Origin of the sequence: Methanothermobacter defluvii (assembly GCF_003385755.1) — an archaeon.
Classification (GTDB): domain Archaea; phylum Methanobacteriota; class Methanobacteria; order Methanobacteriales; family Methanothermobacteraceae; genus Methanothermobacter; species Methanothermobacter thermautotrophicus.
This window is the reverse complement of the sequence record NZ_QREL01000002.1, coordinates 1-55694: the sequence shown is the minus strand read 5'-3', so window position 1 is coordinate 55694 and position 55694 is coordinate 1. Positions and strand designations below refer to the sequence as shown.

Here is a 55694-nt window from a genome sequence, read left to right as displayed (position 1 = left end):
CAGGGTGCTGTCACCCATCCTGTAACTGCCGGAGACGCCCCTTGTATCCCTCAGGAAACCATCCTGAGCCAGGAAAAACTGATCTGTGAGAAGGCTTTCCGTACCTATGAGCACATTGTACCCATCAATAAAAACAGAGGAGCCACGGAGGGAGTTTCGGTTCACCCTGCGGGATCTTCTCCTTGCCACGGTTTCATCTGAGAAGACGCACCTGGCAAGGTAATTTCTATCCTTCCTTCCAAGAAGATAGTGGTTCGCAACGAAGTTCAGGGCCACACGCTTACGGTAACCCCTGTTAAGGAGGTAGCGCAGATCCTCGGCAGCCATTTCAAGGGACATTAACCTCTTCTCTTGGCGATTATTATGAGGGCACGGTCGGAGGCATCCTCAGCCCTGTCTGAAATGTTTGCAACCTTACGGGTTATCTCCTTCATGTCCAGGAACTTGACAACACCTATCCTGTTCTGGCGGTAGGCGGAATACAGGCCAGTTATGATCTTCCTCTCAATTATATCGGCCTCATCCTCAAACCTTTCGATTTCATGAACCTTCCTCATGGCCTCCCCCAGATCAGTTTCAAGGGATTCAACACACTCATGGAGGGCCCTGATGGTCTTTCCTGTAACCTTCATCATAGCCCTGAAGTCATCCCTGAACTCAGCAGGGAATGCGACCTTACCGAGAGACACCGTGAAGGCCGCTGATTCGATAACATCCGCAACCTTGTCTATGCTTTCAACGAGCATTATACGGTCCTCCCTGTCAAATGGGAGGAAGGCACCCTCATAGAATTCGAGTTCCATCTTTCTCCTTATCTCATCCGCCTCATGTTCCTTTATGGCTATCTCCTTTGTGAGTTCGGAGACCAGCCTGCAGTCCCCCCCTGTAGAATGCCTCCATCAGTTCCTCGAACTTCAGGTAGCATTCCATGACCTTTTCAAGGTGCTGACGCCCATGCTTTTCCACTTTACTTTCCTTCAGGAAAAATTTCATTTTATCCCATCATATTATCCTGTGAAGCATCCTGAGGCTGTCGAGAAGGCCATGGGCATAGGTTATGCAGCCGAATGATGTGATGTGGTCCCCCTTCTCAAGGTAGTAGACCGAGTCATCCCTGTAGTTCAGAGCCCTCTCAACGACAGCCTCCTCATCATCACTCAATTTTATGGATTTCATTTCCATTAAATTTTTCTCAAGAAGTTCAAGATCCTTTTCTATACGTTCCCTGCAGTCCATTGAAACACCCCTCCATTATTTCAGCCTTTGCCACACGTAGATCATCCTCTGGATCATGGTAAAGTAACCGAGAGCTGCGAGCACAATAATGGCAGCGTCCATGAACCACGGATGGATAAGGTACCCTGCAAGGGACCCTGCAAGGATTATAATGATTCTCTCAGCCCTTTCAGCGATTCCAATAGCGCATTCAATGCCCAGAGATTCTGCACGGGCCCTCACATAGCTTACCATGAGTCCGGAATGGAGTGCGAGGAGCCCGGTTAGCAGTCCTGTGAATCCCCCCGCCGTTATCCCGATGATGATTATACCATCGGAGAGTCTGTCAAGGGTAGAGTCAAGGAAACCACCGAAGGCTGTGGGCCTGAATCTTCTCCTTGCCACGGCCCCGTCAAGCACATCTATGAATCCACTTGCTGCAAGCAGGGCCGCTCCAGTGATCAGGCTTCCAGATGCATATCCTGCGCTGGCAGCACATGCAACCAGGAAACCCGTCAGTGTTATGTAATCTGCTGGCAGGGCAATTCTATCTGCAATGGGGTCAATGAATCTCCGGATCACCGGTCTGAACTGGTTTAACATGGACTCATTTATATCTGGCACAGATATATATGATTAGGTGTGCAGGTTTTCGTGGTGTGGTGGTTGACATAAAGGTTTGCAATGATCACCCTGCCGGTTTTCGTGGTTGTAGTGGTTGATGTAAAGGTGTTCCGATGCTTATCAGAAAAATTACAAGGAAGAATCCCTCCCCTGACGTTCTTGAGGAGGCAATATCTGTTATGGAGGGGGGAGGGATAGTTATATACCCCACAGACACAATATATGGCCTCGGAGTTAATGCACTGGATGAGGACGCGGTAAGAAGACTCTTCAGGGTCAAGGGTAGGTCACCCCATAAACCGGTATCAATATGTATATCCCGTGTTGATGAGATTCCCAGATTTTCAAGGCCATCCGGGGATGCGATGGAGTTAATGGAGAGGATACTCCCTGGTCCCTACACGGTGGTCCTTGAGAGGAATGAGCTCATCCCCGATGTGATAACAGGAGGATCGTCGAGGGTGGGGATAAGGGTCCCGGACGATGAGATATGCAGACGTATCGCAGCAAGGTTTCCGGTGACAGCCACCAGTGCAAATATATCAGGTAAACCGCCCTCACCAAGGCTAGATGAGATTGTCAGGGACCTGGATGCTGTGGACCTGGTGCTTGATGCAGGGGACTGCACGGACATGGAGCCATCCACTGTGATTGACCTCACAGTAAACCCTCCAAGGGTTCTGAGGATGGGTAAGGGCCCTATTGACCCTGTACTCCTGAGAGGGGCTGGAGATACATGAAGAAATTAAGGGATATGGGTGAAAACCGGAGGATACCCACGGAGTCCTCCATCGACAGGATACTGGGAGGGGGTGTGGAAAGAAGAACCATAACACAGTTCTATGGACCCCCCGGCTCAGGTAAGACCAACATAACCATCAAACTCGCGGTTGAAACTGCAAGGAGGGGTAAAAACACGGTTTTCATTGATACAGAGGGCGGTCTTTCTGTTGAGAGAATAAGACAGGTCTCAGGTGATATATTCGACAGGGTTGCAGATAGCATAATAGTATTTGAACCCTCAAGCTTTACAGAGCAGGGTGAGGCACTTCAGAGGACATTTTCATTCCTCAAAACACATGGGGACTCAACTGACCTGGTGGTCCTTGACTCTGCGGTCGCCCTCTACAGATTGAAGGAGGGCAATGCATCCAGCTTTAACCTTGACCTTGGAAGGCAGATGTTCCTCCTTCTACAGATGGCCAGAAGGTTTGACCTTGCAGCTGTCATAACCAATCAGATATATTCCATTAAAGGGGACGATGGAAGGGAATATGTGAGTCCTGTTGGCGGCACCCTCCTCCGTTACTGGTCCAAGGTCATGGTCGAGCTTGAGATGGGTGAGAGACCTGGTGAGAGATTCGCTGTTCTCAGGAGGCACAGGAATCGTCTGGAGGGTTCCCGTGTGGGGTTCAGGATTGTTGCTGATGGCATTCTATGAACCATGACGGGACTATTTTCAGCCATCTGTAGGACAATATGGCCTGATTTTATTACAGGGGCTCCTCTGGTAAACAAAGTTTATTAAGAGGTTTGTTTAATATGGTATAAGAAACCCTAAAGTGGAGTTTAATTGAGGTTCAGCCTCGGGTAGGTAAGAGAAGCCTTCTTCTCTTTCGCATGGATACTCCTGTGCTGATGTGATAAAATGATTTCTCCTAAAAAATATGCTAAAGCTGCAAAAGTGCCACCAAATGGCTTTAAAACTTCAAATGAGTTTTTTAACTACGTCTTTAAGGACAAAGAAATGATATGGATGGGTCAGAACACCAACCATCTTCATGATCACTCTGAAATAGCGGAAGCCATGATTGAATGCATAAATGAGGGCAGCTACTGCAAGTATCCACCACCTGAAGGCTTTCCTGAGCTTAAGGAACTTGTACTGAAGGATCTGGGCCTTGGTGATGACTTTGAGGCTCTGATAACTGCGGGGGGTACTGAGTCACTCTACCTGTGCATGAACGATATACTTGAACCCGAGGATAATGCCATAACCTGTGACCCGGGCTACCTGATAATTGACAATTTCGCAAGCAGATTTGCATGCAGCGTAAAATCGGTCCCCATATACAGCAGTGAATGTGACTATAAGTTAACACCCGACCTTGTACTTGAAAACATGGACCGCGACACCCGTCTCATATCACTCATAGATCCCCTGAACCCGCTGGGTTCCTCGTATACAAGGGATGAGATAAAGGCATTCGCTGACATAGCTGTGGACCATGACGTTTATCTACTCCACGATATAACCTACAGGGACTTTGCAAGGGAGCACCACCTCGCAGCAGAATATGCACCCGAGCACACGGTTACTGTCTACAGCTTCTCCAAGATATGTGGAATGGCAGGTCTGAGGATAGGTGCAATTGTTGCAACATCAGATATCATTGAATCCGTCAAGGGTATAGTCATAAATGATCTCGGTACAAATGTTGTCTCACAGGCAGGTGCAATTGCAGCCCTCAAATCAAAGGCTAAATGGGTTGAAAGGATACGTAATGAGACCCTCGGTAATCAGAAGATCATTAAGGCCGCCGTCGATGAGGTGGAAGGAGCCTTCCTCCCTGTTTATCCATCAAATGGTAACATGATGGCCATCGACGTATATGAAACAGGGGTTAATCCCGTTGACCTTACAGACTACCTGCTTAAGCGGAAGATCTTCGTGAGGCAGGGCGCCTACACCAGCAAGATATTTGGTGATAGGTACATACGCCTCAGCTTCTCAATACCAAGAGAGCAGGTCGAGATATTCGCTGAGAACTTTGTGGATGTCATGGAATTCCTGAGGCCATCCTGATAACCCTTTCTTTTTTCAGGCCTTTAGAATTTAATAAGCAGATGTCTTTGAGGTAATATGCATCTGCTGATCTTCTGAATATTCTCTTCAACAGCTATTCACAGGATATCCAGATTGCTGGCGTTCAGGGGCGATTAATCGATTAGACCCTCTAAAGTACCCTGTTTTCAGACCGGTTTTAAAAAAGGAGTTGTGAGGGACCGCTCCAGGGCCCCCCTAAGTCGCTGTTTATTCTGTTTTCAGATAGTAATACTCACCAAGTTCCTTCTGCTCCCTGTCAAGGAAACTTCCAGGCTTGTTGACCCTTGGCCTTCTCGTCTCCTTGTCCCTCCGGAAGGTTATGCCCACCTCCCCGAGGAAGGCGTTCATGGCCTCTCTGAGCTCTGTGGGAGCTGACGCATGTCCCTCCACTCCTGGCATTCCACTGAAGACCATGGCCCTGTCTGATACATAGTCAATGAATATTATATCATGGTCTATGATCATTGCAGAGGAATTACTCCCCTCAATGATCCTCCTTATGGCCTTGGCAGCCATCAGGCGCTGTTCAACGTCAAGGAAGGCTGTCGGCTCGTCAAGAACATAGAGATCAGCTTCTCTGGAGAGTGCAACAGCAACAGCAAGGCGCTGCAGCTCACCACCACTCAGCCCACTCACAGGTTTATCAAGTATCTCCTCCAGGTTGAAGGGCCTCATGATCTCGCTTTTGAAGAGATTTGAACCATATGATGGGGCGTTGGCATAGAGAAATTCCTCAACGGTTCCTGTGTAGTCTGATGAGAGGTACTGTGGCTTGTAGGATATCTTTATCTTCTTTTTAACCTTCCCCTCATCTGGTTTTTCAACACCTGCAAGGATCTTGGCGAAGGTTGTTTTACCTATACCGTTGGGTCCGAAGGCCGTGATCACCTCATTGAGGTAAATGGTGCCCTCATCCACATCAAGTTTAAATTCAGGGTATGCCCTGCTGAGGGCTGTGTACTCTGCAAGTATGTCACCCTCCTCCCCGACCCTTGGGGGTTTCACCTTGAATTCTATCTCATGTTTACGGAATCTGACGTTCTCCTCCCTTAGGAAGCCCCTTATGTATGTGTTGATACCGACACGCACACCCCTCCGGTTGGATACGACCCCGTAGGCACCGGGTTTACCGTAGAGGATATGGACGTAGTCTGACATTGCATCGAGGGCGGCCATGTCATGCTCTATCACCATGACAGACTTACCTGCCTCTGCAAGGGACCTTATTACCTTCACTGCATTGAGCCTCTGCCTAACGTCAAGCCAGGATGTTGGTTCGTCGAAGTAGTAGAAGTCTGCCTCCCTCAGTGCCGCGGCTGCAATGGCCACACTCTGGAGCTCCCCTCCGCTGAGGTTTGAAATCTCCCTGCCCATTATTTCCTGTATCTCGAGGGTTTCAATGACCTCATCGGTCCTGTCCGAGTCTATACCTGTTAGAAGATCCTCAACCTTCCCCTTAACATAGCGGGGGATCCTGTCTACCATCTGGGGCTTATGGACAACACTTATTTCTCCTTTACTCAGTCTCTGGAAGTAATTCTGGAGCTGGGACCCCCTGAAATGGTTTATTATTTCGTCCCAGCCCGGAGGGTCCTGGAAGTCACCCAGGTTCGGCCGCAGTTCCCCTGACAGTATCCTTACGATGGTGGATTTGCCGATACCGTTGGGCCCTATTAGTCCAACAACGTCTCCGGAGGTGACTGCTGGAATCCCAAAGAGTTCAAACTGGTTCTGCCCGTAACGGTGCACAGGGTTTTCAAGTGCCTCCGGGAGGTTGATAACACTTATTGCCTTGAAAGGACATCTCTTTGTGCATATACCGCATCCCGAGCACAGCTCCTCGGATATTATGGGCTTCTTTGTCTTTTCGTCGATTGTTATTGTGTCCTCATCCATCCTCACGCCTGGACAGTATTCTATGCAGACGTAGTTGCATTTCTTTGGCTGACACCTATCATGATCGAGTATTGAGATTCTGGTCAATTCTATCACCATGGATACTGGGATGAAAAAATCAGTCCTGGAATGATTATGGTTTCTCCGGTTAATAAGGTTACTTAAACCAGGAGGGAAACGCATCCCCTCTGAAGGAAAAAAGCGGTGAAAAAATTAAAAATAAGAAATATCTGACCGTCTATAACTTTTTAGCGGCCAGTTCTATGTCTGATGCTTTAACAGTTTTTCTGCCGGCGTGCTTTGCAAGTTTAACAGCTTCTTTTGCTATTTCTTCGCCTTTTTCTTCCAGAATCTTTGCAAGTGCTTCCCTTGCGTCGTCGCTTATTCTCTGGGCACCGGCATTTTTTATGATTCTCCCAACTGGTGCTATGGGTAATTCGGCCATAATATCACCTCAGTTCTATATTTAACTCAATAGTATTTAAATTTATCGTTTTTTCGGCTCTTTTTTGCATCCATATCATGATTCTATATCACTCAGCCTCGGAGAATTTCACTGTAACACTAACACACACCGGTTGCTGTGTAAGGATCATGATGGTTAACATGTGCATCAGATGGTTGCTGGTAGCTTCCCGTTTCCTCAGCTTGGAAATCATTATTAGCGGTAAGGAAGATAGAACCCACTGGTGGGAAAATGAAACAGGTCATAATAGTGAGATCCGATCTGAAGATGGGGAAGGGTAAAATAGCAGCCCAGGCCTGTCATGCTTCCATAGGATCATTTAAAAGGACTGAAGAGGATAAAATAAGAAAATGGGAACTTGAAGGCTCAAAGAAGGTCATTGTTTCTGTGAATAGTCTTGATGAACTGCTTGAGATATACAGGGCTGTTAAGGAGGCGGGAATCTCAAACTACCTGGTGAGGGATGCAGGACACACCCAGATACCAGCGGGCACCATAACCTGCCTTGGGATAGGGCCCGATGACGATGAGAAGATAGATAAAATAACAGGTGATCTGAAGCTGCTTTAGCTGTGAGGTCCTTCCAGCAGATTAATCAGGTGTTTACCATGGAGTGGGTTGTTAAGATAGGTGGAAGCCTTTTTCCAGAACATGCCGCAGCCCTCCTTGAGAGCCTTGAGGGTACCGGTGCGGCTGTGGTCTGTGGTGGGGGTGCCTTTGCAGATATGGTGCGATACCATGATAGGAAATTCGGGTTTTCTGATACTGCAAATCATGAGGCAGCCATAATGTGCATGGACATAACTGGAAGGCTCATTTCAGATCTTGTGGAATCAGCAGTCCCTGTGAGGACTGTTACAGATTGCAGAGAAGCTATCAAGAGGGGTTTAACCCCAGTTATACTTCCTTCGGGGCTTCTGCGTTACACTGACCCGGCTGAACATTCATGGAGGGTTACCTCTGATTCCCTCTCACTCATGATCGCCCATATGCTGAAAGCGAAACTTTTAATAGCAACAGATGTAGATGGTATATACACTGAGAGGCCACCTGCCAGTGATGCTAAACTTATAAATGATATAAGTGCTAAAGACTTACTATCTTTTGGTGAGACATCAGTGGATGAAGCACTACCTGAACTTCTGATTGAACTGAAATCTGATTGTTATGTTGTAAATGGGAAATATCCCTCCAGGGTGCTGTCCATTTTAAGGGCAGGTGCTTCGGAATGTGTATGTACAGTTATAAGAGGTGATTAGATGACCAAGATGGAATGCACATCCTGTAAACAGGAGATACCTCTGGTTGAGACCTATGTGAAATTTGAATGCCCAATGTGCGGTGAGATGATCTACAGGTGCCAGAAGTGCAGGACCTTCGGCCACACCTACAGGTGCAAGTGTGGATTCGAGGGACCATAGGAAAAATATATAAATCAGTATTAATTTAATACTTTCTAGGGAGGTATTATTATGGGAGATGTAGTAGCCACCATAAAGGTGATGCCTGAGAGCCCTGATGTTGATCTTGAGGCCCTTAAAAAGGAGATCCAGGAAAGAATACCTGAGGGTACAGAACTTCACAAAATAGACGAGGAACCCATAGCATTCGGTCTCGTGGCCCTCAATGTTATGGTTGTTGTTGGTGACGCCGAGGGCGGAACAGAGGCTGCTGAGGAGAGCCTTTCCGGGATTGAGGGTGTCAGCAATATAGAGGTTACTGATGTAAGAAGGCTGATGTGATCTTGCCTTTCCTGTATTGCAGCAGGTTAGTGATGTAAGAAGGCTGATGTGATCTTAACGCCTTTCTTACACACTTCAGATCATCTCAGGTGATGGGGATAATTGAAATCCTTTTTGCCTGTCTTCTTGGAGTCATAACCGGTGCTTTGACGGGTCTGATCCCGGGTATCCATGTTAATACCGTTGGGGCGTTCATTTTTGCAGCATCAGGCCAGATTCTGGGTTTCCTCCCGGAGGAGGTTCTGGCTGTTTTTTTATTATCAGTCTCTGTAACCCACGCCCTCCTTGAGTTCATACCCTCAACCCTGCTGGGGGTTCCGGATGAGGCAACAGCCCTATCCGTTCTCCCGGGGCACCGTATGGTGCTTGAGGGGAGGGCTGGTGAGGCAATAAGGGCTGCAACAGTTGGTGGTGTTGGCGGAATCCTGCTGACCATAATCCTTTTACCATTTCTCCTCCTGGCGTTACCACCCCTCTATGGATTTATCAGACCGCACATCTGGTTAATCCTCATACTTGTTTCGGGTTACATGATGCTTAAGCTCAGCAGGAATTTTGAAACACTGCTCTGGGCAGTTATACTCTTTCTTTTCTCAGGGGCGATGGGGTGGATTATTTTCCAGGCACCAATATCCCCGGGACTTGGTCTGATGACCCTGTTCACAGGTTTCTTTGGTCTCAGCACCATGACCTACAGTTTCAGTTCGGGATCATATCTACCTGAGCAGGAAATAGAGCCATTCACAGAGTTTGATGGTGCCACCGCCAGGTCTGTTCTTGCAGGTGGACTTGCATCCATCCTTCTGGGATTCCTACCAGGATTTGGACCCGCCCAGGGCGGAATGATAGCATGTTCCCTCACGGGTTCGGGAGGAGAGGATTCACCAGGGGACTTCATAACTGCACTTTCATGCCTTAACACCTCGGATGCACTCTTTTCCCTGCTGACACTCTACATAATTGGAAACCCCAGAAGCGGCATTGCTGTCTACATATCCCAGATCATGCAGGATATCGACGCCGGCCATATCTTCCTTTTCATATCAGCCTCCCTCCTGGCAGTATCCCTGGCGGCTGTAATATCCATCAGGGCCGGTGATTATCTCTGCACCAATCTCTCAGGAATCAATTACGGAAAAATTTCACTGGTGGTCATGCTCTTCATGACGGCATCCGTATTCGTTTTTGCAGTCATGGAGGGGGCCAGCATACCCTTCATTTTTCTGACACTTATAGCATCAACGTCCTTTGGACTAATACCCCACTGTACCGGTACAAGCAAATCCCATCTCATGGGTGTACTCGTTATCCCGGCAGTGGCGGTCTACATGGGTATCTAGAGTGTATTCAGCATCAGATTTATCTTATCAGAAGGGTGTTTTCTGCAAGTCTCTTTGCAGCATCAATAAATTCGCGGGGATCAACACCAGGGAAGGGGTCCACAATGCAGAGATCAAACCTCTCATCAATGAGATCTGGCAGTTCCCTTATATCCCGGTTGTAGACCCTGAACCCTTCATTGAATCCATTGACCCTCAGGTTCAGGCGGGTCATCTCACAGGCTTCCCTCCAGATATCATTGAATACAACGTTCCGGGCACCGGCCATAAGGGAGAATATCCCCAGGGTCCCCGGGCCGCATGTTGCATCCAGCACGTTCTCAGGGCGCAGTGAGAGTATCTCACGCGCAGCAGGCTGAATCTTCAGGTTCTTTCCGGATGAAAACTCTATGTGGAGTCTGCTCTGCCTCCTGTATATTGATAGAGCTCCGAAAGGTGTTTCAATGATGTCACACCTCATATCGCAACCCGCAAGGAGCTCATATAAATGGGGTCTGGTGCCGGAGTCCATCATCCCGGGAACAGTGCGCATATCACCCCTTAAAACACCCTTGACCTCTGGAACGTCTTCCATGATTGTTTCAGCGGTTCCTTTATCAACCTGGGGTGATAAAATAACAAGCGAGCGCTCTGGAAGGAATGGTGCAGATTCAAGGGGTAAAGCTGGAGTTATCAGGGGAGCCCCGATATCCCTGAGTCTGGCATCTTCAGGTACACATCCCTCCCTTATCATAATCCCTGCGACATGGGCCATGACAGCGTCAAGATGCCTCCGGCCACATTCACAAATCCTGAGAACTGAACCGGATACGCCCTTAACGGGTCTGAACTTACTCAGGTGGGGGTCAATGCACCCATCGCAGGGGCTGTAGATATCAACACCGCCCCTGTAGGCAGGGAGGTCCTCCCCACAGACGGGACACCTTGCTGACATACACTTAAATATTATCCTCCACATATTAAAGGTTGAGTACTATGAGGGATAAGCGGAAGGAAATTCTGAAGGAGATCCTCGGGGAATTTGCAGCGGATGATGAAGAACCACCCCGTGAGGAAAGGAAGGAGAGACAGGCGGAATCAGAATTCAAGGTCGAAAAGGTACTTGAGAAGCCCAAGCCAAAACCAGCCTCTCCACGGGTTGATTTAAAGGACGTTGAGATAATTGAGGGAGACCTCATACCCCAGTACAAGGTTTCCCTTCCCAAGTTCTCTGAGAAGGAGAGGGAGCTCCTCAATGAGATCCGGGAAAAACTGGTTGAGGTCGCAGTCTCCAAGGGTGAAGAGTTCAGAATAGATGAATCCACCTTCATGTCTGAGGTTAAGGAGTTCCTCAGGATGAAGGGAGTTCGTAATGTTGACAAACTGGCAAAGCAGATATCCCAGGAGATGCTGGGGTACGGTGAACTGGACCCCCTAATAAAGGACGATGACCTTGAGGAGATAATGGTAATAGGTGTCAAAAAACCGGTATTCGTCTACCACAGGAAGCTTGGTATGATGATTACCAATGTCGTCTTCAACAACGATGACGACATAAAGGCCATCGTCGACCTCATCGCAAGGCAGGTCAACAGGCGTATAGACCAGCAGACCCCAATACTTGATGCGAGGCTCCCCGATGGTTCAAGGGTCAATGCAACAATACCCCCGGTTTCTCCAGATGGTTCCACCCTCACCATCCGAAAATTCAGGAAGGATCCCTTCACTGTTGTTGACCTCATAAACTTCAAGACCATGTCATCCCACCTTGCAGCCTTCCTCTGGGTATGCACAGATGGGCTGGGTGTGAAACCATGCAACGCCATAGTGGCGGGGGGTACCGGGTCCGGTAAAACAACAACCCTGAACACAGTATCTGCATTCGTGCCTCCGACCGAGCGTATAATAACCATCGAGGATACCCTGGAGCTTCAGCTACCCCACACCCATGTACTCAGGATGGAGACAAGGCCACCCAACATAGAGGGTAAGGGGGAACTTGACATGGACACCCTCGTCAAGAACTCCCTCCGTCAGAGGCCCGACAGGGTCATTGTGGGGGAGGTGAGGGGCAGTGAGGCCATAACCCTATTCACAGCCCTCAACACAGGTCACAGTGGATTCGGGACACTCCACGCCAACACAGCAAGGGAAACCATAACCCGTCTCATAAACCCGCCCATGAATGTCCCCAGGATCATGATACCTGCCCTGGACTTCATAATAATGCAGAACAGGATGTACAGGCCGGAGGGCGGCTCCATAAGGAGGATAACTGAGGTCGCCGAGGTCGTGGGTATGGAGGAGGGTAACGTCCAGCTCAACAGGGTCTTTGAGTGGAACAGCGTGGCTGATAAGGTTGAATATGTTGGTATAGCCAGCCAGACCCTCCGGGAGATAGCGGAACTGAGGGCCATAAGCATAAATGAAATCGAGGAGGAAATTGAGAGGAGGAGGCTCGTCCTTGAATACATGGCCGATGAGAATATAAGGAGCATAGATGAGGTGGGACGTTACATCCATGAATACTACAGGGACCCGGACGGTGTCCTGGACAGCATACTCTGAGGCGTATATAATGGTCTCCATCAGGGATATATTTGACAAACTTGGCGGCATAACACTCACATCCACAAAGAAGGTGGGTGAGGGTGTCCAGAAGCCGGTTCAGAAGATGGGTGAAATAAAGCCGAAGGCACCCCCCATTGGAAGGCCAGGAGGACTTCTGAAGAGGAGTTCAGAGAAACCAAAGCCAGGATTTCTCTCAAGGAGGGGTTCCGCCCGCGTTATAAGCCGCATGAAAATGACTCCTGAGGAGATAGAGGTCTTCAAGGGACTCATAGAAGCAGATAAGAGGCTGGAGGGGAGGGGTGAGGACAGTGCGACTCGTGCCAGCTTTGAGAGGGCGTCCCTTGAGGAACTCCTGAAGGAGGAGGAGAAGGAAAAGCTTGACCCTAAACTCATAATGATCCTTGGAGGTGGATCAGGAGCGGTCCTCCTGGTGGTGATGGTCCTCCTTGGATTTGGAATTGAGATAGGCCTTGCAATGATGCTTGCTGTTCTTTTCATGGCGATAATTATAATTTTCCTCCCGAACCTCCAGAGGGGTAAACGTTCAAGTGAGGCTTCAAGGGAACTTCCCTTCGCCCTCCGTCAGATGGCAACCGAGCTCAAATCCGGCCTCGGGCTCCATGACAGTATGAGATCAGTCGCAATGTCAGGCTACGGGGCACTCTCTGAGGAGTTTGCAAGGACCCTTGAGGAGATCAAGTATGGTGAGACAACAGAGAATGCACTCATTGAGATGAGTAACCGCATAGAATCTGATGGGCTTAAGAGGGCGGTTTACCAGATCACAAGGACCCTCAACAGTGGGGGGGACCTATCAAAGACCCTGAATGTTATAGCCGATGATATTGCCTATGAAATGAGGATGAAGCTCAAGGACTATTCACAGAAGCTTAATTCATTCACAATGATATACATGTTCCTGGCGATCCTCGGGCCTGTGATATTCCTTGTCATGCTTCTTGCAGCCGCCACGGTCATGGGTTCAGTTCTACCACCCATAGCCATAATAATGATATACCTGTTCCTTTTCCCCATGCTCGTGGGGTTCATGGCCTTCATGATCAAAAGACTTGAGCCAAAGCTCTAGCATCTGGTCGACAGCCACATTAATTTTTTGGCAGCTCTGATGGATATCTGAGTTCTGGATCAATTTTTTAGAACTTTAATTTACTGAAAAAAGGTTATCCAGGCATTTGAAGCTCTGGATCAATTTTGCACAGCTTTTCACTGTTCCTTCAGGGCGTGGAGGAGTTCATGGTATTTCTTCTCACCAAGGAGGTGGATGAGCCTGTGCTGTTTCTCTTCACCCAGAAAATGGAGCAGTCTGTGGTATGCATCTCCACCCAGGAGGTGGAGGAGTTCATGGTAGGTTTCCTCCACAGTCAGCTTCACATCAACTTCGAAACCAGCCATCCTGAGACGGTTCAGCAGATCAGCCGTCCTTGGAAGCCTTAAACTGGCCCTCCTGATTAGTTCAGCATCCCTGAATATCTCCAGGGGTGTACCCTCTGCAATGAGTTCGCCACTGTTAAGGACAAAGACCCTCTCTGCAAACTCACTTATTATTTCAACGTCATGGGAGGAAATCATGACCGTTATGCCCTCCCTGCTCAGTTCAAGGAGTATCCTGATTATACCATCGGCTGTCTCCGGGTCCAGACCGGTTGTTGGCTCGTCAAGTACCATGATCTCAGGCTTCATTGCAAGTATACCGGCGATGGCCACCCTCTTCTTTTCCCCGCCGCTCAGGTGGTGTGGTGCCCGGTTCTCATAGCCGCTCATACCAACCTTTTCCAGTGATTCAGCCACCCTCTCCTCAACCTCATCCTCAGGAAGGCCGAGATTCATGGGTCCAAAGGCAACATCCTCCCTGACTGTTGGTGAGAATAGCTGGTCATCAGGGTTCTGAAAGACTATTCCGACCTTCTGCCGGATCTTAATCAGTTCATCCTTGCTGTACTCTACCCTTTCACCATCAATTATGACCTCACCGGCAGCTGGTTTCAGTATGCCGTTTAGGTGCAGAAAAAGTGTTGATTTGCCTGCCCCGTTGGGCCCTATAACAGCAACCCTTTCACCCCTCTCCACCTTCATGTTGATACCCCTGAGGGCTGGTGTGCCGTCCGGGTAGCTGTAGCTTAAATCCCTGAGCTCGATCATCCAATCACCAGTAGCCGAGCTGGAGTATATGGAGCAGCGCGAGTATAAAGATGTTTGCGGCTGCAAAGAGGACATCCCACCTGCCAAGGGTGCTTCTTGCAGTGTACATCTGACTGTCCTGACTGTACCCACGGCTCAGCATGCTGAGGTACACCCTTTCCCCCTGCTCATATGCCCTCAGGAACATCATTGCAATGGTCTCACCCACCTTCCTGAGCCTCCAGCTATAGGATGTCCTTTTATTCCATATATCAAAGCAGCGGGTCTTCTGTGCGTTCCTTATCCTCTCAAGTTCATCATAGAAGAAGAACAGGTACCTTACTGTGAGGTTGAGCAGCATTGCGAAGTCTGAGGGGACACCGATTCTCCTTGCTGAGCCAACCAGTTCCTGCATTGATGTTGTTGATGATAGAAGGATCACTGCTGTCACGCTCACGGTTACCTTTCCTAAGAGCAGGGCACCGAAGATCAGTCCCTCCAGTGTCACATCCATACCCAGGGGGCCGGTCCAGATAACAGTCCCTGGCCGTATGAAGGGCTGGAAGAGTGCAATGAAACCTCCGAAGGGGAGTATAAGGATTATGCGCTTAAGGGCGTATGATGGTGATACATTTGATAGGAGTATAAGCAGGAGGAGGTAGGCCTCCATCAAGATCAGTGTAACCACGCTGCTGGCTGAAACAGCGAAGGCTATAATTATGAAGGTTATTATGAGTTTGATACGCCCATCAAGCCTGTGGATTGAGCTCTCCTTGAGGCTCTCCCTCTCGATGTTTATGAGGTCTTCCATTCGACTTCACCAGAAAAAATTAATTGGGAGGATCACTCCTCTCCTCCCTCTTCACCTGCAGCTTCCCTGCCCCTGAAAACTGCGCCAACACCGTAGGCTATGGCCAGTACCAGGATCGTACCGATTACCATTGAAACGACACCACCAAAGGGACTGTCACCCAGCGCCGGGAGGGTGTAGTCTGGTAGCGGTGACTCAAGGACGGGTTCTGTTTCAGGGTTTGGCATCACCTTCTCGGCGGTGCTCTCAAGGCCGTCCGGGTTTGGTGAGGCAAGGAACGGTGCCAGCACAGCTATTATGAGGGCAATTATTATGCCGGCAGTCATGAATTTTTTGTCTCGGGCATTCATTTTGATAACACCTCGGCACCTTTCTTTCCCCAGTCCCTCAGGGAGAAAAGATCAGGGCGGCTGCTCTGAATTGCAAGAACAACCACGACGGTTATTGCAGCCTCTATGAGGCCTATGACTGCGTGGTAGAGTCCCATCATCCAGAGTCCCTGTACGAGGGGGAATGTTCCTGCTATCCACATCTCCACTGCACAGGCAATGGCTGCAAGGAATATTGATGACCATGATGCCACAATCACTGCAGGTATTTCACCTGCAGATCTCAGTGCCCTGAAGAGGTAGTAACCGGTGAAACCTCCAATTATACCCATGTTGAAGATGTTCGCACCCAGTGCCGTTATTCCTCCGTCACCGAAGATGAGTCCCTGCAGTATCAGTACAATTGAGAGAAGCAGGACAGCCGCCCAGGGACTTGCAAATATTATTGCAACAAGGGCAGCTCCAACCATGTGACCGCTGGTACCCCAGGGTATCGGTATGTTCATCGCCTGTATTGCAAATATTCCCGCTGCAAGAACAGCAAACAGTGGTATCTGCCTTTCTTTAAGATCCCTTCCAGCCCACTGCATGCTGAAGTAGAGGGCTACAAGGGCAATAAGCCAGTACACAAGGTACTGTGGGAATGGTATGAAACCATCTGGAATATGCAAGCTATTCGCCTCCTTAATCTTTTTTTATAATTCCAATCACTATATCAAACATTCATATAATATAAAGGTTGAAGTGATTATTACTAATCTTCGGTTTCCCTTATATTGTGGTAATATCACACCCTGAGCGGAGGGATGACCATTGCCGGGGGTCTCAGGGTGTATAATGGTAATAATCCTCCTCCTATCTGGCACATCCCCACCATTTATTAAAAAGGTCCCTCTCTTTATGTGTTCAGCGACAATGCACAAAGTTTATATATAGATTTCATAAAATGAAAAACATCATTATAAATCATTAATAATTGTCAATCGGGATTTAGTAATACTGGTGATAGATGTGGCGCCTGAATCAAAAAAAGCCAAAGACCTTAAAGGGGATTTCTGGGATGCCAAGAACATCCAGATATCCATAGGAGAAATAATAACTGAGGAAAAGCCTCCTGAGGAGGAGGTTAAGGGCCCTAAACCCCGTCCCCACGTGACTGACCTGAGATCATGGGACATGAAACTGCTTGAAAGGTACGAACCATTCTACGCACCATTCTGTGACATGTGCTGTCTCTGCACCTACGGTAAATGTGAACTTCTCGGGAAGAAGGGAGCATGTGGTATAGACGCAGCCACACAGCAGGCAAGGACGGTGCTGCTGGCCTGCCTGATAGGGACAGCCGCCCATGCAGGACACGCAAGGCACCTGGTGGAACACCTCATAGAGAGGTTTGGAGAGGATTATAAGATAGACCTCGGCAGCAACGTGGATATAGAGGCACCAGTAACACGGACGGTGATGGGTAAAAGACCCGCCACACTCGGGGACCTGAGGGAGGTGATGGACTACGCTGAGGAACAGATGTCCCACCTCCTTTCAGCCTGTCACACGGGACAGGAGGGGGACAGCAAGGACTTTGAATCAAAGGCATTCCACGCGGGCCTCATGGATGACCTTACAAGGGAAGTTGCAGACCTGGCCCAGATAGTGGCCCTGGACCTTCCAAAGGGTGACGAGGACGCACCCCTGGTTGAACTTGGATTCGGGACCATAGATACAGAGAAACCGGTTGTTCTCTGCATAGGCCACAACGTGCTGCCAGGCGCAGACATAGTTGACTACCTTGATGAGAATGAAATGGAGGACCAGGTTGAGGTCTGTGGAATCTGCTGTGCAGCAATAGACGTGACCAGGTACAATGAGGCAGCAAAGGTTGTAGGTCCACTATCAAAACAGCTCCGCTTCATAAGAAGTGGCGTTGCAGATGTGATAGTGGTTGATGAACAGTGCGTCAGGACAGATGTACTGGAAGAGGCCCTCAAGAACAGGTCAGCGGTCATAGCCACAACAGATAAGATGTGCCTTGGACTCCCTGACATGACCGATGAGGACCCTGATAAAATCGTGAATGACCTGATAAACGGTAACATAGAGGGTGCCCTGATACTGGACCCTGAAAGGGTGGGTGAGGTGGCTGTTAAGACTGCGATGAAACTTGCACCCATCAGGAAATCCCTCAAAAAGCTGCCAGATATTGATGAGATAATCGAGCTGGCATCAGAGTGCACAGACTGTGGCTGGTGCCAGAGGGTCTGCCCCAACAGCCTCCCGGTCATGGACGCCGTGAAGAAGGCAGCTGAGGGTGACCTCAGCAAACTTGAGGAGATGGCCATTGAGGAGCTCTGCTACACCTGCGGACGCTGCGAACAGGAATGTGAAAGGAACATACCCATAGTATCCATGGTTACAAAGGCAGGTGAGAGGCGGGTCAAGGACGAAAAATACAGGATAAGGGCTGGAAGAGGACCGGCCCAGGACGTTGAGATAAGGAGGGTCGGAGCACCCATCGTCCTGGGGGATATACCCGGAGTGGTGGCATTTGTGGGCTGCTCAAACTACCCTGAGGGTGGAAAGGACGTCGCACTGATGGCAAAGGAGTTCCTTGAGAGGAACTACATCGTGGTAACAACAGGCTGCGGAGCAATGTCCATAGGCGAATACAGGGACGAGGACGGTCAGACGCTCTATGAAAAATATGGTGGACAGTTCGATGCAAAGGGACTCGTCAACATGGGGTCATGCGTTTCAAATGCACACGTATCAGGAGCAGCCATAAAGATAGCCAACATATTCGCACAGAAACCCCTTGAAGGCAACTTTGAGGAGATAGCAGACTACATACTGAACCGTGTGGGTGCATGTGGGGTTGCCTGGGGTGCCTACTCCCAGAAGGCGGCTGCCATAGCAACCGGTGTGAACAGATGGGGAATACCCGTCGTCCTGGGTCCTCACGGATCAAAGTATCGAAGGCTCTTCCTGGGAAGGGCAGATGATGAGGAGAAGTGGAAGCTGAATGACCTCAGAACAGGTGAGGTTATCGATGGGGAGCCAGCACCCGAGCACCTCCTCTACGCAGCAGAGAACCGGGAGGAGGCAACGGTCATGATAGCCAAGCTATGCATAAGGCCAACAGACACACCCAAGGGCCGTCAGATGAAACTCAGCAACTACATAGACCTTCACAGGAAATATCTTGGCACCATCCCGGACGATATAGACAGGTTCATAAGGACCGAGAAGGACATCCCGATAGTCTACAAGAGGGACGTCATGAAGATCCTTGAGGAGAAAAACTGGAAACCCAGGGAGCTTCCAAAGGAACCCTCACTCCTGGAGAGGTGATAGTCTTGAATGACAGAATAATACCATGGCAGCCCACTGTTATAGCCGGGCCAAAACAGGCAATGCTCGTAACACCCGAAACTGCGACCATGATGATAAAAAAGGCCAGGAGACCACTTATGGTTGTAGGGCCACTCGCCAAGCGCCAGGAAGTGCTTGAACATACGGTTAGAATCATAAGGCACTTCGATTTACCGGTGGTAGCAACGGCAGACACCTACAGGGCACTGAGTGAGGCCGGCATAGAATCAGAGCCCCACGGTATCGTGGAGATAACAAACCTCCTGAAGGACCCCTCATGGGAGGGTATCCGCGGTGAGGGCCAGCATGACCTTGTAATATTCATAGGCTGCATATACTACATCGCATCCCAGGGCCTATCAAGCCTCAAACACTTCGCACCACATATAAAGACACTCACAATATGCAAGACATTCCACTCAAATGCAGATGCATCATTCCCGAACATGGATGATGATGAATGGTTCAGATACCTTGAAAAGATGTATGCTGAATTATCAGGATAATGGAGGAATTCAATGTTTGAAGACATACCAGTCGATGTAAGTCCCATGCATGAGGGGGAGAGGATAAGATCAGCCAACATGTTCGTTGAACTGGCAGGTCCCAAATCCATCGGAGCAGAACTGGTCCAGGTTAAGGACGAAGTCGAGGACGGAAAGGTGGAGGTCAGGGGGCCCGAGATAGATGAAATGGAACAGGGCCAGGTGTACCCCTTCGCCATAAACGTTGAGATAGCTGGCAGTGAACTCGAGGAAGAACTTGAAAGCGTCATCGAGAGGAGGCTCCATGAGCTCTGCAACTATGTTAAGGGATTCATGCACCTCAACCAGAGGGACCAGATATGGTGTCGTGTGAGTACAGAGGCAAAGGACGCAGGTTTCAGGCTCGAACACCTCGGAAAGGCGCTTTCGGTCCTCTTCAGGGAGGAGTTCCCCATAATCGAATCAATAGCAGTAACACTCATGACAGATGAGGCAGCGGTCCAGGAATTCCTTGAGACAGCAAGGGAGAAGTATGAGACCAGGGACTCAAGGGCAAGGGAACTTTCAGATGAGGACGTTGATGTCTTCTATGGATGTCTCATGTGTCAGTCCTTCGCACCCACACATGTATGCATAGTAACACCAGACAGGACAGCCCTCTGCGGCGCCATAAACTGGTTCGACTGCCGTGCAGCATACAAGATGGACCCTGACGGCCCGATATTCGAAATTGAAAAGGGTGAAGTCCTGGACCCTGAGAGGGGAGAATATGCAAATGTTAACGCCGCAGTAGAAGAAAATTCCCAGGGCACAACAGAGAGGGTATACCTCCACAGCGTATTCGGTTACCCACACACCTCCTGCGGATGCTTCGAGGCAGTGGCATTCTACATACCTGAACTTGATGGTATAGGTATTGTTAACAGGGACTTCAGGGGAGAAACGCCCCTCGGGATACCATTCTCAGCAATGGCCGGGCAGTGTTCAGGAGGAAAACAGGTTGAAGGTTTCTCAGGTCTCAGCCTTGAATACATGAGGTCACCCAAATTCCTCCAGGCAGACGGAGGATACCACAGGGTGATCTGGATGCCAAGGGAACTCAAGGAATCTGTTCTGGAATTCATCCCGGAGGACGTCCGGGACAAGATTGCAACGGAGGAGGATGCAACATCAATAAAGGATCTCAGAAGATTCCTGAGGGATAATGAACACCCTGTCCTTGAAAGGGCGGCCGTTGAAGAAACTGAACCCGAAGAAGAGGAGGTTGAGGAGGCATACCCTGAGGAGACCCCGATTCCAGAGGGAGTCCCTGTAATGGCAGCACCTGAGATGACCCTCCCGGCGGCCGGAGGATTCAGAATAGTCCTCAAGAATGCAAAGATCTACGCTGAGAAGGTAATAATAAAGCGCAAATAAATCCCTCATGAGTGGTCACGTGATAATAGCAGTAAGTGGCAAGGGCGGTACGGGAAAAACGATGTTCTCAGCTTCCCTCATAAGGATTCTGGCATCAACAGGTGCAGATGTGCTTGCAATAGATGCTGACCCGGACTCAAACCTCCCTGAGGCCCTGGGGGTTCCGGTCAGCGGCACCGTGGGTGATGTCAGGGAACAGCTCAAGAGGGACACGGCTGCAGGCAGGATACCCCCATCGGCGAACAAGTGGGACATGCTCGACTACAGGATAATGGCCTCCATAACCGAAACCAGGGACTTTGACCTCCTTGTCATGGGGCGCCCGGAAGGAAGCGGCTGCTACTGCGCAGTCAACACCATGCTGCGAAGGATAATCGAGAACATAGCAGAGAACTATGACTACATAGTCATAGATACCGAGGCCGGCCTTGAGCACCTCAGCAGGAGGACAACCCAGAACGTTGACATAATGATAGTTGTAACCGACCCGTCAAAGAGGGGGATACTCACCGCACGGAGGATAGTCGAACTCTCACAGGAACTTGAGATAAAATTCAAGAAGGTCTTCCTGGTCCTCAACAGGGTAAGGGAGGGGGACCTTGACAGACTGGAGCTGGATGATGGCCTTGAGGTCATAGGTATCATACCTGAGGACCCCCTTGTCTCCAGTTACGACATGGAGGGCAGACCACTCTATGAGTTACCTGAGGATTCTGAATCATTCAGGGCCATAAAAAAGGTTGCAGAGAAGATTTTAAGTTTATAGAGGTGTGCTTATGGATAAATTAACGGAACTTCTGAAACTACTTCAGAACACGGAATCCATCGAGATAAACGAGTTCAGGATGGATGTTGAGGAACTGGAACTCTATCTGATGCCTGCAGTCCAGCAGGCCATACAGAAAACAGTTGAGGTGAGGGAGGCTGTTGAGGCACTGCCCGCGGAGGAGTTCAACCCACCCATAAGGTCATACCCCGGTGAGGTTGCCCAGGTAAAGCTTGGTGAGGGCACCCGCAAGAGTGTTTACCTTGGGGGGCAGAAGGCCCTCTACAGGTTCGAGGAGCCACAGCCAAACCCACCGGTTGTCACATTTGACGTATTTGACATACCCATGCCTGGACTGCCGAGGCCAATAAGGGAACACTTCAGTGACGTCATGGAGGACCCTGGGGACTGGGCACGTAAGGCCGTGAAGGAATACGGCGCCAACATGGTCACAATACACCTCATAGGAACAGGCCCCAAGGTCATGGACAAATCCCCCAGGGAGGCCGCAAAGGATATCGAGGAGGTCCTCCAGGCAGTGGACGTCCCACTGGTGATAGGGGGATCCGGGGACCCTGAAAAGGACCCGCTGGTCCTTGAAAAGGCTGCAGAGGCAGCTGAAGGTGAAAGGTGCCTCCTTGCATCTGCCAACCTTGACCTGGACTACAGGAAGGTTGCAAGGGCAGCCATCGACCACAACCATGCGGTCCTCTCATGGGCCATCACAGACGTCAACATGCAGAAGACCCTCAACCGTTACCTGCTTAAGGAGGGACTTAAACGTGAGGACATCGTCATGGACCCAACAACATGTGCCCTTGGTTACGGTATAGAATTCTCAATAGACGTCATCACAAGGACCCGGCTGGCAGCCCTCAAGGGGGATTCTGATCTCCAGATGCCAATGTCCTCAGGGACCACAAACGCCTGGGGTTCAAGGGAGGCCTGGATGAAGAAGGATGAATGGGGACCCACAGATTACAGGGGGCCCCTCTGGGAAATCGTAACCGGACTTACCATGATGCTCTCAGGTGTGGACATATTCATGATGCTACACCCCACCTCAGTCAGACTGCTGCGGGAGATAGGTGAAACCTTCACAAGGGAGTACATGACAGCTGAAACACCTGACCTGAGGGAATGGATAACTGAACTTGACTACCAGGAGGTTTAAAATTGCAGGTCACTGCCATGGATGTATACCGTTTACTTCCAAAAACAAACTGTGGTAAATGCAATGAGGCCTCATGCATGGCATTTGCCACAAAGCTCATAGAAAAGGAGGTCACCCTTGATGACTGCCCACAGCTCAGTGGAGATGAAAGACAGAAACTGGAGAACCTTCTGGCCCCTGCTGTGAAGGAAATAACCTTCGGGCCGGAGGAGAATCAGGTGGTTGTGGGTGGTGATGAGGTCCTCTACAGGTATGAACTCACATACTACAATCCAACAGCCCTTGTGGTTGATCTTCCAGATGATCTTCCATCAGAGGAGCTCCTGAACAGAGCCCAAAGGATCATGGACCTGGAGTTTGAGCGTACCGGCGAAAAACTTACTCTCGATGCAATAGCCCTGAGGAACAGATCAGGGAGCCCTGAAAAATTTGCCGAGGCAGCAGAAAACATAAGCAAACTCAACTTCCCTGTGGTCCTGTGCACCTTCGATGCAGAGGCCATGAAGGCGGCCCTTGAGGTCCTGGGTGATCAGAAACCGCTCCTCTACGCCGCCAGGGAGGACAACCTTGGTGAAATGGCGGAACTCTCAGTTTCATACGGCTGCCCCCTCGTGCTTTTCTCACCCGGCGACCTTGAGGAGATGAAGAACCTCTCAAGGAGACTCAGGTCCCTGGGAGTCACTGAAATTGTGCTTGACCCCGGCACATTCACGGGTGAGGGGATAGGTGACACCATAGACAACTTCGTCATGATAAGGCGCCTTGCAGTTGAGGACAGGGATGAGGACTTCCGCTTCCCAATCATGGGCATACCTGCACTCTCAAGACTCACGGTATCCGATAAGATCGAGGCAAACATAAGGGAGGCCACAGTGGCAGCCACCCTCATGAACAGGTACGCTGACATCCTCATACTCGCCGGAACCGAGATATGGGAGATCATGCCGGTCCTAACACTCAGACAGGGACTCTACACCGACCCGAGGAAGCCCCAGGCCGTTGATCCAGGTGTCTATGAATTCGGTGATGTTGATGAGAACTCCCCGGTTATACTCACAACCAACTTCTCACTCACCTACTACACGGTTGAGGGGGACCTCAAGTCAGGTGATGTTACAGCATACCTCCTCGTCCTTGATACAGAGGGCAGGGCCGTGGACGTTTCACTGGCAGGTGGACAGCTCAATGGTCCGGCAGTGGCTGACCTCATAAAGGAGACAGGTATAGAGGAGCGGGTCAGGGACAAGGTCATGATAATCCCTGGACTTGCAGCTCCTGCAAGCGGTGAGATAGAGGATGATACTGGCTGGAAAGTCCTTGTTGGACCAAGGGACTCCTCTGGAATACCAGACTACCTTGATAAACTTGCATCAGAATGAGGGGTGGTTCAGTGAAGATGCTGATGGTCATGGACCCTGCGAGGTGCAGCGGCTGCGATGACTGTATAAATGCGTGCAGGGAAACCCACGGAGTCGCCAGGGCAAGGAAGGGAGATAGGATGCCCCTATTCTGTCTGCAGTGCCATCCAGAGAAGGCTCCCTGCGCAAGGATATGTCCGGTGGGCGCCATAAGGGAGGTTGACGGGGCCCTTGTTGTTGATGAGGAGTCCTGCATACTCTGCAAGCTATGCATGGTGGCCTGCCCGGCTGGCATGATTGTGATGAACACTGAGAAGAAATCAGCAGAGAAATGCACACTCTGCATGGACGCAGACGTCATACTGCCAGCCTGTGTGGAGGCATGCAAGGAGAATGTTCTTAAACTGGTCTCCCTGGATGACCTTGCTGAGCTGAGGGATCGCGCTGACTTCAGTGAGGTCCTTGAGGAGGCAGTGAAGATATACGGGAAAAAGATCTAGCCATCCCCTCTCTCCCCGTAGCCTTGGATTTCAACGTGAAGGGTGTTTATGAACACCCTTATATATTTATATGATTCCTTCAGGTCCTCAATGGGGCCCCTGAAGTAGATGTAGTATATGTATCCTCCCTTTTTGAAGATGAAGGTCACTATCCTTTCATTTTTTGTATCTGCAGTTATCATGTATCCATGTTCACTGTCAACTGTTATATTGCTCCTTGCTATGTTAAGGAGGCCCCTCATATTCAAAACTTCAAGGATGATCTCTGAAAATTCATCGGCAGTTAAACCCTCAGCCCTCCGCCTCTTCATGGCTATTTTGAGATTGTCACTCCAGGCATCAATGAGCCTCTCACCGTCGCGGGTCTCAAAGATGTTCCAGAACCTGGGGTACCTGAAGCTGATTTCACCGTCATGGAATTCCTCTAGATCAGGTTCAACGTCGATGATGTCAATGGCTTCACGTGCCTTCCTCCTCACAAAGAGGTAGGGATCCCTGAGGGCCATGTGGAGATTCTCAAGGGCTGCAGGGTCACCTATGCGTCCGAGGGCCTCGGCAACCTTGCCACGGACATAACGATTTTCATCCCTTCTGCGACCCGCGAGCATCCCTTTAAGCCTGGGCACGGCCCTTCGGGATCCTATCTCACCCAGGGCCTCAACAACCATGGCACGTGTCTGCCATTGCGGGTCTGAAAGTTTCTCAAGGAGGGGGTCCACAGCATATTCACCCATATTAACGACGGCCAGCAGTATATGGCGTCTGACCTCTGTATCGGGGTCATTGAGGTTATCCAGAAGGACTTCAAGGCACCTTTTATCCCCGAATCTTCTTATAACCTTCGCAGCGGTTTTACGGACCATCCATGAACTGTCGCCCAGGGCCCGGGATGCATATCTGAGGCCCAGTTCAGGGTCCAGTCCTGCAATGGACTCAATGGAGTTCCTCCTTATATCCTCTGAGGGATGGTCCACAAATTTTTCAATGGCCCTCAGGGACTCCTCTGATGGGAACTCTGAGAGTGACCTCATTGCACCTATTTTAACTTCATCATCAGGATCCTCAAGGGCCCTGAGGAGGGGTTTAACCGCCGAAGGGTTTCCTATTTTTCCGAGAGCCCTTGCTGCAGCCGCCCTCACACCTGCAAGTATGGGGTAGTCCTTCTGCCATTCCTCATATCTGAGGGCGTCCATGAGGGCATCAGCAGATCTCTCATCTGCCATCCTCTCAAGGGCAACTGCGGCCTCCCTTCTAACGGTAAAATCATGGCTTTTGAGGGCATCTATGAGGCCGGAAACATCATTGGACATCAGAAGAGCATTGATCTTATCGGTGAATGCAATCACAATCCCCCCTAAATCTCTAATTTATAATCTAACCTGGAAAAAATAAGTTTTGTGGTTTTTCAGGGATCAGCGATTTCAGAGGCAAGCTTCATGGCTTTATCTTCTCCGTATATAATCTTCATATTCCAGAGGAATGTGAGGAATGATTTAAGGGGGGTGGGGTCCTTTCCAATCCCTCTTTTCTCGATGTAGCCAACTGTTTTCTCCAGGGATGTTTTATCCCCCGCCACACTGTAAATCAGTGCGGCATCAGAATAATGTGCCAGACAGTATACATTTTCGTCTCCATCCCCCTGAAATGATCCATCAGGGCGCTGATGAGAATTTAACCATTCAGAACCCCTTTTTATTGAATCGAGAACTCTGGTGTCATTTGTGGAGAGGTAGTAAAGTGCAAGTCCCTTTAGTATGCCAATATTCTCGTAGGCTCTGGAACTCCATGAGCCATCAGCCCCCTGTTCTTCAATGACGGAATATAAGATTCCACTTTTGTTGGAGGGATACATGCCAGCCACCTGGGACTTTGTTTTGATCTTAAGATATTCACTTCCAAAAGGGACTTGAGATTTTCTGAGGGGCTCTATATTTATTTCATCCCCATTTATCTGGGAATCCACAAAATTCAAACCCCTATCAACAATTTCCTGGCTTTCAGATGACCTTATCGCCATGAGTGGATAGACAGTCTGCATTGTGGTTAGGGTGTACTCTGCAGGCGGCATACCCCCAGGGAATGAACCATTATCCATCTGCTTGTACCTGAGCCATTTTATAAGGTACTCACCCCTTGATGTGAGGGCTCCGTTCCCTGTTCTGCTTCCCATGTCAATATAAAGAGCAGCTATCATGGCGTTGCTCTCATAGGAACCCTTGAACAGGTTTCCAAATTCAAGGTCCTCTGCAGGGTCATTATATGATGTTCCACCCACCTCGGAATAGGAATACCCATTCCAGAATTTCTCAATGAACTCCACAACCTTCCCATCTTCGCCATTCACAGTTATGCTTGAGTAATTTGACTGGATTCCGGGATTCTTAATGTACCTGTAAACCGACACGTCTCCCGATACAAAACATGTCTTGAAGTGAGGATCCACAGGCAGCTGCAGGCCGATACCTTTCATGTGCATTGATTTTGAGATGTATATGTAACTTATGTTGTTTCTTTCCAGAAGGTAACTGGTTTCTGATGGTATCGATGACTGAAAGATGGCCGATACCTCATCGCGGGTCACGGTATTCTCCTTAAGGGATGGGGCGCTTCCCATGAAACCTTCATACACTGTTTTCCAGAGCAGAACATCTCTCCGGTGGGTGTTACCAATGAGTGAGTAGGAATCCTCTATCGCTGATAGAAAAACAGCGTCCTGGGGCGTGTTATCATTTATCCATCTGAAGGCAGCGTTCTGCTGAGGGCTGGGTGTGGTTACTCCGGTATATGCAATGGCAGCCCCCTGGGCCAGAGGCATCAGCACTAGAAGTGCAAAAATACCAGTCCGTAGGAAGGGTTTGACGTCCCTTTTCATGATAGAGTAACTATTAAAGCGCTTTGAGGCGTACAGCCTTCCCTTCACCTCACTGAAAGCATAACCTCCCATAAGAGAGAGGGGTATGGCTGCATAGGGATCCCTAAATCTGAAGGAGTAGGTCCCTATAATCATGAAGGCAGTGGCCCATATTATGAGGAACCTGTGGATTGGATTCTTTGATCTTAGGAGCAGGGAGGCCCCGTAAATCCCGAGTATTAGCTGCAACACACCCATCCACTTGGGAAAGCCAAGTATTGTTACTGGAACTGACTGAAACCTTGCAGCAAATGTTATAAACTCAATGATGCCCGCACCGATTAAGAGGAATATCAGGCCAAATTCTAGGGGTCTTTTCCTGAATGATGGTGTGAGGAACGTAACAGCGAGAAGTAGCAGGGCGATTAAAAGGAAAACCCACCCCCTGTGGGTGAAGAGATAGATGACGAAAAGAGCCAGACCTCCGAGTATGTAACGCAGATCACCCCTGAAGAGATTGCTAAATGCTTTGAGCTCAAATTTATCTATGTCAGGGTAACCAGGTGTTGTTTTAAGATACTTCACAAGCATGTAAAGGATTCCTGAGGTGAGCAACAGACCCATGGATTCCGGTATAAAGACTGATGTCCTTGCAACAAATGAGGGCACCATTGAAAAGAGGAATGCGGAAAGTAGGGCTACATCTTCCCTTTCAAATGTTTCACGGGCAACTTTGTAGATAACAAGAACGGTTGCTGTTCCAAGGAGGGGGCTTATGAAGAAGAAGACCAGTTCTGAGCGGAATAAAAGGTAAAGACCATAGCCCATCACATGGAAGAGGGGAGGGTATGCATATGCCTTTAAACCCATAAGAGATGGTATGTCATGCCCTATAATCCCAAGCCCTTCCCTGGCGATTCTCATGACAATATCATGGTGGATGTATGCGTCGTTCCCTGCAAGTGTAAAGTTCCGGCTCGGTATTAGTCTTACGATAAACGTCATGATGGCTATCACTGTTAGATAGACTCTTCTCCTATGGATTTTATCTATCAAAGAAACCAACTCACTTTAAATCATTCATTGTTAATAGTTTCCTTCTTCATGATCTAAAGAATATCTCTGAGTATCCTTAACATTGAAGGATAGTCCTTTAAAATCCTCAGAAGGGATATCTTTGAAATTGAACTTAAATCTTTTCCCTCAAGGGATTTCAGCAGGGCATTGAGTTCCTCATCACCGAGCCCATCAAGGATTTTCCTGAATTTGAGTGACCTTTCAAGGTTCTTACCAACCTTTTTGCGCCATCTCATCTCATACCTTGAGAGGAATCTGCCGTCAACCCTTCCAGATTCAATGGCCTCGGCGGCAACCTCACCGGCGATTTTTGCGCATTCAGCTGCAACGTGTATCCCACCACCGGTGAGGGGGTCAACCTGTCCGGCGGCATCCCCCACAACCAGGAGACCATCCGTGAAGGTCCTCTCAATGGGTCCGCAAACAGGTACAGCTCCTGCATTGAATTCTATCCTCTTAAATCCTCTCTCCTCCATGAACCTGTTGAGATAGCTGAGGGGACCCCTCTCTGAGCAGCTTTTTCTCCGTATTCCAAGTCCCACATTTGCCCTTCCTTCACCCTTGGGGAACACCCAGAGATAACCTGATGGTGCAAAACGGCTCCCGAAGTAGAATTCCATGGTTTCGGGGTCCACGTCCATACCTGCAACCTCGTACTGGACACAGGAGCAGAGGTCAGCTGGCCTGAAACCTGTTTCAAGACCGGCCTTCCTGGCGATGCTGGACTGCACACCGTCTGCGGCAATCACCATTCCACATTCAACCTCCTGGACTCCATCGGGCCCCCTGAACACCACACCACTGACTGATCCCTCCCTGAATATTAGGTCCCCTGCGATGGACATTGTGAGTACATCGGCGCCGGCTTCAGCGGCCCTCAGTGCAAGGTACTTGTCGAAGGACTTTCTTTCGAGGATATATCCCCTCACAACAGGATTTTCTGTCACAATCCTGGCACCGAGGGGTCCGTTCACCGCGGCTGCCCGGATCCTTGTGCATGTGAACTCAGGAAGCGGTTTTAAACCTGTTGATTTGAAGAAACTGTCACTCACTCCGCCTGCACACTGCACAGGGGTCCCGATTTCAGGGTTACGCTCCAGTAACAGAACACTGAGGCCCAGCCTTGCAGCGTGATAGGCCGCTGTTGAACCGGCTACCCGTCCACCAATAACCACCACATCATATTTCATGATAGCACCTTATTGCATCCACTGGACAGACCGCAGCACAGTCACCACATTCACTGCAGCCTTCACCCACCATCAGTTCATATTCGAGTTCAAGGACATCAAATGGACAGACACTAACACAGGCACCGCACCGCATACAGATTGATCCATCATGCTTCAATTGACCACCACTATGGATATGGTCATCAGATTGAATTAAGTTTACCAGCCACACACGACCGTTAAATTAATATACCACTTTCTACTACTAATCAATTATCATGCAGGGGTGCCCGAGCGGCCAAAGGGGGAGGACTTAAGATCCTCTGGCGCAGGCCTTCGAGGGTTCGAATCCCTTCCCCTGCACTAAGAATTTTAACGGTTCTGATCATGTTATGATTGCCTTAGTGGCTCAGGTGGTAGAGCGATGCCTTGGTAAGGCATAGGTCGGGGGTTCGAATCCCCCCTAAGGCTTTTCTACTGATTTTAAGGTGTTCTAATGGAGAAAAAAATTGCCCAGATTTCAGATGTGCACTTCGGTGAGAAGAACTTCTCAGATCAGCTCAGGAAAAATCTTCTACACCAGCTTGAAAATGAGAACCCTGACCTCATAATAGTCTCAGGTGACCTCACAACAGAGGGATACTCACACGAGTATGAACTTGCAGCAGCATTTGTGGATGAACTTAGGACCATCACATCCACCTACACAATCCCCGGCAACCATGATGCAAGGAATGTGGGTCTTATCCACTTTGAGAAGTTAATAGGAAGGAGGAAGTTTGTCCACCACGACTCTGAATTCGCGGTTATAGGCCTTGACTCTTCTGAGCCAGATATAAACGACGGTCAGATAGGAATGGATCAACTTGACTGGCTCAGGAAGGAACTTGAACGTGTTCCTGATCACCTGTGCAAGATAGTCACATTTCACCACCACCTGCTACCCATACCCAACACAGGGCGTGAGAGGAACATCCTCCTGGACTCAGGTGACCTTCTTAAACTCCTGAAGGAATACGGTGTGGATTTTGTGCTCAACGGACACAAGCATGTGCCTAATGTGTGGATGATTGAGGGAATGGTTACACTTAACTCCGGCACAGCCACAACAAGGAAACTGAGGGGTGAGACATTCCCTTCACACAACCAGCTAAGAATAAACGATGACAGGATTTCAGTTGACCTCATAAACACTGAGAACGGCTCGGTGAGGGAAATAGCCAGTTACTCTGTCCGGGTTGAGGATGAGGAATACAGGATATGCTCCTATATGCACTCCATATGAACACCCGGGGGCCTCATCATCAATAAATTCATTTTTGATGCAAAGCTTGATATACCAGCAGAACATAACTGTTCTCTAATAGAGAAAATAAATATGCATAATATGATCTAAAATGCAGATGTCAGAAGGAATGGCTGAGGGGTGGTTGCATTGACCAAGGCCTTTGATATACTCATGGCGGGTGTGATCTCAGGGATAGTTGCATTCACAACCTCAAAGCTGGGAGTTGGTGGAACCGTCATGGGCGCCGTTCTGGGTTCAATGCTGTATCAGCTGCTTTCCCACTACTTCAGGGAGCCCCTCAAGAATGTTAAAACAGAGAGGGTTGAGAGCAGGGCGGTCTTTGCAATACCACTCATCATTATCGTCATAATCGAGTTCATCTACCTTCTTGGAAATTTCCAGTGGAGGCCACAGCAGATATTCTACTTACTTGAGGAGGCCACATCCTGGAACCTCTTCAGGTCAATAGGTGTGGGTCTCATGGTGATGGGTATATACCCCCTGTTACAGCCAGAGACCATAAAGAAATCCTATGGTTATGTGCTCCTCCTAATGGGCTTCATCGTCCTGCTAAGGGGCCTTGTGGATGTGAACTCGCCCCTGGTAACTGTTTACAGGGCTATTTTCTATGAATTCGACGTTCTGATAACCGTTACGGTTATTCTTAGCCTTATCTACATGATCATCTCCATATTCAGGGAATCTGTTGTTATAGTAATTGAAGATGAGGTGTCTGAGGAGAATGAAAAATAAGACAAAGAATGCTACTCTAAAATCGATCATAGATGTCATCCTCTATGAGAACCCGTCCACACAGGATGAAATCGCTGAACGCCTTGGCATAACAAGGAGGTACGTCACCAAGCTTCTGCAGCCCCTCATCAGGGAGGGCGTTGTTAGGAGGGCCTACATTGTGGATATAAAGAAATTTGATGAATTCCCTGAGCTCTTCGGTGAGGAGGTAACCTCGAGGGAATACGCTGGAAGCTTCTTCATAAAGGAGATACTCAGGGACATGGCACAGCATGTGTGCAAACAGCTCAACAAATCCTTCAGGTCCCTTGAGGAGTACGATGAGGATCTTGCAAATGAGGCCCTCAAGATGGATTACATAACAAACACAATGCATGAGAAGGTGCGCTCCTCTGTTGATACTGCAATAGCAATGAATCCCTACTCTGAGTTCAGCAAGACAATGGCCTTTACAGAGATAGCCTATGACCTTGAAAGGATAGGTGACCATTCAGCGATAATAGCAAACTTTGCCATAAAGGAGTCCTATGAGGTTGACCCTGCAATGATGGAGTACCTCAGGGATATGTTCTCCATTGCCGTTGAGATGGTGAAAACTGCGATGGACGCCTTCCTGAATGAGAAACTGGAACTGAAGGCAACTCTCATGTCCCTCGAGGATGATATTCACAGGATCCAGAAGAATGCCCTTAACTGTGTCGCCACCCAGATGGCTGAAACACCCTTTGAGGATAAGGAGAGGTCAACCTATTACATATCCCTTTCCAGGGTTGTTAAGACCCTTGAGAGAATAGCAGATATATCCATTGAGATATTCGACACTGCAGGTGAATACTACAGGAACATCCCGAGGACAACCACACCTGAACGCTTCAGGCGGAGGGAGAGAGAGGAGTCCTGATTAAGGTTCACCTGTTCCTCTTTTCTCTTTCCATGTACTCTTTTATCTTTTTCTCCTCCCATTCCTTACCCAGGAACCTATCACCTATAAAAACTCCGAAGGCATGCCATATTATTCCTATTCCCCAGAATACTGTTATCCAGTAGAACCACCATGTCCCGGGAGTTGAGAGGAGGTTTATGAGGAAGAGTGTAAGGTTAACTATTGTAAAAACTGATATGTGGATGTAAAATCCCTTGAGATCCTCTACTCTCTTCCTGGCTCTTTTGTATTCGTCGTCTTCCATATTTCTGACCCATTAAGTGTTCTGTAATCTGCTTCTAATATTCTTTTCTCCTCGCCGTCGTACTGTATTTCTTCGATTTCGAAGAATTTTCTGAAGGCTGGTTCCCGGACCTTTTCCTCGTAGACGTGGGATATGAGTCCTGGGAGGCGTCCTATCATGAATAATCCTGCTCCGGTCCTCCAGTCGAATCCCATGTCTGATAGTATACCGGCGTTGGCCCCGTCAACGTTCATCCGGACTCCCTTGCGTTCCAGGAGTATCTCCTGGACCTCCAGTGCAAGGCTGGTGTGGGGTCCCACACAGCCGTAATCCTCTGCAAGTTCCAGTAACCTGACGGCCCGGGGGTCGGCGTTGTGGTAGCGGTGCCCGAACCCGGGGATCCTCCTGCTGGCCTGGAGGTGATCATCCACCAGCCTCAGGGCAGCATCAGGGATCTCATCCTCAGACTCGCAGGACGAGACGGTCTCCTGGAAGAGCTTCATGGAACGCTCAATGGCACCCGCATGATTCTTACCAAAGGCAAGCAGACCCCCGGCAATACAGGCATGAACCGGAGAACCCGCCGAGGCAATCATACGGGCAGCCTGGGTACTCGGCGGAGTAACACCATGATCACAGAAGGACACCAGGACAGCCTCAAGCATACGCGCAACATTCTGAGGGGGAAGCTCACCCCTGATCAGAAGATAAACCATCTCAGAAAAGGAAACACCACCAATAAGATCCTCCTGAGAATAACCCCTCGTAACAATACGGTTGGGCTCAACACGCGTAATGGAAGTCCTCCACCTGGGATTTTTAACCCGCAGTATATCATTTATTATCCCTTCGTTCATCATATCACTCCATCTGATCTTCATGTATTTAAATCTTAATGCATTTAGTGCACCCTTATTCACTTATTGTGAATTAAATTTCTCTGCGCATAGGGCTTAGTTCACAAAATAGGTAATTAAGTACACAAAAATAGTAAATTTTAAATAGTTCTAGGATAAGGTAAAGGTTGAGGTGATAAAATGGACACCAAACTGATCATAGGAATAGTCGTGGCAATTGTAATTATTGCAGGCGCAGTCCTGGCACTTGGAGGTGGCGGACAGCAGGAGAAGATAGACATTGTTGGTTCAACATCTGTCCAGCCAGTTGCAGAGAAACTTGCAGCTGAGTACATGAAGAAGCACCCCGATGTTAAGATAAACGTCCAGGGCGGCGGATCCAGTGTCGGTATCAAGAGTGCCGCTGACGACACAGCAGACATCGGAACAAGTTCAAAGGAACTCAAGCCCGATGAGAAGAAGGGCCTCACAGAATACCTTATAGGTAAGGATGGAATAGCCATAATCGTAAACAGCAAGAACACAGTCTCAGACCTAACAAAGGACCAGGTGAAGGATATCTTCAGCGGTAAGATAACCAACTGGAAGGAGGTCGGAGGCCCCGATGCAAAGATAACAGTGGTAACACGTGAAGACGGCTCAGGAACCAGGAAGGCCTTCGAGGAAATAGTGATGGGTAAAGAGACCAAGATAAAGAAGGATGCCATAGTTGAAAGTTCAACAGAGGCAGTTAAACAGGCAGTTAAACAGGATCCAAACGCCATAGGATTCATATCACTCGCCAATCTCGATGAAACAGTCAAGGCACTTAAAATAGATGGTGTCGCACCATCAGAGCAGACAGTCGCAGATGGATCCTACAAGATACAGAGACCATTCCTGTTCCTGGTAAAGGGCAGCGCAAAGGGTGCAGTTAAGGACTTCATAGACTGGGTCCTCAGCCCGGAGGGACAGGCAATAATCAAATCAGAAAAGGTTGTACCAGCAAAGGCCTAGTGGTTTTCAAAACCACAAAATTTTTTCTTTCCGTCACCTTCAAGTGAACTTTATTAACCAATAGGTGAAATCAATAACTGAAGGTGATGGACATGGAGCTGAAACCCAAAAACATCCTCATAATAATCATTATCATCGCACTCGCATACCTCATGATCAAACCCGGAGCAGACTATGAGAGAATTGAAATTGCTGGTTCCACATCTGTTCAGCCAGTTGCAGAGGAACTTGCAGCTGAGTACATGAGGAAGCACCCCGATGTTAAGATAAACGTCCAGGGCGGCGGTTCCGGGATGGGTATAAGGACGGTCCAGCAGGGAATAGTCGATATAGGGACCAGCTCAAAGGCCCTGAAACCTGAGGAAAAGGACGACCTTCATGAATACGTGATAGGTAAGGATGGTATAGTGATAGCCGTTAACAACCAGAACCCCGTCGATGATCTGACAGTGGACCAGCTCAGGGATATCTTCAGCGGTAAGATAACCAACTGGAAGGAGGTCGGAGGCCCCGATGCAGAGATACATGTGATAGTCCGTGAGGAGGGATCAGGGACCAGAAGCTCATTCAAATCACTTGTCATGAAGGACGAGAAGATAAGGTCCGATGCAATCGTTCAGGGCTCCACAGAATCCGTGAAACAGGCCATAAAGAGCGACCCCTACGCAATTGGATTCGTTTCAATGGCACATATGAGTTCCGATGTGAAGGCACTTGAGGTGAATGGAGTGACACCCTCAGAGACCACCATAGCAGACGGATCCTATCCACTGGTGGTCCCATTCGAATTCCTGACAAAGGGAGAACCCAGGGGAGTCGTAAAGGACTTCATAAAGTGGGTTTTCTCACCTGAAGGGCAGGCCATTGTAAGGAGCCAGAAGGTTGTACCGGCAATAGCAAATGTCTCGGATGATACCTAGGAGGTAAAGCATGATCAGCAAAACAAGGGAAAAACTCATTGAGAAGGGTCTTTTCATAACCGCAATATTCTCAATAATCGCCATCCTTCTCATAATAGTCTTCATATTCAGGGAGGGATTCCCCATATTCCAGGGGTATGGGGTCACAAACTTCATCTTTGGAATGGACTGGGCACCTTCAGATGGTAAGTACGGCATCTTCACCATGATCGTCGGGTCACTGTACATAACCTTTCTGTCCCTGGCCATAGCCGTCCCACTTTCAATCCTATGCGCAATATTCATGGCTGAGGTGTCACCTGAAATAATGCGCAGGATACTCAAACCGGTAATAGAGACCCTTGCAGCAATACCATCAGTGGTATATGGTTTCTTTGGGCTGATCATCCTGGTACCCTTCATAAGGTCCAGCCTTGGAGGTACCGGTTTCGGACTTCTAACAGCATCACTCATACTCACGGTCATGATAATGCCAACAATAATCAGTGTCTCAGAGGATGCCATAAGATCAGTGCCACTGGAGTACAAGGAGGCCTCCCTTGCACTTGGGGCCACCCAGTGGCAGACCATCAGGAAGGTGATATTCCCGGCGGCACTGCCAGGCATCATCACATCAATCATCCTCGGGATGGGTCGTGCCATCGGTGAGACCCTGGCAGTTATCATGGTGGCCGGTAACGTCACCCAGATACCATCATCGATACTGGACCCTGTAAGGGCCCTCACATCCAACATAGCACTGGAGATGGGCTACGCCACCGGGCTGCACTACAGCGCACTCTTCGGGACCGCCATCATCCTGTTTTTTGTCATAATGGCTCTGCTGGTGGTTGCCAACTACTTCCACTACAAGAAAAAGATAGTTATAGGTGGAGGATATCTCTAGGAGGCTTAAAATGTCCTTCAGAATAATATCACCCAAGACAAGCCAGAAGATAATGACAGGAATCTTCTGGGCTTCAGGAATCGTGACAGTACTGATACTGCTCATAATAATTGGTTACATACTCATGAAGGGCTTGCCAGCCGTAAACCCGGAATTCCTGCTTTCAGAACCGGTTGACTCTGGAAGAGCAGGTGGGATAGCTCCCATGATAGTATCCAGCCTCTACGTCACACTGCTAGCCGGTATAATAGCAACACCACTGGGTGTCGGGGCAGCGGTCTACATGACGGAGTATGCCACAGAGGAACGCATCGTGAAGCTGATAAAGTTCGGAGCAGAAACCCTGGCATCCATACCATCAATAGTATTCGGGCTTTTCGGCTTATCATTCTTCGTGGTTTTCCTCGGCCTCGGGTGGTCAATCCTCTCAGGGGGACTTGTACTGGCCCTCATGGCCCTTCCAACCATATTCCAGGTTGCCCAGGTCTCAGTAGAGACGGTTCCACAATCCTACAGGGAGGGAAGCCTGGCGCTTGGAGCCACAAAGTGGGAGACCATCTACAGGGTGGTTATCCCTGCAGCAATCCCCGGCATAACCACCGGTGTGATACTGGGGATGGCCAGGGCCATATCAGAGGCGGCTGCGGTAATGTTCGTTGTGGGATCAGCACTTTCAATGCCAGTATCCATCTTCGACCCTGGAAGGCCCCTCCCACTGCACCTCTACGTGCTGGCAACAGAGGGCATTTCACTGAAGAACGCCTACGGCACCGCGGCTGTCCTTGTGATAATCGTCCTTTTAATCACGGTTCTAACAAACACTCTTGTTGATAGATACAGAAGGAAGATGATGGGGAGATAGGTGATCTGCATGTACAGAATCGAAGTTGAGGACCTGAACGTTTACTTTGACGAGGCGCACATCCTCAAGGATATAAACCTCAAGATACCCAAGAACACGGTCACAGCCCTCATAGGGCCATCAGGCTGTGGTAAGTCAACATTCATCAGAACCCTTAACAGGATGAATGATGTGATAAGTGGCTTCAGGCATGAGGGCCACGTCTACCTTGATGGTAAGGACATCTATGACCCTGACATGGATGTGGTGGAGCTCAGAAAGAAGGTTGGGATGGTCTTCCAGAAACCCAACCCCTTCCCTAAGTCCATATTTGAAAATGTGGCCTACGGTCTCAGGGTCCATGGATATGATGACAGGGACTTCATAGAGGAGCGTGTGGAGGAAAGTCTGAGGGCTGCAGCTCTCTGGGATGAGGTCAAGGACAAACTTGATAAATCCGCCCTTGGACTCTCAGGGGGACAGCAGCAGAGGCTATGCATAGCAAGGACCATAGCCATAGAACCTGAGGTTATACTCATGGATGAACCGTGCTCAGCCCTTGACCCCATATCAACCACGAAGATCGAGGATCTCATCCACAAGCTCAAGAATGACTACACCATCATCATAGTGACCCACAACATGCAGCAGGCCACAAGGGTCTCAAAGTACACAGCCTTCTTCCTGCATGGTGAAATAGTTGAAAGCGGCCTCACAGAGCAGATATTCATAGAGCCGAGGGATAAAAGGACTGAGGACTACATTACAGGAAGATTTGGATAAGGGTGTGGAAATTGATCGGTGCTCTCCTTGAAAGCAGACTTTCAAATGTCCTGGATGAAACCGTCAGGTATGGTAATGAAACCTCTGAAAGGGTGGGAAGAGCCGTATCCAGCTACATCAAAGGGGATGAGGAGACTGCAAGGGAATTGATAGATACAACGGCAGCTGTTAATGAGAAGAGCTACAGGATAGAGGATGAATGCCTCAAAATCCTGGGTCTTCATCAGCCCGTTGCAAAGGACCTGAGGCTGGCATCCAGTATAATGAGAAGTGCAATTGAACTTGAGAGGATAAACATACTCCTTGCCTACATTGCAAGGTACGCAATTGATGGAAGGGACAGGACACCTCCACACATAGAGTTCATGTCCCAGACGGTTCAGGATATGATAAATGATGCACTCGGGGCCCTCATGAACCGTGACATCCAGCTACTTAAAAGGTCAACGAGGAATTATATCCAGCTTCAGGATCTATACAACCAGCTTCAGGAGTCAAACAGGGACTTCTCAGAATCAGGTAATCTTATGCTGGTAGCAAGGAATCTGCTCAGCATGGGCCACCATGTTATGGGGATGGACGACAGGATAGCCTATCTCATAGTGGGTAAAAGGGTTATCCATCATAAGGTCTTCTACAGTGTACTTATGAAATGAATAGTTGGGGGGATTAAATGTGGCTACCCTTTGATAACCCGAGGAAGATGGACTACACCGTCCTTAAAAGGTCTTCAGTACCCGAATTTTCGTATATAAGGATCCTGGACAATGAAAACGAGGCCATAATCTTCGTAACGGGAAATAACATTGTGGGAGCCTGGCACATTGACCTCAACACCCTCGAGGAGACTCACAGCCATAAGGCAATGGAGAGACTGGAGATAAACCATGATTCAGTGGTGGAGGTCTATGAGACCGATGCGGATCTCTTCGAAACCCTGATTGAACTCAATGACGAATCAAAACTTTCAATACCCATTGATGCGGAGATTATAATAAATGAAATGTTCCTTGATAAATCATCCCGTGAGGAGCTCCTTGAAAGGTACAGGATAAGGGTTCCGACTGATGAGGCGATTGAAAGGTTGATTGAGGATTACAAATCCAGATAGTAAAATCCAGGAGGACTTTTAATGGAAAAGAAGTATCCGCGGATACTGTTCCGCAAAAGGCTTAAGGATCTGAGGAAGGATATGGAGGAGGTTTCACAGAAAACCCTTAAAACACATAAACTCGCAGTTGACCTCCTGATGGAGTATGATGAGGAAAAGAAGGAGAAGGTAATAAAAAACAGCAGGGCAATAGATGACATGGTCTTCAACCTTGAGAGGAAGGCTATAAGTTTAATAGCAGCTGAACAACCCGTTGCAGGAGACCTGAGATTTATAGAGGCCTGCATTAAGGTTGGAAGTCATCTCAAGAGGATAGGCTACCTGGCGGCCAACATAGCTGGGGCTGCAGAGAAACTGAAGGACGAGGAAATTCCGAGAAGACCCCTTGAGGACCTGAAGCACATGTCTGACTTCGTGCAGATGATGCTCTCCAAGGGAATCTACGCATTCCTTGACCAGAACATGGAAATGGCGAGGGAGCTCAGGCATGATGATGATAAGGTGGATGACCTCTTTGACCAGACACTTGAACATGTAACAAGAAGCATGTTTGAGGATAAGGAATCAATCTCATACATGGTTAATCTACTCTTCATAGCAAGATTCCTTGAGAGGGTTGGTGACAGGGCTGTCAGCATTGCTGATAGGACGATCTTCATGATAACGTGTGAGAAGCCATGAAGGCTGTCAGCATTGCTGATAGGACGATCTTCATGATGAGAGAAGCATGAATAAACACCTAATTCCAACCTTTATTTTCACTGTATTCGCATCATCTGCAGCCCTTTTATTCTTATTCACAGGAAAAGCATTCTACATTTTCAATTTTGTCTACATTGGACTTCTTCTTGCCTCTGGAATTTATCTGATGCCATCAAAATTTGAATACGGCAGGGCGCTGGTTCAGGTGGGTGTTGGAAGCTACATGCTTCTATATCCCGGTATTTTAATGGGTGAAAACATGCAGATTGAGGGTTTCTGGTACTATCTGTTCCTTGGAACCTTCCAGTCTGCGGTGATACATTATTTTGTTGCTAAGATCTTCGGACATCTCTTCTTTGGGAGGGGCTGGTGTGGTTATGCTTGCTGGACTTCAATGGTGCTTGACATGTTACCCTACAGGATATCAGAGGGCCGTAGACATGGAAGAAGAAAAATTAACGGTACTGAATGTATAATCTGCATGAGATGTGTTTTTTCATGTCCCGCGGGAGCCCTTCACATATGATCTCTCAGGATTGCAGTGGCTCTCCTTGCAGCCCAGCACTGTATGCAGACACCCACGGGGAGCCCTGCAGTGTGTGTATGGGCAGTCTTTATCTTAACGTCAAGGGCGGTGGTCTTACCACCCATACCCATGGGGCCACTGCCAGACTCATTGATGGAGTTCAGTATGTCCTCCTCGAGGGATGCAAGTTTTTTATCAGGATTTCTCTCCCCAACACGTTCAAGCAGGGCCTTCTTTGCAAGTTTCATCGCAAGGTCAGAGGAGCCACCGATACCCACACCCACAATTACAGGGGGGCATGGCTTTCCACCGGCTTCCAGGACGGTCCTCACAACAAAGTCCTTAATACCCTCAATCCCATCACCAGGGAGGCCCATAAGGAGTGCATTGTTGTTCTCAGACCCGAATCCCTTCGGAAAAACTGTTATCTCAAGACTATCAGTGTCTGTGATTTCAACGTCGATCTGGGGTATCATCTGACCGGTATTTGTGCCGGTGTTCTCCCTTGTGAGGGGATCAACAACATTTGGGCGCAGCGGAACCTCCGCTGTGGCCCTCTCAACACCTGCAGCTATACCCTCATAGAGGTCTTCAACCTCAACCTTACCCATCCTCACAAAGACGATGGGGAGCCCGGTGTCCTGACAGACAGGCACCTCCATCTTCTCTGCCAGTTCAATGTTATCAAGGATTGCCTTGAGGTTGAGGAGGGCTATCTCGTCTTCCTCCTGGAGGTAGGCCTTTTTAAGTGCAAGCGTGACATCGGGGGGTATCCTGATAACAGCCTCCCTGAACAGACGGCACACGGTCTCCTCAACGGTCTCCCTGCTTATCATAGGATCACCATAAAAAATTAGTTTAATATTTCATCAGATTTTTCAGGCGTTTGAGCTCCCCGGCTATTTTATCCCTCTTTGCAGCCATCATATCCTCTGAGCTTTCACTGAGGGCGCCCTTTGGGCATACCATTACGCAGAGGGGCTTATCCCTGTCGATGCAGAGGTCGCATTTCACTGCAACACCCCTCTCATTCAGGGTTATGGCACCCACGGGGCAGGCGTCCCGGCAGAGGCCGCAACCGATACACCGGTCCTCCAGGATGACCACAGCACCATCCACTTCGACTATGGCATCCTCAGGGCATATGTTGAGGCAGGGGGCCCTTTCAGGTGAGCAGTGCATGCAGAAAACTGGAACACCATCTATAACCCGGATGGCGTTCTTTGGACATATCCTCTCACATTTCATGCACTCATCGCACAGTTCTGGATTTGAAACCAGCTCTCTCATTCTAGTCCTCCTGTTCAAGCTTCTGCCGGGCCTTCCTCTTCGCTGTAAGTATGCTGAGGATATCTGATCCCCTCTGGCCCTTGCTGACACCTGCCATCCGTGATACGAATTTCTTCTGCCTTTCAAGTTTGAGTTTCTCAGTGTCTATGACGCTGAGGGCTCTCTTTGAGCACGCCTTTACACATGCGGGGGTGTCAAGGTCCGGGCACTGGCTGCACTTCTGGGCCTTACGGTCCTCCATGACGACGGCGCCGAAGGGACACACCACCATGCAGAGGCCGCAGCCGATGCACCTCTCAGGGTCCACCTCATCATCAATTGCATCGGTGGGGCAAACAGTTCTGCAGGGGGCGTCCTCACACTGCTGGCAGATTATGGGGTAATAGACGTCGTCGAGTTCCCTTATCATTATGCGGGAGGCACCGTAAAGTTTTTTACAGGCCTCTTCACAGTCCCTGCAGCCATCACAGAGCTCTGGCTGAATAACGATCTTCTGCAATTCCATCCCCCTCTATATCCTGAGTTCCTGGCATACACTGTCAACGTATTCCTGGATTCTGGCCTTCTGTTCCTCTGTGAGGTGTCTGAACCTTTTCTGTGCGTTGAGGTACTCCTCAACGGGTTTCCTCTGCACTGGCCTGTAGGTGACCCTGAAATCACCATCCTCTATCTCATAGAGTATCCAGGACCCTGTTTCAACTGCCAGCCTTCCGAGTTCCACTGTCTTCGCAGGATCAAAACCCCATCCGGTTGTGCATGGCTGGTGAAGGTGTATATAGGCAGGACCATCGGTTTCCTTGGCCTTTCTGACCTTCTCCATGAAGTCCTCAGGATATGATATTGATGCGGTGGCAACGTAGGGCACTCCATGGGCTGCCATTATGAGTGGCATGTTCTTCTTGGGTCTGTCCTCACCGAAGCTCTCCTTCCCATGGGGTGACGTGGTTGTTGAGGCACCGTAGGGTGTTGAGGCACTCCTCTGTATACCGGTGTTCATGTAGGCCTCGTTATCGTAGCAGATGTATATGATGTTGTGGCCCCTCTCCATTGCACCTGATAGTGCCTGTAGTCCGATGTCTGCTGTTCCACCATCACCTGCAAAGGCCACTACGTTAACGTCATCCCTTCCCTTTGCCTTCAGAGCCCTTTCAACGCCTGATGCAACTGCAGCGGCGTTTTCAAATGCAACATGTATCCAGGGTATCCTCCATGCGGTTTCAGGGTAGGGTGTGGTGATAACTTCAAGGCAACCTGTTGATGATACTGCTACGGTGTTCTTTCCAAGAACCTTCAGGGCCAGCCTGACTCCAACTGTAGCACCGCATCCTGCGCATCCACGGTGCCCTGGGGCCAAAAATTCTTCTTCAGGTAATTTCATTCTGATTCCTCCTTGAGACCGATCCAGGTGACGCTCCTTTCAGGGTTTTCCGTCCTTCTAACTATTTCCTCGATGTGTGCGGGTGTTATGTCCCTTCCACCAAGGCCCACAATGAATCCATAAACTTCCCTGTCACGGAGCAGGGCACTTATCTCTGTGTAAAGGGCTCCGCCGACACTGAATGTTATGTTCTTATCGAGGACCGCTACTTTACTGGCGTTCCTAACAGCCCCTTTAATCTCCTCAGCCGGGAAGGGCCTGTGCATCCTGACCTTAAGTAGTCCAACGGCCTTTCCCTTATCCCGGAGTTCATCGATGACCTCCCTGAGGGTGCTGCAGACTGAACCCATGGCCACCAGGATTATTTCTGCATCTTCACAGCGATATTCCTCAACAAGGCCGTACTCCCGGCCGAACATTTCACTGAATTCCCTGCATGCCCTTTCAATGATCTTCATTGAACGCTCCATGGCCTTCTCAACCTCATAGCGGGCCTCCATGTAATAGTCAGGGTCTGTGAAGGTACCCAGTGACATGGGCTCATCAGGGTCAAGCATTACCTGGGGCTGGAATTCAGGGAGGAAGCTGTCAACATCCTCCTGTGAGGGGATGTCCACGGGTTCAACTGTGTGGGTCAGGATGAACCCATCGAGGCACACCATACTGGGCAGCAGAACATCCCTGTCCTCTGATACCCTGTAGGATAGAAGGACAGAATCGAGGGCTTCCTGTCCATTTTCAACGTATATCTGCATCCACCCTGAGTCCCGCTCTGCTATTGAATCCTGCTGGTCATTCCATATGCTGAGGGGTGCGGAGAGGGCGCGGTTTGCATTTGCCATGACGATGGGATTCCTGAGCCCTGCTGCAGCATAGACTATCTCATGCATCAGCGCCAGTCCCTGGGAAGAGGTCGCGGTGAAAACCCGAACTCCAGCTCCTGAGGCGCCCACGCATGCACTCATTGCACTGTGCTCTGATTCAACCCTTATGTATTCTGCTTTGAGTTCGCCATCAGCCACGAATTTTGCAAGGTACTCTGAAATTGAGGTCTGGGGTGTTATGGGGTAAACAGGAATGACCTTTGGTTTTGCAAGCTTTGCTGCTTCTGCAACGGCCTGATTTGCTGATATAACCTTAAGAACCATTTAAGTCTCTCCTACTTTTCTCTCTCCATCTTAATTGCTTTAACGGGACACTCCTCTGCACATATCCCGCATCCCTTACAGTAATCATAGTCTATTTCATGTTCCCTGTTTATACACCCTTCCGGACAGAAAAGTATGCAGTTGTCACAGTCTATACATTTGTCCTTATCAAGAACCGGTTTGAATGTTCTCCAGCTCCCGGTCTTGTTTTTAACGGTGCTTCCAGGCTTTTTAACGGTTGCTCCAAGTGATTCCATCATGTTCACCCTGAGTTTTTCATCTCTTCGTAGGCCATCCTTGCAGCCTCGGCATTCTTCTCCCCTATCTTTCCAGGGAATGTTTCCTTAATGATCTTTATGAGTGAATCAATGCTTACAAGGCCAGTTACACCTGCAAAGGCACCCAGCATAACAGTGTTAACAATCGGCCTTCCAAGGGTCTCCAGCGCTATTCCTGTGGCGTCGATGGTGTGAACCTTAACGTCCCCTCTCTGGAAGTCCCCTGACTTGTTTAACACAACAACACCATCATCCTTTAAACCTGAGAATACATCAACAACGTCAACCAGACCCTCATCGAGAACAACAACATAATCCGGATTATAAACCTGATACCTTCTCCTGACTGGCGAGTCATCAATTCTTGTGAAAGCCATAACTGGAGCTCCTCTTCGCTCAACACCGAAGAATGGGAATGCCTGTGAATATTTACCGTCTTCAAATGCGGCTTTAGCTAGAATCTCTGCCGCTGTAACAGCGCCCTGCCCACCGCGTCCATGAAAGCGAATTTCGATCATAGTTTACCTCCATTTCTCATTGTTAATCATTATAAATTTTTAATATATATACATGTTGGTCAACTAAAATTAATGGGGGTAACGAAATGAAAGTCCTCATAATCACAGGAAAACTTGCATCAGAGACTGTAAGGGAAGCATCATCCACTTCCGAGCATGAAGTTCATGTTCACGTTGCTGACACTCCCATAGCAGCCTTTTTAACACCTCGAAGGATAATATCTGAGATCGGGAAGATTAACTTTTCGGATGATGGGGAACCTGACATCCTAATCGTGCCGGGACTCATACCCAAGGATGTGGGGATTATCGGGGAGAGGACAGGCATACCCGCATACAAGGGACCCACCGACGCAGCCGACCTTCCCATAGTTCTGGACCTCCTGGGGGAACTTGAACTCTCAACAGAAAAACCCGCCGACAAACTGATAGAGGAGGAACAGAGGAGGAGGGCCCTGCAGTTCATAGAGGACTTTGAGAACGATCAAAGAAGGATAAGCACCCTCCTTGAGAGGGATGAAAACATACTCGTCGGGGGCTTACCGACCGGGAGGGACTTCCCCATGAGGGTCCTCGCCGAGGTGGCCAATGCACCCATCCTGCTGGAGCAGGGCAGGCTCAGGGAACGCATCGATTACTTCATAAGAAGCGGTGCAGACATGATAGACCTTGGAATGCTTGCCGGTGAGGACAACTCTCACCTCATACCTGAGATAATAAGGACAGCACGCTCCGCAGCAGGGGAGGTGCCTGTAAGCGTGGATAGTCTGAACCCGCCTGAGATTGAGGCTGCAGTGGAGTGTGGTGCAGACATGATACTGAGCCTCGACCTGGGGAACTACAGGGAGGTTCTGCCGCTCCTCAGGAAACATGGGGTGCCTGCGGTGATCCTTCCAACAGATTACAGTGAGGGATGGGTCCCGGAGACAGTTGAGGAGAGGGTTGAAGCCCTGGAGGAGCTTAAAAGGAAGTGCAGCGGCATAGATGTCATAGCTGACCCTGTACTGGACCCTGTAAACAGCAGGAGCATAGTTGACTCGGTTATGGCCTGCAGGATGTACGCAGAGAGAAACCCGGACCCCATATTCTTTGGTGTGGGTAACGTGACGGAGCTACTGGACACCGACTCCACCGGCGTAAACGCCCTCCTGGCAGGTTTCGGGATGGAACTTGGTGTCAGCATACTGTTCACGCCCGAGGAGAGTGGGAAGGCCCGTGGAAGTGTTTATGAATTATCGGTGGCATCACAGATGATGTTCCTTGCCAGACACCGTGGCTCGGTTCCAAAGGACCTCGGTATCAACCTGGTGCTGTTCAAGGACAAGAGGAGGTCAGGAGGGGTTGTGGAGAAGGTTGATGTCCCGGTCATTGAGGCAGAGGGAGGAATGAAGTTCGTGAGGGATAAAATGGGAAGCTTCAAGATTATGGTGGAGGATGGGCAAATAAAGGCAGTACTCTACCAGGGAATGGAGCCCAGAACTGCCCTGACATCAGACAGCGCCAAAAAATTATATGAGGAGATCATAAATAGAAACCTTGTAAGCAGACTCGAACATGCAGCCTACCTCGGGGCAGAACTTCAGAAGGCAGAGATAGCCCTCAGGACAGGCAAAGATTATGTCCAGGATTTTGAACTATTTGAGAGGTCATTCCCGCTTTGAGGGGATTCAGGAGACAGAGTTGGTGAAAGGGCCCTGATACAAACTTTGAGGGGATTCAGGAGAAGTTTGTGTTGAAGGGACCCTCATACAACTTCATTAACAATTCACAGGAGATTTACCATGCAGTGCACCAGATGCGGATCAGAGGGTGTCATAATAAACAGGAAATACTCAGGACAGCTACTCTGCAGCGACTGCTTCATAGAGACAACAAGAAAAAAGGTAATGAGGGATATAAGGAAATATAAGCTGATAGAACGTGGAGACAGGGTACTTGTCGGTTTATCCGGTGGAAAGGACAGCGTGATGGTCATTGACATCCTTGATGAACTCAGGGAAAGAAACATAATAGAACTTGAGGCAGTCACCATCGATGAGGGTATAGGCGGGTACCGTGAGGATGGAGTAAGGATCGCCAGGAAAATATGTGCCGACAGAGGCATACCCCACAGGGTTGTCAGTCTGAGGGACTATGCAGGAATAACACTGGATGAGATAATGAAAAACCCCTCACGGAGCGCATGCACCTACTGCGGAGTGTTCAGACGCTGGATACTTAACAGGGAGGCCAGGAAGAGCAAGGCAACGAAGATAGCAACCGGCCACAACCTCGACGATGAGACCCAGGCAATAGTCATGAATTACCTTGAGGGAAACCTCGAGAACCTCACACGGATAGGCCCCATGACATCATCTGCAGGGGGAAGGTTCATACCAAAAATCAAGCCCCTGAGGGAGATACCCGAGAAGGAGGTGGCCCTCTATGTACTTGCAAGGGGCCTGGACGTTCACCTCGCAGGGTGTCCCTATGCATCAGGTTCATTCAGGAGGGAGATAGGTGACTTCCTGAAGCAGATATCAGTGAAACGCCCAACCATAATGTACTCAACACTCAGGGGATTCGACAGGATAAAGGAGATCCTCAGAAGGGATTTATCGGAATCAGGGAGATCAGGCATCTGTGTCAAATGCGGTGAACCTGCCTCAGGAAAACTCTGCAAGGCATGCACATTTATAGAGGAATTAACGAAAAGATGATGAAACTCCAGGATACATGGTGATAGGGATGAAGTTTACAGTAATCACAGATGACGGAAAGAAAATACTTGAATCAGGGGCTCCACGAAGGATAAAGGATGTTCTGGGGGAGCTTGAAATTCCCATTGAAACTGTTGTCGTGAAAAAGAACGGCGAAATAGTCATAGAGGAAGAGGAGATCTCCGATGGTGATATCATCGAGGTCATAAGGGTTATCTACGGCGGTTAAAGGTGGGTGGATGAAGGTATACTATGAATGCGCACCGTGTTTCCTGAGACAGGCCAGGGAGGCCCTCGACCTTGCAACCGATGATGAGGAACTCAAACTGAGGGTCATGGAAAATATACTCGAACTCCTCAGTGAGAGGTTCAGGAGGGGACAGGTCTCAAATGAACTCGGAACCAGGATGCACAGACTCATAAAGGATATGACAGGATCAGAGGACCCCTATCTTGATGAGAAGAGGAGATGCAATGAAATCGCATTGAGGTTCCTCCCAACTGTAAGGGACTACCTTGAAGGTCACAGCGACCTTGAGAGCCATGTGAAGGTGGCAATAACAGGTAACATAATAGACTTCGGGGCACTGGGCCTTGACTTCGATCATGACAGGGGTATCCAGGAGTCCCTCAGGGCACCCCTCACCATAAACCATGTCCCACTACTTGAAGATAGACTCAGGGAGGTCTCAGAGGTCCTTTACCTCCTTGACAACACAGGTGAGATCCTCTTCGACAGGCCGCTCATTGAAAAACTGGCAGAATATGATGTAAGCGTGAAGGTCGCTGTTAAGGGCGAACCCATCCTTAATGATGCATGCATGGAGGACGCCCTCGAAGCAGGCCTTGATGAAGTTGCTGAAATCGTAACTACAGGTACAGACTCTGTGGGCATCGTATACAGTGACCTCTCAGATGAATTCCGGGACATGCTGGATGGAACCGAACTCGTAATAGCCAAGGGTATGGGTAACTATGAGGGCCTAACAGAGATCTCTGATGGTTCCAGGGACATATTCTGTCTTCTAAATGCGAAATGCTCTGCAATAGCAAGGGACCTGGGCGTTGCGAGGGGTGACAATGTTGCTGTTAAGATCTGATTTAGAGGTCATCATGAACTGCAGGAATGGAGCATGGTAAATTGGATGAAGCAAGGAAGTGGGCCCTATTCGGACTTCTCGCAGGACTCTCACTTGTACTCATCATCTATGCAGTCCAGCCCAGAGTGCCTCAGAGCCTCACGACGGATGAAAAGGACCTTAAATGGTATACTGAACATGATGAGGCCATAAAGGAGGCTTCGAGGACAGGTAAAAATGTTTTCATGTTATTTTCTGCTTCATGGTGTCCTGCATGTCAGAAACTGGAATCTGAGACACTACAGAACACTGAGGTTCAGAGGAGGCTGGCAGAGGATTTCATCGCAGTCAAAATCGATGTTGACACCAGTCCAGCGCTGTCCTCGAAGTACAGAATTTACGGGGTCCCGACGGTAATAATACTGGATCCCTCTGGAAATGAGATCGGAAGAAGGGAGGGCTACATGAGCCCCGATGAACTCATATCCTATCTGGGGTAGGATCATGCAGGACCATATCATTTCATTCACGGCTGGAATACTATCAGTCCTGTCACCATGCATTCTACCTGTCATACCTGTCATCTTCTCAGAATCTCTCATCGGCAACAGGAAAGAGAGGTTCCTTTTTCTTTCTGGTTTCTCATCCCTCTTTCTCTTCACAATAATCCTCACAGCCATATTCACAGCCGCAGTTAATTACTATCTCCTCTACCTGCGGGTCCCGGCTTCAATCATGCTGATCATCATGGGGCTTCTTGTTCTATCAGAAAAACCCTTAATATCCATCAGGACTCCCCCAGCAGAAAACCATGTTCTCATGGGCTTACTGACGGCCATCGCCTGGACTCCCTGCTACAGCCCCTACCTCATAGGTGTGATTACATACTCAGCATATACAGGGATTCCCGGGGCCCTTGTTAACATGGCACTTTACACCCTGGGACTTACCATAACCCTCATAGCAGTGACCCTCCTGGCCGAACCAGTATTAAGGAGACTCCTGAGAGGCTCCAGAGATATTAGGAGGGCTTCAGGGGTACTTATAGTAGTTGCAGGTATTTATATGCTTTATCAGCTTATTCCATTACCATGAAAGGGGTGATTCTTTGAGAGTTGGATTTATAGGCTTTGGTGAAGTCGCACAGACCCTTGCTTCACGTTTAAGGAGCAGGGGAGTGGAGGTTGTCACATCACTGGAGGGAAGAAGCCCATCAACCATTGAGAGGGCCAGGACCGTGGGGGTGACTGAAACATCAGAGGAGGATGTTTATTCATGCCCGGTTGTCATATCTGCAGTAACACCCGGTGTTGCACTGGATGCCGCACGGAGGGCAGGCAGACATGTCAGGGGGATATACGTGGATATTAACAACATATCACCTGAGACGGTGCGCATGGCATCGTCCCTCATTGAAAAGGGAGGATTTGTGGATGCGGCCATAATGGGCAGTGTGAGGCGAAAGGGCGCCGATGTACGTATCATAGCCTCTGGAAGGGATGCAGAGGAATTCATGAAGCTCAACAGATATGGATTGAACATTGAGGCGAGGGGACGGGAACCCGGGGATGCATCGGCAATTAAAATGTTGAGGAGCAGCTACACAAAGGGTGTTTCAGCGCTTCTCTGGGAAACACTAACTGCAGCCCACAGGCTGGGCCTTGAGGAGGACGTACTTGAGATGCTTGAATACACTGAGGGCAATGATTTCAGGGAATCAGCGATTTCAAGGCTTAAAAGTTCATGCATCCATGCCAGAAGAAGATATGAGGAGATGAAGGAGGTCCAGGATATGCTGGCGGAGGTCATTGACCCCGTAATGCCCAGCTGTATAATGAGGATATTTGAGAAACTGAAGGATGTTGAGGTGTCTGCAGATGCCGATTACAGGGATGTGCTTGATGAGGCCCTCGACGCATTCCTGTGAGTTAGATGCAGTTATAAGTGTGAAAATAGATACTATTCTAGGGTGAGGAAATGACTTCAGACATTGAGAGGGAGTGTGCTGAAAACCTCATGGGACTTGTGGGTAAAAGGATCATCGACATTGACTTCAGTTCATATGATGATGAATGCTGGAGGATCCACATCAGGACTGAGTCTGAGATGATAGTCATGACCTTCTGCCGTGACTGGAAATGTCCGGTGGTGGAGCGGAGGGATAGGGTAAAATAGACATTTATCATGGCTCTCGCCCTGTTTTTCTCTGGTTATTGATTGTTATAAGGACTCTGAATCCATCCCTTCTCCTTTTAACCTTTGCACTGAAGGGTATTATGTGGGAGTCTATTATGAGTCTGAGATAGGTTGCCATCTGGGCTGGCAGGTGCATGGGGCTTTTTATCTTTGCACCATTCCTTATCTGACAGGAGAGTACACCCCTCCGGTCAACATATATCTTGGCATCCATACCGTCCCTGACCAGTTTAACCTCATCCCTTCGCAGGTTCAGACCAGCCTCCACCTTTGATGGAGGATTCACTCTGTGTTTGCCACTCTGGAACATTTCATTGGCCCTTTTTGAGCTGATACCCTCAGCAACCCTCTCTGATACGAACCAGGCCCTCCTTATAACATTTATCACACTCTGATCCGGAGGAATCCACCCCCTCTCAGTGTAGTGCTCGATCAGGTCCCGCACCTCGGACCTCCTGACGTTCATCTCAATGGAACTCATGGCAAGCCTTGTGAGGACAGGTCCATACCCGGCCTTTCTGAAGGCAGCCCATATCTGATTCTCCCTGTAAAATCTCCTGTTTTTAACTATGGAATTCACAGCATCAGCGTTTAAATATGCTATTTCCATGAGATCGGCCTGTGACAGGTTGTTCATCCTTTCCTTTATGATTTCAAGGTTTCTGCGGCCTGGGACCGTGCCCCTCTCTATTTCCCTTTCAAGTATGCTGATGGTTGTCTCGGGCAGTACCCTCTCAACATCGGGTGGGATCTGAAGGTTGTTCTCAATTATCCTCTGCCTTATCTCCCTACCGGAAATCTTTGAACCATCGACAGTGAGCTCTGGAATTATATGGAACCTCATTTTACGGCCGTACTTACCATAGAGGAATTCATTGACAGCAAACCATCTTATAACGTTCCTGTTTGGCAGTTCACGGGGTATCCCACTGAAAATTCCCCTGGATGCAAACTCCCTTGCCTTTCTGATTATGAGGTCTGTTGAGACGTTGGCTGCGTCGACATAGTCAACAACACCATCCTCTATCATCATGGCTATCCTTATGGGGACCGTGTAGGCCAGGGTGAGGCGATGGTGCAGACCCTCAACTGGAACAACCCTGTCTGCTCCGGCCTTCAGGGCCATCTCCTTACGGGCCTCATAGGGGACGAAGAAGGGCGCGTGATTTGCGCTGAAGTCCTTGTTAAGGTATATAACAACCTCATCTCCTGTTTCATCAGCTATTTCACGTCCCTTCTCTATGAGCCTGGCGTGTCCAAGGTGTACAGGGTCAAAATCAGCGCTTATACCTATCATGTGAATCAGTCTTTGTCCTGATTGTGCCGTCACTAGCTGTAATCTTCGTACCTTATATCAGTTGATCCCGTGAGTTCTGAAAATTTTAACTCCGCACTCCACCGCTCCCTGCACTCACATTCATAGGGAGGAACCATTTCCTGCTCAAGGTTTGATTTTATTATGAGCTTCTTGAGGTCCCGGTTACACTTCCTGCAGTTGTAGGGGCCCCTTGACGTCCCGAAACCTGAGGTGTCCATTATTGATGGTATTGACACGGTCTCTCTGGTTCTGTTAATTATCTCAACAAGGCTCCATATCCATGGCGGCCTGTAGGATCCCCTCCTCCAGAGGTCCTCCATTATGGTCCCCCTGTGCACAGTGGATGGACAGAATGATACCCTATCAACACCTGTTTTTTCAGCATAAACGGCCGTTGAAATGGCCTCATCTATGGCCCTTTTTTCTGATACCATCACAGGCTTTACCAGGATGTATGCCTTGGATTTTAACATGAACTCATCTTTAAGGCCACTGATGATGCCTATCCCCCTTTCAAATTCACTGCCGGTGAAACCCTTATTTATCTTGAGGAGTCTGGTTTTCTCGTCACAGGTCTCAAGGCCTATGCTCACCTCAATTATCTTGTCAGGTACAAGTTCACAGCATTCACGAAGGACATTCTCCTCAATATATTCGGGCCTTGATTCGAAGATTATTTCCTCAACAGCGTCAATCCTGCTGAGTCTCTCAAGTATATGGGTCCGCGCATCCTCGGGGAATTCTTCGGGGTTAAGAAAACTTCCTGATGTGAATATCTTAACAGCCATCCTATCATCAAATTCGTGGCGTGACATGATTTCATCGAAGATTTCTGTGATTTCAGTGGACTTCACAGGTTCGAGGAAGGAGTCTGAGATGTAGCTGCACATGTTACAGCCACCGCTCTCTGAGAGGGCCCAGGAACAACCCATGGTTGGAAGGATCATGAAGAGGGCCCGGCCCCTGCCAGAATAAAGGAGATCATCCTGAACCCAGCTCGCTGCAAGTTCACTGAGACTTCTTCTTTTTATTCTCTTCAAAGCCCTTTTTCTGCTCTTGAATGTTAGCCTATCCATCATCTGAATCTCAAAACAGTTTTTAGTGTTAGTTTGTTTTCAGGTTATTTAAATTTATTCAGTCCTGTAAAAGGAGATTCTCATGGAGTTCTGGAGGGGGAGTCTCTATTCAGTTCAGTAGCAGTAGCCTGTTAACAGTAGTGTAAAACAGGTAGTTTAAAAAAATAGGGTTTAAAATAAAATTTTTCTGGGATTAGAAGCTTGCTATAACTTCTCCCAGGAGTTTTATTGATTTTTCTTTGTCTGGACCTATTGGTGATCCTGCAACGTACTGGGTCACGCCCATTTCACCGAGGGCCTCAATTTTTGGTATGAATTCGTCAGGTGTACCAACAACTGAGAATGCTTCCATGAGGGCGTCATCGACTGCTGCTATTGCACCACCAAAGTCACCTTTACCGAGGAGTTCACCGAATTTTGCTCCTGTGTCAGCTGGGAGGCCGTGTCTTTCAAATACTGGTGGTGGTGATCCTGCAGCGATGAATGCTACAACTATTTTTGCTGCGTTTGCAGCTGCAGCTGAGTCTTCATCTATTGAACAGCATGTGTAGGCTGCAACGTCAATGTCGGACAGGCTCTTACCTGCGGATTCAGCACCCTCTTTTATGAGTGGGACTGCTGCTTCAAAGTCCTTTGGGTTGGATGCGTTTATAAGAGCACCGTCTGAGATTTCACCTGCTGTTTTGAGCATCATTGGACCCTGTGCACCCATGTATATTGGGATTTTTTCCTGGACGGCCTTCACACCCATTAGCTGGGCACCACTTTCGGTTTTTTCACCGGCGAGGAGTGTCCTCATCATTGCGATGGCATCTCTTATTGTTGAAACGGGTTTAACCCATTCAATTCCAAGGGCATCGAAGGTGGCTTTGTCACCTGGGCCAATACCTAGTGTTGCTCTTCCGTTTGAAAGCTCGTCGAGTGTGGCTATGGCTGAGGCTGTTATGGCTGGGCTCCTCACGTAGGGGTTTGTCACACCGGGTCCGAGTTTTATTGTTTCTGTTCCCTCTGCGATTAATGCAAGGGTTTCGTATACGTTCTTGTTGTTGTAGTGGTCTGTGATCCAGGCATATTCGAAGCCCACGTCTTCAGCCAGTTTCACGAGCTTCACTATCTTTTCTATTGGCTCATTTGGAACAAATTCGATACCAAACTTCATAATTTATCACCATTTAAAACTTTATCCGGCCTATAAAAATAATTTGTTATTTAAAGATAATCGAAAGTTTTAAATAACAATGTCAGGCCATAGAATGAACCTTTTAATTTAAAGATCAGTTAATCAGCTCTTTTTACATCTCAGGGTCACATATGAATCCCCTCGTGGACCTTTCCTTTGATGACTCTCTGATCTGTGGTGAGCCAGGCTCCTCAGGATCAGGAGCTACCCTGATGACTTCATGATATGGTGGGCCGGCTCATCAGGATCTGAGCTGTGCAGCAGGTAGACCGCAATATTTATATGGTAAAATCCTTATATTATTAAATTGCCCCATACATCGTTACCACCTATAGATTCATCCACCGGCACGTGCAATTTTTTCGATTTTGTTTGTGTTCGGTGGGTGGTTGTGTATTGGGTGTGCCATGGTTTGTCCAATGGCGCGGGTTCATGAGTTTAACCATCACTGGTGAGCGGTGATTGACCCGATTCTAGGACCATGGTAAATTCATGATCACATTATAATGAGGGCCGCAATCAGACGGTTGCGGTTTGATGCTGGATACAGAGTGCCAGAGCAGTGGTGAATTCCCATCACGAACGGATGGAGCAATTGCTC

General features: G+C 48.9%; 65 protein-coding genes and 2 tRNA genes (1 of these 67 running past the window's edge). 39 read left to right on the top strand and 28 right to left on the bottom strand.

What is annotated here, in order from left to right:
- The 5 genes in view from C7452_RS06105 to pgsA are tightly spaced (at most 15 nt apart) and all read right to left on the bottom strand, a layout consistent with a single transcriptional unit that may run on beyond the window.
- Positions 1 to 339, bottom strand: the 5' portion of a protein-coding gene (locus C7452_RS06105) for a DUF434 domain-containing protein (RefSeq protein WP_115892586.1). The gene continues 291 nt to the left of window position 1, outside the view; 339 of the gene's 630 nt are visible here — the first part of the coding sequence; it begins with the start codon at positions 337 to 339; its stop codon lies beyond the left edge, outside the window.
- The gene (locus tag C7452_RS06100; protein WP_281270467.1) at positions 339 to 839 is read right to left on the bottom strand and encodes a TIGR00153 family protein; all 501 of its coding nucleotides are present in this window, start codon (positions 837 to 839) and stop codon (positions 339 to 341) included. The genes C7452_RS06105 and C7452_RS06100 overlap by 1 nt, the downstream gene beginning before the upstream one ends.
- Positions 826 to 993, bottom strand: coding sequence for a DUF47 family protein (locus C7452_RS09245; protein ID WP_281270446.1), 168 nt, complete (start codon positions 991 to 993; stop codon positions 826 to 828). Before C7452_RS09245 ends, C7452_RS06100 begins: the two co-directional genes overlap by 14 nt.
- Before the next feature lie 9 nt (positions 994 to 1002).
- A complete protein-coding gene (locus tag C7452_RS06095; protein ID WP_010877297.1) occupies positions 1003 to 1236 on the bottom strand; it encodes a DUF357 domain-containing protein in 234 nt (77 codons plus the stop codon).
- Between the two features lie 15 nt (positions 1237 to 1251).
- Complete coding sequence (gene pgsA, locus C7452_RS06090; RefSeq protein WP_170130315.1) at positions 1252 to 1818, bottom strand: archaetidylinositol phosphate synthase; 567 nt, start codon at positions 1816 to 1818, stop codon at positions 1252 to 1254.
- 134 nt (positions 1819 to 1952) lie between these two features.
- On the opposite strand from pgsA, the gene C7452_RS06085 reads away from it, so the two are divergent.
- The 3 genes from C7452_RS06085 to C7452_RS06075 all read left to right on the top strand — a co-directional run bounded on the left by C7452_RS06085 (position 1953) and on the right by C7452_RS06075 (position 4645).
- On the top strand, positions 1953 to 2579 hold the full coding sequence (locus tag C7452_RS06085) for an L-threonylcarbamoyladenylate synthase (protein WP_115892584.1): 627 nt from the start codon (positions 1953 to 1955) through the stop codon (positions 2577 to 2579).
- Entirely contained in the window at positions 2576 to 3280 is a 705-nt protein-coding gene (gene radB / locus C7452_RS06080) for a DNA repair and recombination protein RadB (RefSeq protein ID WP_115892583.1), read from the top strand. Before C7452_RS06085 ends, radB begins: the two co-directional genes overlap by 4 nt.
- A 207-nt stretch (positions 3281 to 3487) precedes the next feature.
- Complete coding sequence (locus C7452_RS06075; protein WP_115892582.1) at positions 3488 to 4645, top strand: pyridoxal phosphate-dependent aminotransferase; 1158 nt, start codon at positions 3488 to 3490, stop codon at positions 4643 to 4645.
- A gap of 228 nt (positions 4646 to 4873) precedes the next feature.
- Here the strand turns inward: C7452_RS06075 and C7452_RS06070 are convergent, their stop codons facing one another.
- Together C7452_RS06070 and hmtA2 are read right to left on the bottom strand one after the other, a co-directional pair.
- A complete protein-coding gene (locus C7452_RS06070) occupies positions 4874 to 6649 on the bottom strand; it encodes a ribosome biogenesis/translation initiation ATPase RLI (protein WP_115892581.1) in 1776 nt (591 codons plus the stop codon).
- Between the two features lie 151 nt (positions 6650 to 6800).
- Positions 6801 to 7007: a histone HmtA2 gene (hmtA2, locus tag C7452_RS06065; protein ID WP_010877303.1), complete on the bottom strand. Its 207-nt coding sequence runs from the start codon at positions 7005 to 7007 to the stop codon at positions 6801 to 6803.
- A gap of 252 nt (positions 7008 to 7259) precedes the next feature.
- Here hmtA2 and pth2 point away from each other — a divergent pair, with 252 nt between their 5' ends.
- The 5 genes from pth2 to C7452_RS06040 all read left to right on the top strand — a co-directional run bounded on the left by pth2 (position 7260) and on the right by C7452_RS06040 (position 10110).
- A complete protein-coding gene (gene pth2, locus C7452_RS06060) occupies positions 7260 to 7598 on the top strand; it encodes an aminoacyl-tRNA hydrolase (protein WP_010877304.1) in 339 nt (112 codons plus the stop codon).
- 38 nt (positions 7599 to 7636) lie between these two features.
- On the top strand, positions 7637 to 8287 hold the full coding sequence (locus tag C7452_RS06055) for an amino acid kinase family protein (RefSeq protein ID WP_048061123.1): 651 nt from the start codon (positions 7637 to 7639) through the stop codon (positions 8285 to 8287).
- Positions 8288 to 8449: a zinc finger domain-containing protein gene (locus tag C7452_RS06050; RefSeq protein ID WP_010877306.1), complete on the top strand. Its 162-nt coding sequence runs from the start codon at positions 8288 to 8290 to the stop codon at positions 8447 to 8449.
- A gap of 51 nt (positions 8450 to 8500) precedes the next feature.
- Positions 8501 to 8770 carry an elongation factor 1-beta gene (locus tag C7452_RS06045; protein WP_010877307.1) on the top strand — a complete coding sequence of 90 codons (270 nt, stop codon included), beginning with the start codon at positions 8501 to 8503 and terminating at the stop codon, positions 8768 to 8770.
- Between the two features lie 92 nt (positions 8771 to 8862).
- Complete coding sequence (locus C7452_RS06040) at positions 8863 to 10110, top strand: tripartite tricarboxylate transporter permease (protein ID WP_245942876.1); 1248 nt, start codon at positions 8863 to 8865, stop codon at positions 10108 to 10110.
- A gap of 19 nt (positions 10111 to 10129) precedes the next feature.
- On the opposite strand, the gene C7452_RS06035 is transcribed toward C7452_RS06040, so the two are convergent.
- Complete coding sequence (locus C7452_RS06035) at positions 10130 to 11044, bottom strand: 50S ribosomal protein L11 methyltransferase (protein ID WP_245942875.1); 915 nt, start codon at positions 11042 to 11044, stop codon at positions 10130 to 10132.
- Positions 11045 to 11085: 41 nt separating this feature from the next.
- Here C7452_RS06035 and C7452_RS06030 point away from each other — a divergent pair, with 41 nt between their 5' ends.
- Both C7452_RS06030 and C7452_RS06025 read left to right on the top strand, forming a co-directional pair.
- Positions 11086 to 12657, top strand: coding sequence for a CpaF family protein (locus C7452_RS06030; RefSeq protein ID WP_115892578.1), 1572 nt, complete (start codon positions 11086 to 11088; stop codon positions 12655 to 12657).
- A complete protein-coding gene (locus C7452_RS06025; protein WP_245942874.1) occupies positions 12590 to 13747 on the top strand; it encodes a type II secretion system F family protein in 1158 nt (385 codons plus the stop codon). Before C7452_RS06030 ends, C7452_RS06025 begins: the two co-directional genes overlap by 68 nt.
- Positions 13748 to 13884: 137 nt before the next feature.
- On the opposite strand, the gene C7452_RS06020 is transcribed toward C7452_RS06025, so the two are convergent.
- The 4 genes from C7452_RS06020 to cbiM are packed head-to-tail and all read right to left on the bottom strand — an operon-like array spanning position 13885 to position 16610.
- Positions 13885 to 14820, bottom strand: a complete 936-nt coding sequence (locus tag C7452_RS06020; RefSeq protein WP_115892576.1) for an ATP-binding cassette domain-containing protein — start codon at positions 14818 to 14820, stop codon at positions 13885 to 13887.
- Between the two features lie 4 nt (positions 14821 to 14824).
- Complete coding sequence (gene cbiQ, locus C7452_RS06015) at positions 14825 to 15610, bottom strand: cobalt ECF transporter T component CbiQ (protein WP_115892575.1); 786 nt, start codon at positions 15608 to 15610, stop codon at positions 14825 to 14827.
- Between the two features lie 32 nt (positions 15611 to 15642).
- The gene (locus tag C7452_RS06010) at positions 15643 to 15960 is read right to left on the bottom strand and encodes a PDGLE domain-containing protein (RefSeq protein WP_048176241.1); all 318 of its coding nucleotides are present in this window, start codon (positions 15958 to 15960) and stop codon (positions 15643 to 15645) included.
- Positions 15957 to 16610: a cobalt transporter CbiM gene (cbiM, locus tag C7452_RS06005; protein WP_115892574.1), complete on the bottom strand. Its 654-nt coding sequence runs from the start codon at positions 16608 to 16610 to the stop codon at positions 15957 to 15959. The genes C7452_RS06010 and cbiM overlap by 4 nt, the downstream gene beginning before the upstream one ends.
- A 331-nt stretch (positions 16611 to 16941) precedes the next feature.
- Here cbiM and cdhA point away from each other — a divergent pair, with 331 nt between their 5' ends.
- Genes cdhA through C7452_RS05970 form a run of 7 tightly spaced genes read left to right on the top strand, consistent with a single transcriptional unit; the run spans position 16942 to position 25004 of the window.
- Positions 16942 to 19284: a CO dehydrogenase/acetyl-CoA synthase complex subunit alpha gene (gene cdhA, locus C7452_RS06000; protein ID WP_115892573.1), complete on the top strand. Its 2343-nt coding sequence runs from the start codon at positions 16942 to 16944 to the stop codon at positions 19282 to 19284.
- Complete coding sequence (cdhB, locus tag C7452_RS05995; RefSeq protein WP_115892572.1) at positions 19281 to 19811, top strand: CO dehydrogenase/acetyl-CoA synthase complex subunit epsilon; 531 nt, start codon at positions 19281 to 19283, stop codon at positions 19809 to 19811. The genes cdhA and cdhB overlap by 4 nt, the downstream gene beginning before the upstream one ends.
- 12 nt (positions 19812 to 19823) lie before the next feature.
- Positions 19824 to 21206, top strand: a complete 1383-nt coding sequence (gene cdhC, locus C7452_RS05990; RefSeq protein WP_115892571.1) for a CO dehydrogenase/CO-methylating acetyl-CoA synthase complex subunit beta — start codon at positions 19824 to 19826, stop codon at positions 21204 to 21206.
- A 19-nt stretch (positions 21207 to 21225) separates the two neighbouring features.
- The gene (locus C7452_RS05985) at positions 21226 to 21972 is read left to right on the top strand and encodes an ATP-binding protein (protein WP_115892570.1); all 747 of its coding nucleotides are present in this window, start codon (positions 21226 to 21228) and stop codon (positions 21970 to 21972) included.
- A gap of 10 nt (positions 21973 to 21982) precedes the next feature.
- Positions 21983 to 23146: a CO dehydrogenase/acetyl-CoA synthase subunit delta gene (cdhD, locus tag C7452_RS05980; protein WP_115892569.1), complete on the top strand. Its 1164-nt coding sequence runs from the start codon at positions 21983 to 21985 to the stop codon at positions 23144 to 23146.
- 2 nt (positions 23147 to 23148) lie between these two features.
- Positions 23149 to 24525, top strand: a complete 1377-nt coding sequence (acsC, locus tag C7452_RS05975; protein WP_115892568.1) for an acetyl-CoA decarbonylase/synthase complex subunit gamma — start codon at positions 23149 to 23151, stop codon at positions 24523 to 24525.
- Between the two features lie 17 nt (positions 24526 to 24542).
- Positions 24543 to 25004 (top strand): 4Fe-4S dicluster domain-containing protein, encoded by a 462-nt coding sequence (locus C7452_RS05970; RefSeq protein ID WP_197538719.1) that lies wholly within the window; start codon positions 24543 to 24545, stop codon positions 25002 to 25004.
- On the opposite strand, the gene C7452_RS05965 is transcribed toward C7452_RS05970, so the two are convergent.
- From C7452_RS05965 to C7452_RS05950, 4 genes are all read right to left on the bottom strand, one after another.
- Positions 25001 to 26350 carry a HEAT repeat domain-containing protein gene (locus C7452_RS05965; protein WP_115892567.1) on the bottom strand — a complete coding sequence of 450 codons (1350 nt, stop codon included), beginning with the start codon at positions 26348 to 26350 and terminating at the stop codon, positions 25001 to 25003. The two genes, C7452_RS05970 and C7452_RS05965, sit on opposite strands and share 4 nt — an antisense overlap.
- Positions 26351 to 26409: 59 nt before the next feature.
- Positions 26410 to 28860 (bottom strand): glycosyltransferase family 39 protein, encoded by a 2451-nt coding sequence (locus C7452_RS05960; protein WP_115892566.1) that lies wholly within the window; start codon positions 28858 to 28860, stop codon positions 26410 to 26412.
- A gap of 104 nt (positions 28861 to 28964) precedes the next feature.
- Positions 28965 to 30122 (bottom strand): NAD(P)/FAD-dependent oxidoreductase, encoded by a 1158-nt coding sequence (locus tag C7452_RS05955; protein WP_115892565.1) that lies wholly within the window; start codon positions 30120 to 30122, stop codon positions 28965 to 28967.
- Entirely contained in the window at positions 30112 to 30282 is a 171-nt protein-coding gene (locus C7452_RS05950; RefSeq protein WP_245942873.1) for a 4Fe-4S dicluster domain-containing protein, read from the bottom strand. Before C7452_RS05950 ends, C7452_RS05955 begins: the two co-directional genes overlap by 11 nt.
- 102 nt (positions 30283 to 30384) lie before the next feature.
- Here C7452_RS05950 and C7452_RS05945 point away from each other — a divergent pair.
- The 5 genes from C7452_RS05945 to C7452_RS05925 all read left to right on the top strand — a co-directional run bounded on the left by C7452_RS05945 (position 30385) and on the right by C7452_RS05925 (position 33046).
- Positions 30385 to 30467 (top strand) — tRNA-Leu (locus C7452_RS05945).
- A 35-nt stretch (positions 30468 to 30502) separates the two neighbouring features.
- Positions 30503 to 30575 (top strand) — tRNA-Thr (locus tag C7452_RS05940).
- A gap of 25 nt (positions 30576 to 30600) precedes the next feature.
- A complete protein-coding gene (locus tag C7452_RS05935) occupies positions 30601 to 31389 on the top strand; it encodes a metallophosphoesterase family protein (RefSeq protein WP_115892564.1) in 789 nt (262 codons plus the stop codon).
- Positions 31390 to 31530: 141 nt separating this feature from the next.
- Positions 31531 to 32145 (top strand): hypothetical protein, encoded by a 615-nt coding sequence (locus C7452_RS05930; protein WP_010877329.1) that lies wholly within the window; start codon positions 31531 to 31533, stop codon positions 32143 to 32145.
- Entirely contained in the window at positions 32135 to 33046 is a 912-nt protein-coding gene (locus C7452_RS05925) for a phosphate signaling complex PhoU family protein (protein WP_010877330.1), read from the top strand. Before C7452_RS05930 ends, C7452_RS05925 begins: the two co-directional genes overlap by 11 nt.
- 7 nt (positions 33047 to 33053) lie before the next feature.
- On the opposite strand, the gene C7452_RS05920 is transcribed toward C7452_RS05925, so the two are convergent.
- Both C7452_RS05920 and C7452_RS05915 read right to left on the bottom strand, forming a co-directional pair.
- Complete coding sequence (locus C7452_RS05920) at positions 33054 to 33332, bottom strand: 2TM domain-containing protein (protein WP_010877331.1); 279 nt, start codon at positions 33330 to 33332, stop codon at positions 33054 to 33056.
- Positions 33293 to 34171, bottom strand: coding sequence for a citryl-CoA lyase (locus tag C7452_RS05915; protein WP_115892563.1), 879 nt, complete (start codon positions 34169 to 34171; stop codon positions 33293 to 33295). The genes C7452_RS05920 and C7452_RS05915 overlap by 40 nt, the downstream gene beginning before the upstream one ends.
- Before the next feature lie 177 nt (positions 34172 to 34348).
- Between C7452_RS05915 and C7452_RS05910 the strand changes: the two genes are divergently transcribed.
- The 9 genes from C7452_RS05910 (at position 34349) to C7452_RS05870 (ending at position 40933) form a co-directional block, all read left to right on the top strand.
- Positions 34349 to 35164 (top strand): phosphate ABC transporter substrate-binding protein, encoded by an 816-nt coding sequence (locus C7452_RS05910; RefSeq protein WP_115892562.1) that lies wholly within the window; start codon positions 34349 to 34351, stop codon positions 35162 to 35164.
- Between the two features lie 92 nt (positions 35165 to 35256).
- Positions 35257 to 36084, top strand: coding sequence for a phosphate ABC transporter substrate-binding protein (locus C7452_RS05905; protein ID WP_211305657.1), 828 nt, complete (start codon positions 35257 to 35259; stop codon positions 36082 to 36084).
- Between the two features lie 10 nt (positions 36085 to 36094).
- Positions 36095 to 36970 (top strand): phosphate ABC transporter permease subunit PstC, encoded by an 876-nt coding sequence (gene pstC / locus C7452_RS05900; RefSeq protein ID WP_115892560.1) that lies wholly within the window; start codon positions 36095 to 36097, stop codon positions 36968 to 36970.
- A 10-nt stretch (positions 36971 to 36980) separates the two neighbouring features.
- Positions 36981 to 37832: a phosphate ABC transporter permease PstA gene (pstA, locus tag C7452_RS05895; protein ID WP_115892559.1), complete on the top strand. Its 852-nt coding sequence runs from the start codon at positions 36981 to 36983 to the stop codon at positions 37830 to 37832.
- Between the two features lie 9 nt (positions 37833 to 37841).
- Positions 37842 to 38594, top strand: a complete 753-nt coding sequence (pstB, locus tag C7452_RS05890; RefSeq protein ID WP_048061132.1) for a phosphate ABC transporter ATP-binding protein PstB — start codon at positions 37842 to 37844, stop codon at positions 38592 to 38594.
- A 2-nt stretch (positions 38595 to 38596) separates the two neighbouring features.
- Entirely contained in the window at positions 38597 to 39250 is a 654-nt protein-coding gene (locus tag C7452_RS05885) for a phosphate signaling complex PhoU family protein (protein ID WP_173402642.1), read from the top strand.
- 17 nt (positions 39251 to 39267) lie between these two features.
- Positions 39268 to 39705 carry a DUF2226 domain-containing protein gene (locus C7452_RS05880; protein ID WP_010877339.1) on the top strand — a complete coding sequence of 146 codons (438 nt, stop codon included), beginning with the start codon at positions 39268 to 39270 and terminating at the stop codon, positions 39703 to 39705.
- 21 nt (positions 39706 to 39726) lie between these two features.
- Positions 39727 to 40386: a phosphate signaling complex protein PhoU gene (phoU, locus tag C7452_RS05875; RefSeq protein WP_115892558.1), complete on the top strand. Its 660-nt coding sequence runs from the start codon at positions 39727 to 39729 to the stop codon at positions 40384 to 40386.
- Between the two features lie 46 nt (positions 40387 to 40432).
- A complete protein-coding gene (locus C7452_RS05870) occupies positions 40433 to 40933 on the top strand; it encodes a 4Fe-4S dicluster domain-containing protein (protein WP_115892557.1) in 501 nt (166 codons plus the stop codon).
- Here the strand turns inward: C7452_RS05870 and C7452_RS05865 are convergent.
- The 7 genes from C7452_RS05865 to porC are packed head-to-tail and all read right to left on the bottom strand — an operon-like array spanning position 40924 to position 45545.
- Entirely contained in the window at positions 40924 to 41769 is an 846-nt protein-coding gene (locus C7452_RS05865; protein WP_115892556.1) for a fumarate hydratase, read from the bottom strand. The genes C7452_RS05870 and C7452_RS05865 overlap by 10 nt on opposite strands.
- A 22-nt stretch (positions 41770 to 41791) precedes the next feature.
- The gene (locus C7452_RS05860; protein WP_010877342.1) at positions 41792 to 42223 is read right to left on the bottom strand and encodes a 4Fe-4S dicluster domain-containing protein; all 432 of its coding nucleotides are present in this window, start codon (positions 42221 to 42223) and stop codon (positions 41792 to 41794) included.
- A gap of 1 nt (position 42224) precedes the next feature.
- Positions 42225 to 42728 (bottom strand): 4Fe-4S dicluster domain-containing protein, encoded by a 504-nt coding sequence (locus C7452_RS05855; RefSeq protein WP_173402643.1) that lies wholly within the window; start codon positions 42726 to 42728, stop codon positions 42225 to 42227.
- Between the two features lie 6 nt (positions 42729 to 42734).
- A complete protein-coding gene (gene porB / locus C7452_RS05850; RefSeq protein WP_115892555.1) occupies positions 42735 to 43601 on the bottom strand; it encodes a pyruvate synthase subunit PorB in 867 nt (288 codons plus the stop codon).
- Positions 43598 to 44749, bottom strand: coding sequence for a pyruvate synthase subunit PorA (gene porA / locus C7452_RS05845; protein ID WP_115892554.1), 1152 nt, complete (start codon positions 44747 to 44749; stop codon positions 43598 to 43600). The genes porB and porA overlap by 4 nt, the downstream gene beginning before the upstream one ends.
- An 11-nt stretch (positions 44750 to 44760) precedes the next feature.
- Positions 44761 to 45006, bottom strand: coding sequence for a pyruvate synthase subunit PorD (porD, locus tag C7452_RS05840; RefSeq protein ID WP_048176269.1), 246 nt, complete (start codon positions 45004 to 45006; stop codon positions 44761 to 44763).
- 5 nt (positions 45007 to 45011) lie between these two features.
- A complete protein-coding gene (gene porC, locus C7452_RS05835; protein WP_115892553.1) occupies positions 45012 to 45545 on the bottom strand; it encodes a pyruvate synthase subunit PorC in 534 nt (177 codons plus the stop codon).
- 86 nt (positions 45546 to 45631) lie between these two features.
- On the opposite strand from porC, the gene C7452_RS05830 reads away from it, so the two are divergent.
- From C7452_RS05830 to C7452_RS05795, 8 genes are all read left to right on the top strand, one after another.
- The gene (locus tag C7452_RS05830) at positions 45632 to 47206 is read left to right on the top strand and encodes a dihydropteroate synthase-like protein (RefSeq protein WP_115892552.1); all 1575 of its coding nucleotides are present in this window, start codon (positions 45632 to 45634) and stop codon (positions 47204 to 47206) included.
- Positions 47207 to 47326: 120 nt separating this feature from the next.
- Complete coding sequence (locus C7452_RS05825) at positions 47327 to 48244, top strand: TIGR00269 family protein (RefSeq protein ID WP_115892551.1); 918 nt, start codon at positions 47327 to 47329, stop codon at positions 48242 to 48244.
- Between the two features lie 28 nt (positions 48245 to 48272).
- The gene (locus C7452_RS05820; RefSeq protein ID WP_170130314.1) at positions 48273 to 48473 is read left to right on the top strand and encodes a MoaD/ThiS family protein; all 201 of its coding nucleotides are present in this window, start codon (positions 48273 to 48275) and stop codon (positions 48471 to 48473) included.
- Positions 48474 to 48483: 10 nt separating this feature from the next.
- The gene (locus C7452_RS05815) at positions 48484 to 49344 is read left to right on the top strand and encodes a damage-control phosphatase ARMT1 family protein (protein WP_115892549.1); all 861 of its coding nucleotides are present in this window, start codon (positions 48484 to 48486) and stop codon (positions 49342 to 49344) included.
- A 41-nt stretch (positions 49345 to 49385) separates the two neighbouring features.
- Positions 49386 to 49823, top strand: coding sequence for a thioredoxin family protein (locus C7452_RS05810; protein ID WP_245942872.1), 438 nt, complete (start codon positions 49386 to 49388; stop codon positions 49821 to 49823).
- Positions 49824 to 49827: 4 nt separating this feature from the next.
- On the top strand, positions 49828 to 50418 hold the full coding sequence (locus tag C7452_RS05805) for a cytochrome c biogenesis CcdA family protein (RefSeq protein ID WP_115892547.1): 591 nt from the start codon (positions 49828 to 49830) through the stop codon (positions 50416 to 50418).
- Between the two features lie 13 nt (positions 50419 to 50431).
- Positions 50432 to 51250, top strand: coding sequence for an NAD(P)-dependent oxidoreductase (locus C7452_RS05800; protein ID WP_115892546.1), 819 nt, complete (start codon positions 50432 to 50434; stop codon positions 51248 to 51250).
- A gap of 50 nt (positions 51251 to 51300) precedes the next feature.
- Positions 51301 to 51498 carry a hypothetical protein gene (locus C7452_RS05795; protein ID WP_115892545.1) on the top strand — a complete coding sequence of 66 codons (198 nt, stop codon included), beginning with the start codon at positions 51301 to 51303 and terminating at the stop codon, positions 51496 to 51498.
- 7 nt (positions 51499 to 51505) lie between these two features.
- Here the strand turns inward: C7452_RS05795 and C7452_RS05790 are convergent, their stop codons facing one another.
- The 3 genes from C7452_RS05790 to mer form a co-directional block, all read right to left on the bottom strand.
- Positions 51506 to 52816, bottom strand: coding sequence for an adenylyltransferase/cytidyltransferase family protein (locus tag C7452_RS05790; protein WP_115892544.1), 1311 nt, complete (start codon positions 52814 to 52816; stop codon positions 51506 to 51508).
- A 32-nt stretch (positions 52817 to 52848) separates the two neighbouring features.
- Entirely contained in the window at positions 52849 to 53913 is a 1065-nt protein-coding gene (locus C7452_RS05785) for an archaeosine biosynthesis radical SAM protein RaSEA (RefSeq protein WP_394339607.1), read from the bottom strand.
- Between the two features lie 193 nt (positions 53914 to 54106).
- A complete protein-coding gene (gene mer / locus C7452_RS05780) occupies positions 54107 to 55072 on the bottom strand; it encodes a 5,10-methylenetetrahydromethanopterin reductase (protein WP_115892542.1) in 966 nt (321 codons plus the stop codon).
- Positions 55073 to 55694 lie beyond the last annotated feature (622 nt).

Coding starts and splice junctions, on each gene's coding strand:
- C7452_RS09245 (WP_281270446.1), bottom strand. CDS start 993: ATGAAATTTTTCCTGAAGGAAAGTAAAGTGGAAAAGCATGGGCGTCAG.
- C7452_RS05905 (WP_211305657.1), top strand. CDS start 35,257: ATGGAGCTGAAACCCAAAAACATCCTCATAATAATCATTATCATCGCA.
- cdhC (WP_115892571.1), top strand. CDS start 19,824: ATGTTTGAAGACATACCAGTCGATGTAAGTCCCATGCATGAGGGGGAG.
- radB (WP_115892583.1), top strand. CDS start 2,576: ATGAAGAAATTAAGGGATATGGGTGAAAACCGGAGGATACCCACGGAG.
- C7452_RS05915 (WP_115892563.1), bottom strand. CDS start 34,171: ATGATGAACGAAGGGATAATAAATGATATACTGCGGGTTAAAAATCCC.
- pstA (WP_115892559.1), top strand. CDS start 36,981: ATGTCCTTCAGAATAATATCACCCAAGACAAGCCAGAAGATAATGACA.
- C7452_RS06055 (WP_048061123.1), top strand. CDS start 7,637: ATGGAGTGGGTTGTTAAGATAGGTGGAAGCCTTTTTCCAGAACATGCC.
- pgsA (WP_170130315.1), bottom strand. CDS start 1,818: ATGTTAAACCAGTTCAGACCGGTGATCCGGAGATTCATTGACCCCATT.
- C7452_RS06050 (WP_010877306.1), top strand. CDS start 8,288: ATGACCAAGATGGAATGCACATCCTGTAAACAGGAGATACCTCTGGTT.
- C7452_RS05805 (WP_115892547.1), top strand. CDS start 49,828: ATGCAGGACCATATCATTTCATTCACGGCTGGAATACTATCAGTCCTG.
- C7452_RS05815 (WP_115892549.1), top strand. CDS start 48,484: ATGAAGGTATACTATGAATGCGCACCGTGTTTCCTGAGACAGGCCAGG.
- pstB (WP_048061132.1), top strand. CDS start 37,842: ATGTACAGAATCGAAGTTGAGGACCTGAACGTTTACTTTGACGAGGCG.
- C7452_RS06010 (WP_048176241.1), bottom strand. CDS start 15,960: ATGAATGCCCGAGACAAAAAATTCATGACTGCCGGCATAATAATTGCC.
- C7452_RS05860 (WP_010877342.1), bottom strand. CDS start 42,223: ATGAGAGAGCTGGTTTCAAATCCAGAACTGTGCGATGAGTGCATGAAA.
- C7452_RS05825 (WP_115892551.1), top strand. CDS start 47,327: ATGCAGTGCACCAGATGCGGATCAGAGGGTGTCATAATAAACAGGAAA.
- C7452_RS05855 (WP_173402643.1), bottom strand. CDS start 42,728: ATGGAATTGCAGAAGATCGTTATTCAGCCAGAGCTCTGTGATGGCTGC.
- mer (WP_115892542.1), bottom strand. CDS start 55,072: ATGAAGTTTGGTATCGAATTTGTTCCAAATGAGCCAATAGAAAAGATA.
- C7452_RS05790 (WP_115892544.1), bottom strand. CDS start 52,816: ATGATAGGTATAAGCGCTGATTTTGACCCTGTACACCTTGGACACGCC.
- C7452_RS06025 (WP_245942874.1), top strand. CDS start 12,590: ATGAGGTGGGACGTTACATCCATGAATACTACAGGGACCCGGACGGTG.
- porA (WP_115892554.1), bottom strand. CDS start 44,749: ATGGTTCTTAAGGTTATATCAGCAAATCAGGCCGTTGCAGAAGCAGCA.
- phoU (WP_115892558.1), top strand. CDS start 39,727: ATGGAAAAGAAGTATCCGCGGATACTGTTCCGCAAAAGGCTTAAGGAT.
- porB (WP_115892555.1), bottom strand. CDS start 43,601: ATGAAATTACCTGAAGAAGAATTTTTGGCCCCAGGGCACCGTGGATGC.
- C7452_RS06040 (WP_245942876.1), top strand. CDS start 8,863: ATGGGGATAATTGAAATCCTTTTTGCCTGTCTTCTTGGAGTCATAACC.
- C7452_RS06075 (WP_115892582.1), top strand. CDS start 3,488: ATGATTTCTCCTAAAAAATATGCTAAAGCTGCAAAAGTGCCACCAAAT.
- C7452_RS06085 (WP_115892584.1), top strand. CDS start 1,953: ATGCTTATCAGAAAAATTACAAGGAAGAATCCCTCCCCTGACGTTCTT.
- C7452_RS05785 (WP_394339607.1), bottom strand. CDS start 53,913: ATGGATAGGCTAACATTCAAGAGCAGAAAAAGGGCTTTGAAGAGAATA.
- cdhD (WP_115892569.1), top strand. CDS start 21,983: ATGGATAAATTAACGGAACTTCTGAAACTACTTCAGAACACGGAATCC.
- C7452_RS06030 (WP_115892578.1), top strand. CDS start 11,086: ATGAGGGATAAGCGGAAGGAAATTCTGAAGGAGATCCTCGGGGAATTT.
- C7452_RS05820 (WP_170130314.1), top strand. CDS start 48,273: ATGAAGTTTACAGTAATCACAGATGACGGAAAGAAAATACTTGAATCA.
- porC (WP_115892553.1), bottom strand. CDS start 45,545: ATGATCGAAATTCGCTTTCATGGACGCGGTGGGCAGGGCGCTGTTACA.
- C7452_RS06095 (WP_010877297.1), bottom strand. CDS start 1,236: ATGGACTGCAGGGAACGTATAGAAAAGGATCTTGAACTTCTTGAGAAA.
- hmtA2 (WP_010877303.1), bottom strand. CDS start 7,007: ATGGCCGAATTACCCATAGCACCAGTTGGGAGAATCATAAAAAATGCC.
- C7452_RS06045 (WP_010877307.1), top strand. CDS start 8,501: ATGGGAGATGTAGTAGCCACCATAAAGGTGATGCCTGAGAGCCCTGAT.
- C7452_RS06020 (WP_115892576.1), bottom strand. CDS start 14,820: ATGATCGAGCTCAGGGATTTAAGCTACAGCTACCCGGACGGCACACCA.
- C7452_RS05970 (WP_197538719.1), top strand. CDS start 24,543: ATGCTGATGGTCATGGACCCTGCGAGGTGCAGCGGCTGCGATGACTGT.
- C7452_RS05795 (WP_115892545.1), top strand. CDS start 51,301: ATGACTTCAGACATTGAGAGGGAGTGTGCTGAAAACCTCATGGGACTT.
- pth2 (WP_010877304.1), top strand. CDS start 7,260: ATGAAACAGGTCATAATAGTGAGATCCGATCTGAAGATGGGGAAGGGT.
- C7452_RS05870 (WP_115892557.1), top strand. CDS start 40,433: ATGAATAAACACCTAATTCCAACCTTTATTTTCACTGTATTCGCATCA.
- C7452_RS05925 (WP_010877330.1), top strand. CDS start 32,135: ATGAAAAATAAGACAAAGAATGCTACTCTAAAATCGATCATAGATGTC.
- C7452_RS05920 (WP_010877331.1), bottom strand. CDS start 33,332: ATGGAAGACGACGAATACAAAAGAGCCAGGAAGAGAGTAGAGGATCTC.
- C7452_RS05910 (WP_115892562.1), top strand. CDS start 34,349: ATGGACACCAAACTGATCATAGGAATAGTCGTGGCAATTGTAATTATT.
- C7452_RS05880 (WP_010877339.1), top strand. CDS start 39,268: ATGTGGCTACCCTTTGATAACCCGAGGAAGATGGACTACACCGTCCTT.
- C7452_RS05960 (WP_115892566.1), bottom strand. CDS start 28,860: ATGACGTTTATCGTAAGACTAATACCGAGCCGGAACTTTACACTTGCA.
- porD (WP_048176269.1), bottom strand. CDS start 45,006: ATGGAATCACTTGGAGCAACCGTTAAAAAGCCTGGAAGCACCGTTAAA.
- C7452_RS06035 (WP_245942875.1), bottom strand. CDS start 11,044: ATGTCAGCAAGGTGTCCCGTCTGTGGGGAGGACCTCCCTGCCTACAGG.
- C7452_RS05865 (WP_115892556.1), bottom strand. CDS start 41,769: ATGATAAGCAGGGAGACCGTTGAGGAGACCGTGTGCCGTCTGTTCAGG.
- C7452_RS05830 (WP_115892552.1), top strand. CDS start 45,632: ATGAAAGTCCTCATAATCACAGGAAAACTTGCATCAGAGACTGTAAGG.
- pstC (WP_115892560.1), top strand. CDS start 36,095: ATGATCAGCAAAACAAGGGAAAAACTCATTGAGAAGGGTCTTTTCATA.
- C7452_RS05955 (WP_115892565.1), bottom strand. CDS start 30,122: ATGAAATATGATGTGGTGGTTATTGGTGGACGGGTAGCCGGTTCAACA.
- C7452_RS05935 (WP_115892564.1), top strand. CDS start 30,601: ATGGAGAAAAAAATTGCCCAGATTTCAGATGTGCACTTCGGTGAGAAG.
- cbiQ (WP_115892575.1), bottom strand. CDS start 15,610: ATGGAAGACCTCATAAACATCGAGAGGGAGAGCCTCAAGGAGAGCTCA.